This window comes from Brucella thiophenivorans (assembly GCF_002252445.1).
GTDB lineage: Bacteria > Pseudomonadota > Alphaproteobacteria > Rhizobiales > Rhizobiaceae > Brucella > Brucella thiophenivorans.
Genome location: NZ_NNRJ01000012.1, coordinates 55,599 through 110,731, shown reverse-complemented (window position 1 = coordinate 110,731; position 55,133 = coordinate 55,599). Strand labels below are relative to the sequence as shown.

Genomic DNA, 55,133 nt, shown 5'->3' with positions numbered 1-55,133 from the left:
AAACTTTGAACATTAATATACGTCTGTTCAATCGTTCTTTGCAGAGCTGGAATAGTTTCAGTTCGGTGCTTTAGATTTCCCTGAAGTATCGCAGCAAGAACAGGAGAGCCAGATGAAGCAGTCATCCATGAGCAGTTCTTCCCCAGTTCCAGCGGTGCGCATGCCGATGGCAATGCGCAATCTCCCCTCGGCTTCTTCCTCCCCCCAGTCGATGATCCGCAATGCGATGTCAGCGCCCTACCTCGAACGAGACGAAGAACGCGACCTCGCCATCCGCTGGAAGGATCATAAGGATCAGGAGGCACTGCATCGCATTACAGCTTCGCATATGCGGCTGGTGATTTCGATGGCCGGACGTTTTCGCAAGTTCAAGCTTCCTATGAGTGACCTTATCCAGGAAGGCTATGTGGGCCTGCTTGAAGCGGCTGCACGTTTTGATCCTGAACGTGAAGTGCGCTTTTCTACCTATGCGTCGTGGTGGATAAGAGCGTCGATGCAGGATTATATCCTGCGCAACTGGTCGATTGTGCGTGGCGGAACAAGTTCTGCTCAAAAATCACTGTTTTTCAATCTGCGTCGTCTGCGCTCGAAGCTCGCACAGGAAGACGAAACAATGAGCAAGGCGGAAATTTATCGCCAGATTTCCACACAGCTTGGTGTGTCGGCAAGTGATGTAGAGGTTATGGATAGCAGGCTGTCAGGTTCCGATAGTTCGCTTTCTGCCTCTATGAGTAATGATGAATCCGGTACATCGACGCGGATGGATTTTCTTGTTGATGATCATCCGTTGCAGGATGAGGTTGTTGAAGGCACCATTGATACGGAGAGGCGTTCAAGCTGGCTGCGCACTGCCCTTCATGCATTAAATGAGCGGGAACTGCATATCATCCGGGAGCGTAGGCTTGATGATGATGGCGTGACGCTGGAAGCGCTGGGCGAAAAGCTTGGAATTTCGAAAGAGCGCGTCCGGCAAATCGAAAGCCGGGCTATGGAAAAGCTCAAGCTCGCGTTGCTCGATCAGCATGAAATGGCAGCCTATCAGGCTTAAAGTTAGTCCTAGCGCATGTCTCCCAAAAGTGGGAACCGATTTTGGGATAAAGACATGCTTAAAAACAAATGGATAGAGCGAGCGAGGTGGATACGATTAAGCGCCACACGCTCTATTTGCCTTCAAGGCGCGATGACCAGTCTTCGACCTTGCGGTTTTCAAGACGGCGGACGGCATAACGCTTCCAGCCGTCGGCAAGGTGGGGAACCTCGGCCATCAGTGCGAGCTCGTCATAGTTGAGCATATCGACGTATAGCAGATGCCATACTCGGTGCAGGGTCCATTCGGGCGATAAACGTTCGACAAGCTGCATTGTATAGTTGTCGCTGACCACACCCTCTTCCAATACCCGATAATACCAGCCGGTGCGTCCGGTTTTCTGCACACGCATTGCCATATCAGGTATATCGAAGCGTGCATTGAGTTTCCAGCATGGTTGTCTGCCTTGCGACACCTCGACCACCGCTGTGCCCAGGCGAAAGCGATCGCCGATAGCCACATTGTGCTCGGTCAGTCCGGTGGTTGAGATATTTTCACCAAAAGCGCCAGTTGCATCAAGATGGGGATGGTCACCGACATCCTCGCGCCAGAGCGCATAGTGATCATGTGGGTAATGATGAACAGCCTTTTCAGGACCACCATGGACTTTTCTGTCGCCTTGCTCGTCGCATTCAAGACCATCGCGCAAAAGCCGGACAGGGCCGGAAACTGCCTTCTTATCAATGGCACTCGGTGCCTGCCGTGCGCCCAATGGTGCGATCTTTCCGGCCAGCAGTGAATTGATTCGAATGTCCATTTCCAAGCGCTCCCCTTATTCGCTGATCAGCTTGACCCGATCACCAACTGATACGGTTGCGCCCGCAGACATGGCATTAAGCAGGCGGAACAGTTCAAGCTTGCGGGTTGTTCCCTGCATACGCGCCGAAAGGCTCGCCATCGTGTCTCCTGGCTTCACGGTCACCACGCGAATACGCAGAGGCTTGATGGACTGTTGCTCAGTGGGTGAAAGCAGGCGGAAGGATTGCGTTACGCTTTGCGAGGCAGGCATGAGCGCATTGCTGCCCTTGGGTGCTGCTGTGAGGAAGCGATAGACCTTGTTATTGGCACCGATGACCACAATGTCGAATTCCCAACGATCAGCGCTTGCGCGTGCGGTTGCCGCAGGCAGGCCGTTGATCGTGATGGATCGGATCGAGCTTTCATCAAGGCCTGTGACCCAGCCTGATTTGATATAATCGGTAAGGCTGGAACCCGAAGGTAGCGATGCACCATCAAAGCGGATGGCAACCTCGCCCGGTCCGCTGGCCATGACGGCAGTTGCCGAATTGTCAATTGCGAAACCCTCGGGTGCCGTGAAGGTTACGCCAAGCTTGGGATGAAGGAATGTCTGCTCACGCACATAGCCTTCATTGGGTGAGTCGCCATAAAGCAGGCCGTCGATGCCGTTGAGAAAGGAATCACGGTCCATAGTGCCAACGCCCGGCGCGCCGATGCGCCGCGCATGTCCGAGTGCAAGCTGAATACGCTGCGGAGTTGCAGGATGGCTTGCAAGAAAGTCGAGGCTTGCATCGGTTGCGCCAGAGACCGAGCGGAAATCCGAATAGGCTTCCATCGATTGCAGGAAGCGCGCGGAAGCAAACGGATCATAACCCGCTTCACCGATCATCTTGATGCCGATGGCATCAGCTTGCAGTTCCTGATTGCGCGAGAACTGCGCAAGGCGCAGTTTGCCGCGAATCGTGGCTTCACGGCTTGCGTTTTCATTATGCAGCACTTCGGTCGCAACTCGTCCGGCAATGGCCGTTTCGGCTTCCTTTTCTTGACGAAGAATACCGTGATTGGCGACCACATGACCCATTTCGTGGGCGATAACGGCTGCGACTTCCGATGAATCATTGGCGAGCGCCAGAAGACCGCGCGTCACATAGAGAAAGCCGCCGGGCAATGCGAAAGCATTGATATTGGGGCTGTCGAGAATTGTAATACGATAGGTCTGGTCCGGCTTGTCGGAAACAGTCGTCAGGTTGCCAACGATTTTGGCAACCATGCGCTCTAGCTTCTGATCCTTGTATTCGCCGCCATAGGTGGCAAGAATGCGCGGATGCTGCTGTGCACCGATTTGTGCCAGACGATCATTGCGTGTGACGTTTTCGACCGTTACCGGATTAGACGATGGTTGGAGGCCGAGATCCTTGCTCGAATTGATCGACTGGCAGCCGGAAATCAAGGCAACAGCCAGCAAGCCAAGACCAGTGGCTGGTTTCCGCCAATTGCGCTGTGTCCACTTTGACGAGAGGGCTGACAGGGGTGCTGTCAGCAGGACTGGAAGGCACAGGGAGGCCCGAGTACGGGTCTGTTGACGGATCAGTATTTTACCCTCGCAATTATTCGGTATCGATCTTGTGACGTAAATCTAGCTATTCACTTACCTGCCTACAAGAAGCAGCTCAGCGTTCAAAGTGTTCTTCAAGCTGATTACGAACAAAATATGTCCGCCACCGTAACTCTAATTGAGCTTTGGCACCCGTTCACCGATATAGCGCCGCAAAGCTTCCGGTCCAGATGATGACAGCAATTCAAGTGAAGGGCCCTGCGCAGAAATTTGGCCGTTGTCCAAAAACAGCAACAAAGCGTCGAGATAGAGCGCGTCTTCGGGCGTATGCGTGACCATCAGCACGGTCATTTTATTTTCTTCATGCAATGCGCGCACAAGATCGAGCATCTGGTGGCGTAGTGCCGGTCCAAGCGATGCAAAAGCCTCATCGAGCAGTAACACCGGCTGTTCGCGCACCAAAGCGCGTGCGATAGCAACACGCTGGCGCTCACCGCCAGAAAGCGCTTCAGGTTTGCGTTGCTCTTTACCATCAAGCCCCACGCGGGCGAGCGCATTGGCAATGGCTTTGCGGTCTTGTGCATTCAGTTTCAGATTGGGAGAACGGCCAAGTCCGACATTCTGTTCGACGCTGAGATGCGCGAAAAGATTATTCTCCTGAAACACCATCGAAACGGGTCGCGATGCAGGGGGAAAATCGGTGACATCGGTGTTGCCGATTAGAATCTGTCCGGATTGCGGTATTTCAAATCCTGCAACGAGATTCAGAAATGTGGACTTGCCTGAACCGCTGGGGCCGACGATTGCCGCAATCATGCCGCCCGGAACGGTGACGTCGAAATGCATGGTGGTTTCGCCATAGCTGAAACGCACATCGCGAAGCTTGATTTCTGCTGATGCATTCATGAACGCTTGTATTCCTTTCGTTCCGCAGCACGATCTGCAATCATCATCAGGCCAAGACATAAGATTCCGAGGATCAATGCAAGGCCTGCTGCGTCGAATGTGCGATAGCTGCCCATGCGCTGAAACAGCAGATAGGGCAGGGTCAGCAATGCATCGCTGCCAAACAGGGCTATGGTGCCGAGATCACCAAGCGAAAGCGCCATCGCAAAGGCAAAGGCCATTCCGAAAGGCTTTCGGATGGATGGCCAGTCGATCAGTCGCAAACGGTTGAGACCTTTGATGCCAAGCTGGGCGCACAGCCGGTTGTGGCGTGCAGCGGATGTGTCCCAAGCGGGCCGTAACAGGCGTACGGCAAAGGGCATGGCCATAGCCGCATTGACTGTCACCACCATGAAGGGGGCCATCATGAAGGGATCGGTGAAATGGCGCAGCAGGATGAACCATCCCGCACCCAGAACGATGGGCGGCATGACCAGAATGAGGCTTGCGCCCGTGTCAAACAGATTGGCAAGCTGCAGGCTTTTTGTCGCTTCACGTGCGATAACGAGCGAAAGCGAGAGAATGACCGAGAGGAGCGCTGCGGAAAAACCAAGCACTAAGCTAGTGCTGATCGCACGCCACACAATGTGTTCGCTTAACAGACGGATAAGATCGGCAGCAAGGCCTGATATGATGATACCGATGACTGGTAAGGCGACATAGAGAAAGCCAGTTGCAATGGCCGCGATGTTGAAAAGGCGTTCTTTTGCTGAAGGCTTTGCATAGCGTCTCGCGCTACGGGCCAGCGTAAAACCTTCTTCCGAAGGGCGTCCGGTGAGGCGCAGGGCCAGCAAAATGAAAAGCGTCAGTGCAAGCTGGGCAAGCGTAAGAGCGACAGCGCGGGCGGGATCGAAATCGAAATGCAGGCTTTGGTAAATTGCAACTTCCAATGTTGTTGCACGCGGTCCGCCGCCGAGTGTCAGAACCGTGGTGAAACTTGTGACGCAAAGCATGAAGATCAGACCGACCATGCCCGGCAGATTGCGGCGAATGACCGGCCATTCGATAAGCCGAAAGCGCGATCTGTTTCCCATGCCAAGCTGTGCCGAAAGCTTCCAGTAATCGGCTGGAATCGATTCGTAAGCAGCCAGAATAAGCCTTACTGCCAGCGGCATATTGAAGAACACATGCGCAATCAGAATGCCGGTCAGGCCGTAAATATCGGGCGAGACCGGATAGAACGTCGATTGCGAAAGCTGCGCAATAAATCCGTTGCGTCCGTAAATGCTGGTGATGCCAAGCACCGTCACAAGTGCTGGTAGCGCCAGTGGAAGTGCGAAAAGGCGCAGAATAAGTCCGCGACCCGGAAAATTTGATTCTGCATAAAGGGCGCGCGCCACGGGAATGGCGAACAACACCGACAAAAGAGCCGATAGGGCTGCTTGCCAAACCGTGAAACGCGCAACGCGCAGCAGATAGCTGTCGAAATAGACATCCGTATCAAAGCCGCTGGCTTCGAGAGCCAGCGCGAGTAGCGAACCGCCGACCAGAACCGCCAAAAAGGTAAGTGCCAGCACGCCTGCGAGTGATTTCATCGCAGGTTTTTGACGGCTGATGGTCGGCGTTTTTCTCATTTGCTCGAAGCTTCAAGCCATTCGTCGACCCACGATTTGCGGTTTTTCGCAACGTCATCGGCCGGGATCAGCAATGTCTTTTCAGGCTTTGGTAGTTTGTCGAAGGCTGACGCAAGCGGCACGGAAGTCTTGCCTGCCGGGTACATCCAGTTGGTTTCTGGAATTACATCTTGAAAACCGGGGCCGGTCATGAAAGCGAGAAATTTTTGCGCAAGTGGATTTTTGGCACCCGTCGTGGTCTGGGCTGCAAGCTCGATCTGAAGGTAATTGCCTTCAGGAAAGGCCAAAGCCTTATAGCGTTCGGTGTTTTCGGCAATCATGTGATAGGCAGGCGAGGTCGTGTAGGAAAGCACCATCGGCGCTTCACCTTTGGTGAACAAGCCGTAGGCCTCCGACCAGCCGGGCGTGACCGTCAGAATACGCTTTTGCAGCTTCTGCCAGGCTTCGCCTGCGTGATCGCCATAGACCGATTTGATCCAGAGCAGAATACCAAGGCCCGGTGTCGATGTGCGCGGGTCCTGAATGACGATTTTCTGCGATGGATCGCCTTCAACCAGTTCTTTCAGGGATTGCGGCGGATTGGGCAGCTTTTCTGAATCATAAACAATGGCGAAATAGCCGTAGTCATACGGCACGAAAATATCGTCCTTGAAGCCACCCGGCACATTGATATTGGCAAGATCAACATTGCTTGGCGCGAAATAGCCGGTGGCGCGGGCCTCCGTGGTAAGATTTGTATCAAGACCCAGAACGATGTCGGCTTTGGTGTTGCCGCCTTCAAGCTTGAGGCGGTTGAGTAGGGCCACGCCATCAGCCGATGCAACAAATTCCAGCTCGCAATCGCATTCTTTCTCGAAGTTTTCTTTGACCTTCGGCCCCGGACCCCATTCGGAAACGAAACTGTCATAGGTATAAATGGTCAGCTTGTCCTTGGCCTGCGCTGAAAAAGCAAAAGCCGCGGTCAGAGATATTGTAAGCAGAGATAAAAGCCGCATAACGGCATGTCCTTTCTTCATATTGAAAAGGATTGAGCGCCGTTATGGATAAAGGGCAGCATCTAATCCCTCCGCCGGTACAAACCGGATCAGGTTCAGCGGGTTAGCCGGAGTGCGGCCTCTCAGCCATTCAAAGATCGAATGGCACCCCGTTAGAGCAAGATCAACAATAGTGCTTTGCTCGAAGAAGGGCAAGGGAGTGCATCTTCAACAAGCAGGCTTCCGGGAAGGATTCCTGCGTGTTATGAGCGATTTATGAGTACATTTGTCATTCTTCTCGGCGGCGATCTCGTCGTCACCGAACGTTTGAAACGGCAGATATCCGGTGCGCGGGTTCTGGCCGCTGATGGTGGCATTCGCCATGCAATAGCGCTCGGCGTCGAGCCGGAGCTGTGGCTGGGTGATTTTGATTCAACTTCTCAAGACCTGCTGCTGCAATATGCGCACGTTCCGCAGAGGACATTTCCTGCCGCCAAAGATATGACTGATGGAGAGTTGGCGCTCGAGGAAGCTTTTGAGCGCGGCGCTAAGAAGGTCATTTTATGCGGCGCATTTGGTGGTCCGCGCACAGATCATACATTGCTGCATCTTACGATGGCGACAGCTCAGGCCGCACTTGGTCGAGACATTCTGCTTTCGAGTGGTGCCGAGGAGGCCTGGCCCGTGGTTGGGGGAGAATATGTTTATGATTTTCCCGATGGCACGTCATTCAGCATTGTGAATTTTAGCAAAGTTGAAGGACTTTCAATCACAAATGCAGAGTGGCCGTTAGACAACGTGACCCTGCCTTTTGGATCTTCATGGACTGTTTCCAATATTGTGCGTGGAACTCTTTGCGTTTCCGTGCGTTCAGGTCTTGCGATACTTGTAGCCAACTTGAATGAGGGAGTTCTTCTTTAAGAGTGGCTGCTAACCTTATCAACTGAAACTGCTTGACGCTGACGAGCGAAACGTATTGTAAATAGCCTCAGCGGGAATTATCCGCCTTGCGCCGAAATTGGGGACGCAAAGTCGGTGTTGGTGTAACTCTAGTAGGAGATTGTTTCATGAAGTCACGTCTTTCCATGATCGCAATCGTTGGTGCGCTTGCGTTCTCAACAGCAGCATGCACGACGGGTGAACAGCGTACAGCCGGTTACGGCGTTGGCGGCGCAGCACTTGGTGCGCTCGCTGGTGGCGCTATTGGTGGCAGCGGTCGCGGTGCTTTGACCGGCGCTGCAATTGGTGCTGTGGGTGGTACTTTGCTGGGTGCAGCGACAACACGCAACAATGTTCAGTATTGCCGTTACCGTGACAATTACGGTCGCGTTTACGAAGCACCTTGCCAATAACAGGTTGCTACTCTTCAAAAACAGGCCGGGGAAACCCGGCCTGTTTGTTTTTTGACGGTTCCATTTGACAGAACGACTTTTGTCCCCGACAAGCAGGGCGGAATTTTCAACGGCATATTTCAAAGAGAACCATGGCTCCTCCGCTTCTTCGCCTCGACCAGATCAAGCTCACCTTTGGCGGCACACCGCTTCTGGAAGAAGCTGCCCTTTCTGTGAGTGAGGGCGACCGCATTGCGCTGGTCGGCCGCAATGGTTCGGGCAAATCAACATTGCTGAAAATCGCGGCTGCTATGGTCGAACCGACATCGGGCGAAGTGTTCAAGCATCCGGGTGCTACGGTTCGCTATCTGCCGCAGGTGCCGGACCTTGATGGTTTTCCCAATGTACGCGCATATGTCGAAGCCGGGCTTGGACCGGCAGATGATCCGCATCGCGTAACCTATCTTCTTGAGCATCTGGGCCTTACTGGCGAAGAAAAACCCGATCATCTGTCTGGTGGTGAGGCGCGCCGTGCAGCCCTTGCACGCGTGATCGCGCCGCAGCCTGATGTTCTATTGCTTGATGAGCCGACAAACCATCTCGATCTCAATACCATTGAATGGCTGGAAGACGAACTGCGTCAGATCCGTTCGGCCATCGTGCTGATCTCGCATGACCGCCGTTTTCTTGAAAATGTCAGCCGTTCGACTGTCTGGCTTGATCGTGGTATCACGCGCCGCATCGATCAGGGCTTTGGACATTTTGAGGAATGGCGCGATAAAGTTCTCGAAGAAGAAGAGCGTGACCTCCACAAGCTTGGTCGTCAGATTGCGCGTGAAGAACACTGGCTTCGCTATGGCGTAACCGCGCGTCGCAAGCGTAATGTGCGCCGTCTTGGCGAATTGCATTCGATGCGCTCAGAATTTCGCAATCATCGCAAGGCGCAGGGGAATGCTGTACTGGCTGCAAGCGATTCCAAGGAATCGGGCAAGTTGGTCATTGAAGCGAAAAAGCTCAATAAGGCCTATGATGAGCGCGTACTGGTTCGCGATTTTTCGACCCGCGTGCAGCGTGGCGACCGGATCGGTCTTGTTGGTCCCAATGGCGCAGGCAAGACCACGCTTTTATCCATCCTCACCGGAAAACTTGCACCGGATTCTGGAACTCTGCGGCTTGGTGTCAATCTGGAAATGGCTGAGCTTGATCAGAAGCGTGAAAGCCTCAATCTGGACGATACGCTTGCGCATTACCTGACTGACGGACGTGGTGAGAGCCTCATCGTCAATGGGGAACAGCGTCATGTCGTTTCCTATATGAAAGACTTTCTTTTCCAGCCCGAACAGATTCGTACGCCGATCCGCGAGCTTTCGGGTGGTGAAAGAGCGCGCCTCATGCTGGCGCGTGTTCTGGCACGGCCTGCCAATCTGCTGATCCTTGATGAGCCGACCAACGATCTTGATATGGAAACGCTTGATCTCTTGCAGGAACTGGTTGCAGGCTTTCCCGGCACGGTCATTCTTGTCAGCCACGATCGTGATTTTCTTGATCGTACAGTCACTTCGGTAATCGCGCCGGAAAGCGATGGCAACTGGCTCGAATATGCCGGTGGCTATGCGGATATGATGGCGCAGCGCAAAGAGCAGGCGCTCGCGCGCCGTAATGTGAATGCGGCTGCCGCGCGCTCTGGCGAAAAAAGCGAGAATAATGTTCAGCCCAAGCGGGAGGAAAAGCGCAAGCTTTCCTATAAGCAGAAATTTGCTCTCGAATCTCTGCCCGGCAAAATGGAAGCGCTGACAAAAGAAATGAGCGTTCTGGAAGGCAAGCTTGCCGATCCGCAGCTTTATGCCAAAGACCCGACACTCTTTGCCAAGACCGCTGATCTTCTTGAAAAGAAGCGCACAGAGCATTCCACGATGGAAGAAGAATGGCTGGAACTGGAGATGTTGCGGGAAGAAATCGAGGGATAATTTATTATCCCTCGAAAATTCTTAAGCGCTTGCTTTGTCGAGCAAAGCGATAGCTTCGGAATCCAGTTTAATCTGCGCTGCATCAATCAGTTCGTTAAGCTGGGTTAGGCGTGTTGCACTGGCGATGGGTGCGGTGACAGTTGGTTGAGCAATCAGCCAGGCAATTGCGATCTGTGCGGGCGTTGCATCATTTGCGCGCGCCACCTGATCGAGTGCCGCAATGATCCGCGATCCACGATCAGTCAGATATTTTTCAACGCTCTCGCCGCGTGCACTCTGGCCAAGATCATCCTTTGAGCGGTATTTGCCGGTCAGAAAGCCGGATGCCAGCGCGTAATAGTTGATCACCCCTAACTGGTTATCGCGGCAGATAGCCTCCAGCTCGTCCTCAAACCCCGAACGATCATAGAGATTATAGAGCGGTTGCAGCGTTTCATAGCGCGGCAGATCGTGTTTTCTGGATATTTCCAGCGCTTCTGTAAGGCGACCCGGCGTGAGGTTCGATGCGCCGATAGCACGGACTTTGCCCGCCTTAATCAGATCCTGATAGGTGCCTAGCACGTCTTCGAACGGCGTTTCAGGATCATCCCAGTGGGATTGATAAAGATCGATATAGTCGGTTTGCAGCCGTTTGAGGGAGGCATCGACGGCTTTGCGGATATAGGCTGGCGAAAGACCTTTTTCATCTGGCCCCATTTCCGAGCCAACCTTGGTGGCAATGACCACTTTATGGCGCAGGCCGCGGGATTTCAGCCAGTTGCCGATAATCGTTTCGGATTCGCCGCCAATATTGCCCGGCGCCCATGCGGAATAGACATCCGCCGTGTCGATGAAATTAAATCCTGTATCGACAAAACGGTCGAGAAGCGAAAACGATGTTCCCTCATCGACCGTCCATCCAAATACGTTGCCGCCAAAACAAAGCGGCGAAACCTCGAAGTCAGTATGTCCGAGTTTTCTGAACTCCATGGACCCTATCCCCTTCCTGTGCATACAAACCCTCGCAGGCGTGCAGCGTTATGATAACCAGGAAGAGAGACGGGTAGTTAAAGTCAACCCATGCCAAGCGCGTCCATATAAAGCTGGAGCATCGCTTCTTCTTCCTGACGTTCATGGTCTTCTTTTTTACGCAGACGAATAATGGTCCTTACGACCTTGCTGTCAAACCCTGAACCCTTCAATTCCGCGTAAACTTCCTTAATGTCATCGCCAATGGTCTTTTTTTCTTCTTCAAGACGCTCGATGCGCTCGATGAAAGCACGCAACTGGCCAACGGCAATGGTCTGGGCTTCGCTGGTAATATCGTCGCTCACAGGTTTCTCCAATTCAACTTGATTATGAATGAGGGGCAAAGGTCTCTCGTTACAGGAACAAAACACATGCCGAAAGTTGGTCATGGTTTTCCTGTGAGTCGCGGGCAAAATTAAGAGCTAGTTGGCCTAAAAACCCGTGTTTTATTGCGGTCAGGCTGTGGATAACGGGCAAAGCATCAATCAATCGGGCCTGATCGCGAGCCGAAATGCCGAATTTCATGGATTTTAGGCATGTTGTTGACGGTCCTGAGCATTGGTGCGAGCCGCTCGGCCCATTCAATTGCACCAGATTTTTGCGCAATCAAATCCTGCCTGACTTCAATGAGCACATGCGCATAGCCACGGCTTGTTGCATGGCGATACATCGCATCATTTTTCAAAGAGCCATCATATGGCTCATTATCGCCGACGATCAGTCCCGGTTCATCGCGCAGCATGGACAAAAGCGGCGTTACTGCGCGCGGATCGGAATCCCACAAAAGCCCTATATGCCATGGGCGATCCTTGCCGCGCCAGTTGGGCGTGAAAGAATGGATGGCGATGACCAGAGGAGCTTTGCCGTGAGCTGTCGCAACCTGTGTGCTGATTGACGCGACAGCATCATGATAGGGCCGATAGAAATGGTCGAGGCGTTTTTCGCGTTCTTGCGGCGTGAGAGGATAATTGCCGGGAATGACTGCGCCATCCGATAATTGCATGATGAGTGTCGGGTCGTCTTCGCCGCGATTGGGATCTATCAGCAGGCGGGAAAAGCCACCCATGATGGCTGGTGCATTAAGCCTTGCTGCCAGTTGCCGGGTGAGTTCCTCAACACCAATATCATAAGCGATGTGGCGGTCGAACTGGCTTTTTTGCAGCCCCAGATCACCATATTCTTCGGGCAAATCGCGGCGGGCATGGTCGGCTGTCAGAAACAGGCCGAGGCCGAAATTGCCATCGATCTGATGGACTGGAGAAAAGAACGGATCACATGACATGGAAAACGGCTTCTTGGGTAGGATTCTTGTCATAAATAACACGTAGATTTCAGCTCTGTCATGAGAAAGTCTTGATTGCAACGATCATTCCAGGTCGGGCGCTTTGTTGAATCGATATTTAAACAAAATCAAACAATCTAATCGTTTAAATATCGCATTTTTTGGCCTTATGCCTCTATGCACGTTTACTTGAAATGCTGTAACTGGTTCGTTCTCTCCGGGATTGCGTTGACATCAAAGGCGAAACTGCCGAAAAGAGAGCAACCAAAAATAGTCTCCTTCAGTGAGACAAAAGTGATTGCGGGTTGAAGGAGTTCGGCGAATGCGACTTCCACTTTTTTTAGGTATGTTTTCCAGTGTGCTTGTCGGTGCTCTGGGCATGACATCGCTGGAAGCGCGAGCCGATTTTCGAGTCTGTAATTCGACCCAGAACCTGGTTGGGGTCGCCATTGGTTATCGTGCCAAGGCTGGCTGGGTGACAGAGGGCTGGTGGCATATTGACGGCTCGACCTGCAAAACGCTGATCGAGGGGCCGCTAACCTCACGCTATTATTATCTTTATGCCGAAGATTCCCAGAGCGGTGGCCGCTGGGAAGGCAAAGTGAACATGTGTGTGGCTGAAAAGGAATTCCGCATCACAGGTGTTCAGGACTGCTTTGCGCGCGGCTTTCAGCGCAATGGCTTCCAGGAATACGATACCGGGGAACAATCAAGCTGGATGGTACAGCTTACAGACGAAACGCCGTTAGAAAACTCCACAGTTACAGGAACGAATAATCAATGAAGCGCAACCGCAAGGTCAAGATTCTCGCCACACTCGGCCCGGCGTCCGGCGAAGAATCCGTCATCCGTCAGCTTTTTGAAGCCGGAGCAGACGTCTTCCGTATCAATATGAGCCATGCCGATCATGACATGATGCGCACGCTTGTTCAGCGTATTCGCAATGTCGAAAAGGCTGTGGGTCGTCCGATCGGCATTCTTGCCGATCTTCAGGGACCAAAGCTGCGCGTTGGCAAGTTCAAGAATACCAAGGTGACGCTCGCTGCTGGTCAGACTTTCACGCTCGACAACAACCAAGAGCCGGGTGATGAAACACGCGTCTATCTTCCACACCCTGAAATTCTTGAAGCTGTTGAGCCAGGCCACCGTCTTCTCATTGATGATGGCAAGCTGGAACTGATCGCAGAAGCCAGTGATGGCAAGTCGATTCGGTGTACGGTTGTTGCAGGCACCAGCATTTCCGACCGAAAGGGCGTGAGCCTGCCGGATACTACACTCGGCGTCGGCGCACTGACTGAAAAAGACTACAAGGATTTTGATGCGGTTCTCAAGGAAGAAATCGACTGGGTTGCGCTGTCGTTCATTCAGCGCCCGGAAGATCTGATCGAAGCGCGCAAGATTTCAGGCGGCAAGGTCGGCTTGATGTCGAAGATCGAAAAGCCGCAGGCTGTAACGCGTCTTGATGAAATCATCGAACTTTCCGATGCAATCATGGTTGCGCGTGGCGATCTCGGTGTGGAAATGCCGTTGGAAAGTGTTCCAGGCATTCAGAAGCAGATGATCCGCAAGGCTCGTCGCGCTGGTAAGCCGGTTGTGGTTGCAACGCAGATGCTCGAATCGATGATCACAGCACCTGTTCCAACCCGCGCGGAAGTGTCGGACGTTGCAACGGCTGTGTTTGAAGGCGCGGATGCTGTTATGCTTTCGGCTGAATCGGCTTCCGGCCAGTATCCGGTCGAAGCTGTTGCCACCATGAACCGCATTGCCGAAAAAGTTGAACGTGAGCCAACCTATCCTGGCATTCTCGATGCACAGCGCGCAATCCCCGAACCAACCGGCGCCGATGCGATTTCGCTCGCTGCTCGTCAGATTGCGGAAACGCTGAACCTGTCGGCAATTGTTACCTACACCGCCTCCGGCACAACCGGTCTTCGTGCGGCGCGTGAACGTCCCCGTACACCAATCATCGCGCTTTCGCCTGTTGTCGACACAGCGCGCCGCCTTTCGGTTGTGTGGGGTCTGCATTGCGTTGTGACAGAAGACGCGCATGATCTCGAAGACATGGTTGATCACGCCTGTCAGGTTGCGTTCAAGGAAGAGTTTGGCAAAGCTGGTGACCGCTTGATTGTTACCGCAGGTGTGCCGTTTGGGACGCCGGGTGCGACCAACCTTCTGCGTATCGCCTATATTGGCGCCGACGGTCAGTCCACCGACTAAACTGGCGGTATTCGGTTTTTGTTGGCTTGCAAATGGCGTAGTTTTGCGCTTCCGGTGCTCACATATTTTAAAACGCTGATCTGATTTTATCAGATCAGCGTTTTAAACTCTTTTGCTTGAAGCATAATCTTATCGATCCTCGTTTCACTCCGGTCGGATTATGCTCTTAATACGCCACGCGCCGGTTCTCAAACTCCACCATTTTCAGCTTACCATAATCCCGAATCCCATTCAGTTTGGGCAGGCTTCACGGATAAGAAAAAACGCGCTCCTTTCGGGGCGCGTTTTTGTTTGGGGTAGTTAGAGAGAATCAGGTGCGGATGTCGCTGAGTTCGTCTGTGAGATCCAGCAAGCCTTTTTGCGCGTCACGCATCATTGGATTAACGTCAAGAGCCTGTTCGTATGCCTTCAAGGCTTGTTCTTTAAGGCCTCGAGCGCGCAGAATCTCTGCCATTCCGGTGAGCGCTCCATAATGGCGCGGCTCGAGCTCCAGCGTGCGATTGATGTCATACATTGCATGCGCATAATCATTGCTGAGGTAATAAACTGTCGCACGACGGTTCCATGCTTCCGCGTAGTCCGGGTCGATGGCGATGGCTTCATTAAGAAAATCGATTGCTGCCGGGTAGCGCTTTTCGAGCATGGCGCTGCTTGCCCATTGCACTAGAAGATCGACTGTAGCGCTGCCTGACTGTGACCAGATCTGATTGATCTGCACAGTAATGCGACGTGCTTTGGTTTCATCGGAGGTGCGCTTGAGATCGGTGAAAAGCTTTTCGAGGCGCTCTTCTGGCGTTTGTTCAGCAGTCGGAGCAGGCTTTTGCTCGCTGACTGCACCTGCCTGCACGGGCGATAGGGGGGCAGTCAGCGGCGGCTTTGTATCGGCGAGAGCAGGGCTTGATACAAGCAAAGCTGCACTGAAGGCCGATAAAAGCGTGATGTGGTTCAGATGTGCAAAAACGTTCCGCATGCGCATAATGTTTATTATACGCAGCGAAACGTCAAATGCAAAATCAGAAATAAGATTAGCCCTGACGAGCCTTGAAGCGCGGAGCAGTCTTATTGATGATGTAAACGCGGCCCTTACGGCGAACGAGCTGGCAGTCACGATGACGGGCCTTGAGCGCCTTGAGCGAATTCTTGATCTTCATGTCAATCACCGGTCTTGGTTGGCCCATCGACAGGACATGCCGTCGGGCTGCATAAAAACAGGCGCCCAAGGCGCCAATTGGTTACAGGCAGTATTCCTGCCCGAAGGGTTGGCCGAAATACACAATATTTCAGCCAAATGTCAACTGCTGCGCGGCAGATTCACGAGGCCTGCCTCGGAAAAACTTAGGCTGGCGGCCTGTTAGCAGAGGAATCAGGCAGATTCCTCTGCTAACGATCAACTTGCGCGGGGCTTTATGCGGGTCACATGACCCATTTTGCGGCCCGGGCGCGCTTCCTTCTTGCCGTAAAGATGCAGCACGGCATTCGATTCTCTTAGAATCGCCGGAACATCATCAATATCGTCACCTATCAGATTCTCCATCACACAGTCGGAATGCCGCACGGTGTCACCCAGCGGAAGACCGGCTACCGCACGGATATGCTGTTCGAACTGCGAGATCGCGCAGGCGGCTTCCGTCCAGTGGCCGGAATTATGCACGCGCGGGGCAAACTCATTGGCAAGCAGGGTGCCGTCAGCCAGTACGAAGAATTCGAGGCCCAACACGCCGACATAGTCGAGCGCATGGAGAAGCTTCTCTGCGGCTTGATGCGCTGTTTGCGCTGTCTGATCAGAGATTACTGCCGGAACGCTTGAGGTTGCCAGTATGCCGTCCTTGTGAACGTTTTCAGCGATATCGAAGATTGCGACATAACCACTGCTGTCACGCGCTGCAATCACCGAGACTTCACGTTCGAAAGCAACAAAACCTTCGAGAATCGCTGGTGCGTGCTTGATGGCCTCAAGTGCTGAACGGACTTCGTTTTCATCTAGTGAAGTCAGGCGGACCTGGCCCTTGCCGTCATAGCCAAAGCGGCGGGTTTTTAGGATTCCGCGCTGCCCAAGCGCGCCAAGCGCTGCAATGAGTGTTTCTTCATCATCGACCAGACGCCACGGCGCTGTTTCGATGCCGGTTTCATTGAGGAACTGTTTTTCAGTGAAACGGTCCTGCGAGATTTCGAGTGCTGCGGGTGGCGGGAAAACAAGAGCCGATTCTACCAGCTTGTCAGCAGCTGATACAGGTACGTTCTCGAATTCATAGGTAATGACGTCAGAAGCTGCTGCGAGTTCTGCGAGCCCCTTTGGATCATCATAGGCTGCAACGATCTGGCGATTTGCAACCTGAGCCGCCGGGCAATCGGCCTGTGGTTCCAGAATGATCGTTTCATAGCCGAGGCGAGCGGCAGCCATGGCGAGCATGCGGCCAAGCTGGCCTCCGCCGATAATGCCGATAGTCGATCCCGCTTTTAATGCTGAATGTGCCATATCAGACCTCGTCGGATGGGCGTTCTGCAACGCTTTCGGTTTGCGCCGTGCGCCAATCGTCGAGACGGGCAGCGAGTGCATCGTCATAAAGTGCGAGAACGGCTGCTGCGAGAAGTGCTGCATTCACTGCACCGGCACGGCCAATAGCCAAAGTTCCGACCGGAATGCCAGCGGGCATCTGCACGATCGAAAGAAGTGAATCCTGTCCCGAAAGTGCTTTGGATTGCACCGGTACGCCAAAGACCGGAAGAGGGGTCATGGCTGCCGCCATGCCGGGAAGGTGGGCGGCACCGCCTGCGCCAGCAATTACCACCTTAAAGCCTTCGGCCTTCGCTCCTTTGGCAAAAGCAACGAGGCGATCAGGGGTGCGGTGGGCGGAAACGATGCGGGCGTCAAAGGAAATGCCCAGCGTATCCAGTGTTATGGCTGCATGACGCATGGTTTCCCAATCAGATTGGCTTCCCATAATGATGGCAACGTCTGCACTCACGCTCATTGATCCGTCCTGTTTAGCTTTTTTGTTGGTGTGGTAAAAACAAAGCCGGGCGGAACCCGGCTATAAACTCTCTGCTATCGAATACTCAGGCAATGATGTCGGGGATGACCTGATCTTCCAGTTCCTGCAGCTTGTCCTTGATGGACAGTTTTTTCTTTTTCATGCGCTGGATACGCAACTGATCACAGCCGACCTGCATCATGGCATTGATGGCTGCATCGAAATCCGCGTGTTCCTGTTTCAGACGTGCCACGACCAATCTAACTTCGGCCTGTTCCTGATCGGACATGCGGTTTGCCCCGTTTCTGCAAAATAATATGACGGGCGCACCGGAGTGGTGCAGACCCGTTTCTGGCGAAGCCTTTATCACATTTTTCGTGATTGGAAAATGCTACCACGACAAATTCGACTTTAGATCAAACTCATGCCACAGTGTCACGGTTCTGTCATGGACGGCTGCCAGCGGGCTGCGGTTCATGGTGGTCGGGACTGTGTAAATGGCCCGAAAAAACAGGAGTGGTTCGGGTATTTGTGCAGTGTGAACGGATGAAGCTTTGCGGTTGGCAGGTACTTCACGCAACGTTTCGTCCTTTGGGAAATCAATCAAAGGAGAACTGATGATGGCTATTGAGTCCCATCTTGCCACGCTCGAAAAGAAGCACGGCGCTCTGGAGCAGGAAATTTCTGATGCCTTGGCGTCACCGGCAACGGACAATCTTCATGTTGTAAATCTCAAGCGTAAGAAACTCGTGCTCAAAGAGCAGATAGAAAAGCTGAAGACTCAGGTAACCCGCCATTAAGGGTCTAATTGAGAGCAATATCTATCGCAATTGATGAGGATCAATAGGGTTATATTGCTAAAGATGTTGGCGGCTGCGTGTCAGCCGCCGCGCATTGTTTTTTGATAAAAGATCTTTTTGATAAAACAGAATCTTATTTGAAGGCATCGTAAAAAGCAGCGAATTTTCGCTGCTTTTTTGTTGGTTAGAAAATTTTATGTTTTGATTGAACCATAAGAAGCGCTCTCAATATTTGTTTTTGCGAACATCTTATCCCAAAACCGGTTCCCACTTTTGGCAGACATGCGCTAGTTTTCTGTCTCTGCGCGCGGGTCGAGCAGCATCGCTTCCGGTGTGGCGCTTTTTTCGGAAGGCATGCTCTTGAACTGTTCCTTTTCAGCTTTCGGAATGGATGCGCGCTTGCGTGAGCGAAACAGTGCGTGGCCTGTGATCGAAATATGAGCGAGTGCGGTCACCGCGAAGAGCCCGGCAGGCCAGAAAATATCCATTGCTGCCGCTGCTAAAAGAGGGCCTAGCATGGTGCCAAACCCATAAAGCAGCAGCAGTCCGCTTGAGACTTTCACAAAGCTTTCCGAGGTCGCGTGATCGTTGGCGTGGGCTACGGCAACCGGATAAAGCGCATAGGCAAGCGCACCATAACAGCCGGTCATGATGATGATGGTCTTGCCATCAGTTGGACCAATGATGAAGGCCATCAGACCGACCAAAGCTGCAAGCGAGGCTACACCTGCAAGCACATAACGCCGGTCAATGAGATCGGAAATACGTCCGACAGGGATTTGCATCAAGGCACCTGCCGCTATGGTCACGCTGACCATGAATGCGATTTCGGTCGTTGTGATGCCTGATTTTGCACCAAAAACCGCGCCCAGTGTTCCCCATGCGCCATTGGCGATGCCGATCAGAATGCAGCCGACAAAGGCCGCTGGTGAATTGCGATAAAGTGCTTTGAGATCCAGTTTGACTTCAGTCAGAGGTTTAGGACTGACAGCGGTCGACATGGCAGTCGGGATCAGCGCTAGACAGAACAATATGCCGGTGATCATAAAAAGGTGATCAGAACGAATGTCACCGTTTGCCACCATCATCTGGCCGCTCATGGTCGCACCATAATTGACCATCATGTAGAGGCCGAAAATCTTGCCGCGAGATTCATTTGTAGCGCGTTCGTTGAGCCAGCTTTCGATGACCATAAAGGCACCTGCCATGGAAAAGCCGGTAAAGGTGCGCAGGATGATCCACATCATCGCGTCGATATAAATGCCGGATAAAAGCGCGATAATTGCCGCAGAAGCAGCAAAGCAACCGAAGGCCCGAACATGGCCAACACGGCGCACAAGGCGTGGTGCAAACAGACAGCCTGCAACAAAGCCACCAGCCCATGTGGTGCCGAGAAGACCGAGTGAAGTGACGGAAAAGCCTTCAATTCCGCCGCGCAATGGCAGCAGCAGACCGTGAAGACCGGAAGCCATTAAAAGAAAGGCTGTGCCGCACAGCAGCGCCAGAACCTGAATGTAAATTCGCAAGATCACGTTCCCGGTATTTTATGAAGCAGCTCTAAAGCTGCTTTGTTTGGTCGTTAAAGCATTTCCAGCAAAAGTTAGAATCGGCTTTACGTGGGAGAATGCACAAAAAGAGAGATAGAGCGATTCTGACTATTTCAATGAAACCGGAACCGCTCTCGTTCCCGCAGATCAGCGGAAAAGCGCCTCGGCTGCGGCACGGCTGTCTCCCTTTTTGAGCCTTTCGGCTTTCAGGCGTTCGATTTCGGATTGTAGCAAAGCGATGTGCTGGTCGATTTCAATCACCGACAGCAAAGACAGCTCGTCTTCACTTAAAACCACACTGCTGCGTGGTTTTCCTGCATCTTCATCAAGTTCGCTCATGTCCTTCCTCCGGAGTCAATGACGCGTTTATAAAGACAGAAAAGATTTAACACCTTGAATCTTCGCATATATGTTTTCAGAAATCGATGATGAATTATCTCGAATTACGAAGCCCGCTTTCATGTGCGGTATTTCTGCAATGAGACGTTTGAACAGGAGCTTGATCATGATGGACAAATTGCCTTCGCAAATGACAGCAATTGAAATCTCTGCGCCGGGTGAGGCAAATGTCTTGCGCCCTGTGCAACGAGCGTTGCCTGTTCCAAAAACGGGTGAGGTGTTGGTGCGCATACGCGCTGCGGGCGTAAACAGGCCCGATGTGCTGCAACGTCAGGGCAGTTATGCGCCGCCGCACGGTGCATCTGACATTCCGGGGCTGGAAGTTGCAGGGGATATAGTTGGGCTTGGTGACGACGTCGGGCGTTATAAGGTCGGTGATCAGGTGGTGGCGCTGCTGGCAGGCGGCGGCTATGCCGACTATGCCACGGTGCATGAAAGCAATGCGCTGCCTTTGCCATCGGGCTATGGATATAAAGAGGCTGCGGCAATCCCTGAGACCTTTTTTACGGTCTGGCACAACGTGTTTGAGCGTGGCGGATTGAAGGAAGGCGAGACCTTGCTGATCCATGGCGGGTCATCTGGCATTGGCACGACGGCCATTCAGCTTGCAAAAGCTTTTGGTGCAAAGGTTATTGTCACAGCAGGTTCCACTGACAAGTGTGAAGCCTGTGAGAAGCTTGGTGCTGATCGCGCGGTGAATTATCGTGACGAAGATTTTGTTGCTGTGGTCAAAGAGGTGACCGGCGGTAAGGGCGCTGATGTCATTCTCGATATGGTTGGCGGCGATTATGTGGATCGCAACTACAAAGCCGCTGCGGAAGATGGACGCATTGTACAAATCGCTTTTCTGAATGGTGCCAAAGCAACAGCAAATTTCGCACTCGTGATGATGAAGCGCCTGACCCATACAGGCTCGACGTTGCGTGCGCGTTCGGTTGAATTCAAGGCTGGTATTGCGCGTGAACTGGAAGCGAAAGTCTGGCCGTTGCTGATTGAGCGTCGTGTGGCACCCGTCATGGATAAGGTCTTTCCATTGCATGATGCATGGGCCGCACATGAGCGCATGGAAGGTGGTGAGCACATCGGAAAAATCGTGCTTGATGTTGCGTGATTTCAAAACATATGAAGAGAACATGCGATGGAATGGCAGCAGTTTCTTGCTCTGTGCTCAAAAAAAATATATACAGACCGTGATTTCCCGGAATTTGTGGTTTTTCCCACGGCCCGCCCTACCGGAGCGGACGAACAAGAGGATTATATCTAATGGCCACCCAGCTTCTTATGCCGAAGGCAACGGCAGTCTGGCTCGTTGATAATACGGCTTTGTCTTTTGACCAGATCGCAGGCCTCTGCAAGCTGCACCCGCTTGAAGTGAAGGCTATTGCGGACGGTGAGGCCTCGCAGGGTATCAAGGGACTAGACCCGGTCATCACCGGGCAGCTTTCACGCGAAGAAATCGCGAAGGGCGAGAAGGACCCGTATCATCGCCTGAAGCTTTCCGAGCCAAAGGTGCGCGTACCGGAAGCCAAGCGCAAGGGACCACGTTATACCCCGCTTTCCAAGCGTCAGGATCGTCCAAATGCGATTCTGTGGCTGGTTCGCAATCATCCTGAATTGAAGGATGCGCAGGTTTCGCGTCTGGTCGGCACGACCAAGTCGACAATCGAGCAAATTCGCAATCGCAGCCATTGGAATTCGGCTAACTTGACGGCAATGGACCCGGTTACGCTCGGCCTCTGCTCGCAGATCGATCTTGATCTTGAAGTTGATCGCGCAGCGCGCAATCGTCCGGTTCAGGAATCCGACAGCACGCTTCTGCCAGCATCTGCGACCGAAAACTTCGATTATCGTGATGAGCAGCCTGAAGAACAAGAGCTGGATGCGGATAAGGTTTTCGCAAAACTCTCTTCGCTCAAAAGCACAAATACCGACGAAGACGAAGAATAAGCTTTCTTCAATGGAATGTGAAAAAACCCGCCAATCGGCGGGTTTTTGCTCTTTAGAGCGCGCCTCCATCTGATTAAATCAGATCGGCTCTCTAACCATTTGTTTTGCCGTACATCTCGTCCGAAAACCGTTTCACACTTATCGGCGTGCGCTCTAATCTTTAAAAGCATTGTACTCGCTCATCTCCATGAGCCTGTAAAAATCGGCCAGTGTCTTGCCCCGCTCGGAACGAAACGTGCGGCCTGCTTTGTCAGCCGCGATAATGCGATCTGTCCGGAATGTACGGAAAGCATTGCGTAATTCGCACCAGCCAATCACCGTCCAGACTTTTCCCCAGAACCAAAGGCCAAGCGGACGAATATCACGTTCGCTTTCCCGCGCCTCAAGGTCGCGATAGCGGATATTGAGCACGGTGCCTTCGTCAACAGCACGTTCAACGGCATCGATAACCCGGCGCTCATCGACGCTGATTGCAGCTGAAGGTGCATGGATTTGTGTGCTGGTGATACGGGCACGTTCGTCTTTTGGAAGAACCGCTTCGATTTTTACCAGTGCTTCTTCGGCACCACGCGCCATAGAAACGCCGCCCCATGCCCTGATCAGGCGTGCGCCTGCGACAAGGGCAACAATCTCATCACGCGTAAACATCAGCGGCGGCAGTTCAAAACCCTGACGCAGAATATAGCCGACGCCGGCCTCGCCATCGATAGGAACGCCCGTCGATTGCAGATCGGCTATGTCGCGATAGATGGTGCGTTCGGAAACCTCTAGCCGTTCGGCAAGCTGCCGCGCGGTGACAAGCCTGCCACCACGCAGGTGCTGAACAATCTGGAAAAGGCGGTCTGCACGGCGCATTCCAGATTATTCTCCGTTACAATGTTTTGCATCGCGCTGTTCCAGATAGCGATCTGGCCAGCCCATATCCTTGCGCAGATCATCGGGGAGGTGGTCAAGTGCGCGCTGAGTAAAGACAAAACGGCGACGTTTATCCTGCCTGCGCTTATATTCTTTGAGAATTGTGAGCAGTGGTGCGATTGCGAATGCCATAGTTTACCCTCTCTCTATAAGTCCACTATGACACAGTCCTCCTGACAACTCTCTGTCAGGAGTAATCCTGTTTGTGTGCTTTCGCTCAAGGTTTAAAGCGCGGTGCTGCCTTTGAGCTCAGAGGCAAGCGACCGCCATCCGCATAAATGGTTTGTCCGGTCACATAGCTTGAATCGGAGGATGCCAGAAATGAAGCAATAGCAGCAATTTCTGAGGCTTGCCCGATTCGGCCCAAGGGTGTTCGTTCCAAAATCTTTTTGCGGGCATCCGCGTCATTGTTAACGGCTGACAGCATGTCGGTTTCAATGGTGCCGGGTCCTATTGCATTGACGCGGATGCCCCATTTTGCAAGTGCCACTGCCATTGTGCGTGTCAGCTGATTCATGCCGCCCTTGGAGACGGAATAGGCGAGCTGTTCCGGCAGGCCATAAATGGCATTGATCGACGACATATTGATGATTTTGCCAGCATCGCCACCGGCCTCTACGCGTGCGACCATGCGTTTTGCAACAGATTGCCCGCAGAGAAATGCACCTTTAAGATTGACGCGCATGACACGGTCGAAGTCCTCTTCCTTAAGGTCGAGAAAATCGGCTTGATGCACAATACCGGCATTGTTGACGAAAATATCGATCTCGCCAAGATTGGTGGTGGCATAGGTCAGCAGGTTGTGAATATCGAGCTTGTCGCCGACATCGCAGGCGATGGAAAGTACCTTGCCATATTGCTCCAGATCTTTGACGGCTTTGGTGGCAGCTGTTCCGTCAATGTCTGATAAAACAACGCTTGCACCATCCATAAGGAAGCGTTTGGCGATAGCATAACCAATGCCCCGCGCAGCCCCGGTAATGATTGCGACCTTGCCTTCTAATTGCATTCATTAATCTCCGAATTTTGCCGGAGAGTGGACCGGCGACTTTCGCCGGTCAATGCACGAAAAACAAATTAAACGAAAGCCAACCCGATATGGCGTTCGCGAAGAACCGTGCTGATTTCATCAAGAATCGCGGGGTCATCAATGGTGGCTGGCATTTTCCATTCCACACCATCAGCGATTTTTTGGATCGTTGAGCGCAGTATCTTTCCAGAACGGGTTTTTGGCAGACGTTTCACGGTCAGGGCGAGCCGGAAAGCCGCTACCGGTCCGATGGAGTCGCGAATCATGCTTATGCATTCTTTTTCGACGTCGTGCGTGTCGCGGTCGATATTGGATTTCAGTACGAGAAAGCCACAGGGAACCTGACCTTTGACAGAATCGGAAATGCCAAGCACCGCGCATTCCGCAACATCAGGGTGGCTGGAAAGCACTTCCTCCATGGCGCCCGTTGAGAGACGATGTCCTGCGACATTGATGATATCGTCGGTGCGGCTCATGATGTAGAGATAGCCGTCTTCATCCATATAGCCCGCATCGGCAGTCTTATAATAGCCGGGAAACTCGTTGAGATAGGCTTTGCGGAAGCGCTCATCGGCATTCCATAAGGTCGGCAGGCAACCGGGCGGCAATGGCAGTTTGATCAGGATATTGCCGAGTTGTCCGCGTTCGACTTCATGGCCCGCATCATCGAGCACCTGAATATCATAGCCGGGCAGGCAAACCGCGGGCGAGCCATATTTGGTTTCAAGTAAGCCAAGACCAAGCGGATTTGCGACCATCGGCCAGCCGCTTTCTGTTTGCCACCAATGATCAATCACCGGACAGCCAAGCAGGTTTTCCGCCCAGTGGATCGTGTCGGGATCAGCACGCTCGCCGGCTAGATAGAGCGCACGGAATTTGGAAAGATCATAATTGCGCACGAAATTGCCGTCCGCATCGTCTTTCTTGATGGCGCGCAAAGCCGTTGGCGCGGTGAACATGACTTCCACATTGTGTTCAGCGATAATACGCCAGTAAGTGCCTGCGTCGGGCGTGCCAACGGGCTTGCCTTCAAACAGGATACTGGTGGCACCGGCAATGAGTGGCGCGTAGACGATATAGGAATGGCCGACGACCCAGCCGACATCAGACGCTGCCCAAAACACTTGTCCCGGCTCGACACCGAAGACATTTTTCATCGACCACGCAAGCGCAACCATATGCCCGCCATTGTCGCGCACGATACCTTTAGGTTCACCCGTAGTACCCGATGTGTAAAGCACATAAAGCGGATCAGTGGCCGCAACCGGTGTACAGGGAACGTGACGACCACGGGCAGCATCGACGGATGTGCGGTAATCAATGTCGCGGCCTGCAACGGGATTATGTGGATGCTGTTCGCGCTGGAGAATGATGCATTGCTCGACCTTGTGGCGTGCGGTTGCAATCGCCTTGTCGAGCATCGCCTGATAAGGCACGACGCGCGTGGGCTCAATCCCGCATGAACCGGCAATAATCATCATTGGCTTTGCATCATCGATACGGGTTGCAAGCTCGTTTGCGGCAAACCCACCAAAGACAACGGAATGGACCGCGCCAATACGGGCGCTGGCAAGCATCGCGAAGGCTGCTTCAGGCACCATCGGCATATAGATAAGCACGCGGTCACCTTTGTTTACGCCATTGTCGAGCATGACAGCGGCCAGCGCTTCTACCTCTTCGAGCAATTCGCGATAGGTGAACTTTCGCGCTGAATTTGTAACCGGGCTTTCATAAATCAAAGCCACCTGTTCGCCGCGCCCGTTGGCGACATGGCGGTCAAGTGCATTGTAACAGGTGTTGCATTCGGCACCTTTGAACCAGCGTCCATAGACACCTTCATCGGCTGCAAAAACCTGATCCCATGGCTTGAACCAGTCAATAGCCTTGGCGGCATCGGCCCAGAACCTTTCGGAATTGTTTTGCCAGGCGGCATAGGTTTCGGCGTATTTCGATGTCATGCTGTTCCTCCCAGACGCACGCGCTCAGCAGGCACGTGGGCTCACTCAAGCATCGCAATAACTACTGGATGAAAGCGCATGATTTGGCTCGTTGGCCTCGTCTCCTCCATGCACCTTTCATCTCCTCCGATGGCCAGTGTATTCTGCCGATCAACTCCTCGTCCATGAAACTAAAGATGAATAAGTGTATCACAATCTCATCACAGATTGATCAGACTTGCAGGATACGAATCGCTCGTTCACAAGGGAGCATGAGAGGTGCTTTGTGACCAAAATCCTGCCTGTGCTGCTTATAGCCCTCATGGCTTTGCACATCATCAAACCGCTTGGTTTGCCAGGTCTGAAACGGCGCGGCGATTTCTGGAAGATCGCGGCATTTGCAATATTTACTATGGCGCTGGTGGTCGGCTTTCACTTTGCTGAAAGCTAAAATGCTGCTTTAAAACAGCATTTTTATCCATGAGTCCGCCTTTAATCCGTGATTTGCTTTTGACATTGTCTGGGAGAATCCCATCTAAATAGTATGAAAATATAGGAGGAGAGATGCGACGTGCCCTTTTAAGCCTGCCATTCATTCTGGCTGCATCGATGATCGCCGTTCCGATGCAAACCGCATTTGCGGAAAGCATCAATGCAGGAAGCCGGGAAGCGACCAGCGAATTACCCTTTAATGTCGTAGCGGTGGCAGAATTCGACACCCCTTGGGCGATTGCATTTCTTCCGGGCGGCAAATTGATCCTCACCGAGAAGGGCGGGAAGATGTTTGTCGTAACCCAAAAAGGTGAGAAGACCGAAGTAACCGGTGTGCCGGAAGCGCATGCCGGTGGTCAGAACGGTCTTCTGGACGTGGCGCCCGCGCCTGATTTCGCCAAGAGCAAGGCGATTTATTTTACTTATGTTGCACCAGCCAATGGGGGCGGAAGCCTTGTTCTTGATCGCGCCGTGTTAGCGGAGAGCAAAGGCAAAGCGGAACTCAAAGACATTGAGACGATCTGGAAGCAGGCGGCTGTTGCCAAAGGTGGGCAGCCCGGGGGCAAGATCGCATTTGCACCAGATAAAAAGCACCTCTTCCTGTCGGTTGGTGATCGTATGACACCGGCAACGGCTCAGGATGAGAATGCGCCGATGGGCAAGATCCTGCGCATGAACCTTGATGGTTCCGTGCCGAAGGACAATCCCAAAGCGTCAGAAGAAGGTGTGAAGGCGCTGACATGGAGCATGGGGCATCGCAATCCCTATGGGCTTGCTTTCGCGCCCGATGGCAAACTTTGGGAACATGAGATGGGACCGCGCGGTGGCGATGAGTTCAATCTCATCAAGCCGGGTTTGAATTACGGCTGGCCGGTTGTTTCCAATGGCGACAATTACAGCGGAAGGCCTATTCCACGGCACAGCACCCGACCGGAGTTTGAAGCGCCGATGTTGTTCTGGACTCCGGTTATTTCGCCGGGTGGGCTGGCTTTTTACAAGGGTAAGCAATTCTCGGACTGGAACGGTTCTGCGCTGATTGCTGGGCTTTCATCGCAGGCACTGATCCGCGTGACGATCAACAGTGATGGTCAGCCTGATGAAGCTGAACGTTTTGCGATGGAAAACCGTATTCGCGATGTGGCCGTCGGCCCCGATGGCGCAATCTGGCTGATTGAGGATAGCAGTCCGGGTCGTTTGCTGAAACTGACGCCGAAGTCATGAAAAAAGCCCCGGATTTCCGGGGCCTTTCTTTTTACTTCTTCAATACATCAACGCCGGGGAGGGGCTTGCCTTCCATCCATTCAAGGAAAGCGCCGCCAGCGGTCGAGATATAGGTGAAATCATCGGCAACACCTGCATGGTTGAGCGCGGCAACGGTGTCGCCGCCGCCGCCAACTGAAACCAGCTTGCCGGCTTTGGTGCGTTCTGCAACATGCTGAGCGGTCTTCACGGTTGCGGCATCGAAAGGACGCAGTTCAAACGCGCCGAGCGGACCGTTCCAGATCAGCGTTGCGGCATCATCAATTGCCGAAGCAATCAGGTCAGTGGAAAGCGCACCAGCATCAAGAATCATGCCGTCGCTAGGTACGCCATCAACGCCATAGGTCTGGTTTGGTGTGTCGGCAGCAAAATGCCAGCCCACAACTGCATCAACCGGCAGAATGATCGCACATTTGGTTTTCTCAGCCTTGGCCATGATTTCACGCGCGGTATGCGCAAGGTCATGTTCGCAAAGAGATTTGCCAACATCATGGCCTTGGGCTGCGAGGAAAGTATTGGCCATGCCGCCGCCGATGACCAGCGCATCAACCTTTTCAATCAGGTTGGAAAGCAGGTCGAGCTTGGTGGAAACTTTGGCGCCGCCAACAATTGCCACAACCGGACGCGCTGGCTGACCGAGGCCTTTTTCAAGCGCTTCGAGTTCTGCCTGCATACCACGGCCTGCATAGGCCGGTAGCACATGGGCCAGACCTTCGGTCGATGCATGTGCGCGGTGGGCTGCCGAGAAAGCATCGTTGACGAAAATGTCGCCGTTGGCAGCGAGTGCTGCAACAAATTCCGGATCGTTTTTTTCTTCGCCCTTGTGGAAGCGGGTGTTTTCGAGAAGCAGAACATCGCCGTCTTTCAGCGCATCGACTGCCGCCTTCGCCTTGTCACCAATGCTGTCCTCTGCAAAGTGAACACCATGACCGAAAACTTTTGCGAGCGGCTTGACGACATGCTTCAGTGAGTTTTCATCCGATGCCACACCCTTCGGGCGACCGAAATGGGCGAGCAGGATGACCTTCGCACCCTTCTTCGAGAGTTCCGCAATGGTTGGAACAATACGTTCGATACGGGTGAGGTCAGTTACCTCGCCGTTTGCCATTGGCACGTTGAGGTCTACGCGAACCAGAACGCGTTTTGATTTGACGTCGACATCATCAAGGGTGCGGAAAGCCATTTTTCTTCTCTCAGGTTTTTGCTTTGTCGCATTATCCTACGCAAAACCGCTAAGCACTTTTGCTGGAAATGCTTTTTGAAGAGAAAACGCCCCTTCGTGATTGAAGGGGCGTTGTCAGTTATTAGATCAGCTTGCCCATAGCGACGGCGGTGTCGCTCATGCGGCTGGAGAAACCCCATTCATTGTCATACCACGACAGGATACGGACCATCGTGCCGTCCATAACCTTGGTCTGGTCGGTGTGGAAGATCGACGAATGCGGATCGTGGTTGAAGTCGTGCGATACCAGTGGCTCATCGGTGTAACCGAGGATGCCCTTGAGGCGGCCATTGGCGGCTTCGCGGATCGCATTGTTGATTTCTTCAACAGTGGTCGTGCGCTTTGCAATGAAAGTCAGGTCAACAACCGAAACATTCGGGGTTGGAACGCGGATCGCAACGCCGTCGAGCTTGCCCTTGAGTTCTGGCAAAACCAGACCAACAGCCTTTGCAGCTCCCGTAGAAGTCGGGATCATCGAAAGAGCTGCTGCGCGTGCGCGGTAGAGATCCTTATGCATGGTGTCCAGCGTTGGCTGGTCGCCTGTATAAGAATGGATCGTGGTCATGAAGCCCTTTTCGATGCCGATTACATCGTTGAGAACCTGTGCCACTGGCGCAAGGCAGTTGGTGGTGCAAGAAGCATTGGAAATGACCAGGTGGTCTTTCGTCAGCTTGTCGTGGTTGACGCCGTAAACGACAGTCAGGTCGGCGCCATCGGCAGGTGCCGAAACGATAACGCGCTTTGCGCCAGCTTCAAGATGAAGGGCTGCTTTGTCGCGCGATGTGAAAATGCCGGTGCATTCGAGAGCGATATCGACGTTTTCTTCTTTCCATGGCAGTTCAGCCGGGTTGCGAACAGCGTGAACCTTGATCGGGCCATAGCCAACGTCGATGGTGTCACCAACGACTTTTACTTCCTTTGGAAAACGACCATGAACGCTGTCATAGCGCAGCAGATGCGCATTTGTTTCGACCGGACCAAGATCGTTGATTGCAACGACCTGAATGTCGGTGCGGCCCGATTCGACGATAGCGCGAAGGACATTACGGCCGATGCGGCCAAAACCGTTGATTGCGACGCGAACTGTCATTTTCTCTAATTCTCCCGAAAGGGTTCTGCATATGCAGTGACTTGATAAAACAGCTAAGGCCTTAAGCCCTAACTGGAAACTTAAACGCCGGCGTGTTTAGCGCCGGCGTTTGAACATTATGCGGCGTTGAGCTTCTTTTCCGCAGCTTCAGCAGCATGTTCTGCTGTGATGCCGAAGTGCTTGTAGAGATCGTTGATCTCGCCCGAAGCGCCGAAGCCCTTCATGCCGATGAACACGCCGTTTTCGCCGATGAAGCGTTCCCAGCCCATCGAAAGACCAGCTTCGATTGCGACCTTAACGGAAGCATCGCCAAGCGTTGCCTGCTTGTAAGCATCGCTCTGTTCTTCAAACAGCTCGAAGCATGGAACCGAAACAACGCGTGTTGCAATGCCCTTGGCTTCGAGAAGGTCGCGAGCCTTGAGCGCGATTTCAACTTCCGAACCAGTTGCGAAGATCGAAACCTTTGCGTCACCCTTTGCAGCTGCCAGCTCATAGGCACCGAATGCGGAGAGGTTTTCTTCGCGGTGATCGGTACGAACGACAGGCAGGTTCTGACGGGTCAGAGCGAGCGTCGAAGGAGTGCCCTTCGAATGCAGTGCAATCTGCCAGCATTCTGCAACTTCTACAGCGTCTGCCGGACGGAAGACATTGTGATTTGGAATGGCGCGCAAAGCTGCCAGATGCTCAACCGGCTGGTGGGTCGGACCGTCTTCACCAAGACCAATCGAATCATGGGTCATAACGTAAACAACGCGGATGCCCATCAGCGACGACAGACGCATGGCCGGACGGCAATAATCCGAGAAGCACATGAAGGTGCCGGAGTAAGGAATCAGACCGCCATGCAGTGTGATACCGTTCATCGCAGCAGCCATTCCGTGTTCGCGGATACCGTAGTGGATGTAACGACCACCGTAGTTTTCCGGCGTAACAGCCTTGGTCTGGCTGGTCTTGGTGTTGTTGGAACCGGTCAAGTCGGCAGAGCCGCCAAGAGTTTCAGGCACAACGCCGTTGATCACTTCCAGAGCCATTTCGGACGACTTGCGGGTCGCAACCTTTGGCTTTTCAGCGGAAAGCTTCTTCTTGTATTCGTTGATCGCGTCATCGAAGTTTGCAGGCAGGTCGCCACGCATACGACGTTCGAATTCAGCGCGGGTTTCTGCATCGACATTCGCCAGACGCTTCTCCCATTCCAGACGCTTCTTCGCAGCGTTCAGACCAGCAACGCGCCATGCGTCGAGAACTTCAGCAGGAACAACGAAAGGTTCAGCCGACCAGCCAAGTGCCTTGCGTGTTGCAGCGATTTCTTCTGCACCGAGTGGCGAACCGTGAACTTTGTTGGTGCCAGCGCGGTTTGGCGAACCAAAACCGATAGTGGTCTTGCACGCGATGAAGGTTGGCTTTTCCGAAACCTTTGCCAGTTCAATTGCCTTGGCAATGGCGTCCTGATCGTGACCATCAACAGCAATGGTGTTCCAGCCGGAAGCGGCGAAACGTGCAGGCTGATCGGTGTTGTCGGACAGCGAGATCGGGCCGTCGATGGAGATGTTGTTGTCATCCCACAAGACGATAAGCTTGTTTAGCTTCAGGTGACCGGCAAGCGAAAGGGCTTCCTGGCTGATGCCTTCCATGAGGCAGCCGTCGCCAACAACCGCATAGGTGTAGTGGTCAACGAGGCTGTCGCCGAACTGTGCATTCAGAACGCGTTCGGAAAGCGCCATGCCAACGGCATTGGCAATGCCCTGACCGAGTGGGCCTGTTGTGGTTTCGATGCCTGCGGCATGACCATACTCCGGGTGTCCAGCAGTACGTGCGCCGAGCTGACGGAAATTCTTGATTTCCTCAATCGATATGTCTTCGTAGCCCGAAAGGAAGAGCAGCGAATAAAGTAGCATCGAGCCGTGACCTGCGGAGAGCACGAAGCGATCGCGATCTGGCCAATGTGGGTTCTGCGGGTCATGCGACAGGAAACGCGTATAAAGCGCGGTCGCAATATCGGCTGCACCCATCGGGAGTCCGGGATGGCCGGAATTGGCTTTTTCGACCGCATCAATCGAGAGGAAGCGGATTGCGTTGGCCAACTGATTTTGTTTATCGGAATTCGTCATGGTCTCAGCCGTCTTTCCAGAGTGGTTTGAACGGGGTTGCGGCGATGCCTCGGAACTGAAGCACGAGTTTCTTATACTAAACGATTTAATCAATTTAAACCGATTAAATACGTTAGATGCTCGCGCCGCAAAAGGCTTTGGGACACATAGCACCTGCGACTGAGGAGTCAACAAAACGATAGCTTTTCGACAATAAACACTCCGCGATTAAGTGCGAAATGCGGGCAATTGCTGGGGCGGCTAACACTGAAAAGCCTTTTTTGCGCTGATAACGGTGCATGAACGGGGTCAAAGCCCCCTCATTTGTTGCTTATCGGGCTCACGATTATTACAGTCTTTTTAAAGATGCCCGTCCGGCAGGCGCGATTCGAAGGCTGTAATCTGCGTCTGTGATCTGGCATTGGAAAGGATATGGATGGCACCCGATACGACCCTCAGGCAAGTCGTCGAACGGCTGGGCAAGGCAATTAACACGCTTGAACAAGCAGTGGACTTGCGGCTGGACAAGGAAGGCGATTTCGCCGAAGCTGAGGAAGAGGTGCAGCGTATGAACGCTGACCGTAGCCGTCTTGCGCAAGAGCTTGACCAGTCCGAGGCACGCGCAGAGCGGCTTGAAGCCGCGAACCGCGAAGTATCGCGTCGTCTTGTGACAGCTATGGAAACCATCCGCGCCGTTCTGGATCGATAGAGGATACAAGCATGGCGACTGTAACTGTTACCATCGATGGCAAAGCGTATCGCATGGCGTGCGATGAGGGTCAGGAAGAGCATCTCTCCGGTCTGGCTGATCGTTTTGACCAATATGTTACTCATCTCAAGTCATCTTTTGGCGAAATTGGTGATCTGCGCCTGACCGTTATGGCTGGCATTATGGTCATGGATGAGCTGGCAGAAACGCAAAAGCGAATTAAAGTTCTTGAGAACGAGGTCGAAAACCTTCGCCGCTCACATGATGAGGCGCTGACAAGTGCTGATAAAAGCGATGCTGCTATAACCGGAATGCTCTCAGATGTTGCTGCGCGTCTTGAGCAGGTGGCATCGCGCATTGCGCCGCGTCCGGGTTCTGTCTGATTTCAAAAGATTTCTGTATCTGTCTTCGCGCCTCTGGCGCTTGAGCCAGACTAAGCCTATATAGGTTGTCGGCGTACTGCGCTTCCCGACAGGTGTAACAGCATCCCCGGGGCCTTACTGATCTCTAAGGGAGCTGTCCCTGTGAAGGCCCGTGGGCTTTCGCATATGGCACCCACCTACGTTGTAGGTATCCGGGATCAAACACTACCATCGGTTGTCGTGGTCGCCACTTTTCCTTTGTTTTGAAACTTATCCAAACAATCAGCCATGGTTTTCAAGGGCTCCAGCGCGTAGTCTTTTGCATCGAGATGGGTGCACCCATATAAATATGGTGCAGCGTTAATGATCGGGAGGGCGCAGCCATGAATGATGATGGGCAACCGCGAGGCGACGACAAGCAGACATTGAGGCGTGCGGTTCTTTCGCGCCGTGACGCGCTTGACCCACGGTTTCGCTATGAGGCTTCGCTGGCGGCGGCTAAACAAGCAGAAACAAAAATTGTCGCGCTGAAGGGCATGATGATTGCCGGTTATTGGCCAATCCGCTCGGAGATTGATCCGCGTCCGCTGTTGTCTTTCATGCGCGAAAAAGGCGTGCGGCTTTGTCTGCCGGTGGTTCTGGACAAGGAGACCATCGCTTTTCGAGAGTTTCTGCCGGATGCTCAGCTGGTGCAAACGGGCTTTGGCACCATGGGGCCGGATAAAAACGCGCCGTTGGTTGAGCCGGCGATCCTGCTGATGCCACTTGCCGGTTTTGATAAGCGCGGGCACAGGCTTGGCTATGGTGCCGGGCATTATGACCGGGCACTGGCACGGTTCAGAGCGCAGGGATTGGAGCCGCTGCTGGTTGGCATGGCTTTTGATTGCCAGGAAGTGCCATATGTGCCCAATGAGCCGCATGATATTGCTCTTCATCATATACTGACAGAGACCGGCTTGCGTTCCTTCGATCTGGGCTGATAAAGACGAATTTATGAGATTACTTTTTCTTGGTGATATGGTGGGCCGGTCGGGGCGCATGGCAGTCTATGACAAACTGCCGGGGCTGATTTCTGATCTGAAGCTGGATTTCGTGATCGTCAACGGTGAGAACGCCGCTGGCGGCTTCGGTATTACCGAAGACATTTTTCACGATACAATCCGCGCGGGCGCTGATGTGGTGACGACCGGAAATCACGTTTGGGATCAGCGCGAGGCACTTGATTTCTCCAAGCGTGAAGATCGTTTTCTGCGGCCTGCGAATTTTCCGAAAGGAACAGCCGGCAAAGGCGAGGGGCTTTACATCGCCAAGAATGGCGCACGCGTGCTCGTATCCAATATTATGGGCCGTGTGTTTATGCATCCCGACCTTGATGATCCATTTCTGGCAGCTGAAAAAATTCTTGGAGCTTGTCCGCTTGGCGAACAGGCTGATGCCGTCTTCTTCGATTTTCATGCGGAAGCAACCAGCGAAAAGCAGTGTTTTGGCCATTTTGTCGATGGTCGCGCCAGTGCAGTCATCGGCACGCACACGCATGTGCCAACGGCCGACTGCCAGATTTTGCGCAATGGTACTGCCTATATGTCAGATGCAGGCATGTGCGGCGATTATGATTCTTCGCTTGGTATGGAAAAAGAAGAGCCGCTCAATCGCTTTTTATCGAAAGTTCCCAAAGGTCGTTTTGAAGCAGCGAGTGGTCCTGCAACAGTCTGCGGCGTGGGAATCGAGATTTCAGATCGCACAGGGCTTGCCGAAAAAGTGGCGCCTTTGCGCATCGGTGCGCGACTCGAAGAGACCATTCCTGCTTTCTGGAAATAACGCTACATTTTGATATGTTTTACGAAGTTATCGTCAATTGGGCGGCTGATTGCAGTTAGGTGATCATCGCCCGTTGAATGCGTTCATGGAGTTCCTATTTGCCTGCGATAAGCAATTCGTAGGGGACGACACTCAATGGATTTTTTTGCCGAGCATCTGGCCTTTCTTTCAAGTCCGGCGGGATGGGCCGCGCTAATCACGCTGGTGACGATGGAAGTCGTCCTTGGCATTGATAATCTCATTTTCATATCGATTCTCACCAACAAGCTCCCCGCGCACTTGCAATCGAAAGCGCGGCGTATTGGCATTGGTGCTGCGCTTATTCTGCGACTGGGACTGCTGTTCACGATTTCTATCATCGTGCAGCTTAAAGAGCCTGTGTTCTTTGCTTTCGATCATGGCTTCTCATGGCGCGATATTATCCTGATAGCTGGTGGTCTGTTCCTTGTTTGGAAGGCGACCAAGGAAATCCATCACACGGTCGATCCGCATGACGGCAAGGAGAATATCGGCGGCAAAGTGGTTCAGCTTACGATGAGTGCTGCCATTGTGCAGATATTGATCCTCGATCTGGTGTTCTCGGTTGATTCGATCATTACCGCGGTCGGCATGACCGATGAGATCGCAATCATGGTGATTGCAGTTGTTACCGCAGTTGCTGTAATGCTGCTTGCTGCAGACCCGCTGTCGCGGTTCATCGCCAACAACCCGACCATCGTTATGCTGGCGCTTGGCTTCCTGCTGATGATTGGTATGACGCTGATTGCCGATGGTTTCGGCTTCCATGTGCCAAAAGGCTATATTTATGCGGCCATGGGCTTCTCTGCACTGGTCGAGGCGCTCAACATGATGGCGCGGCGCAGGCGTAAACAGTAGAGTTTATAAAGCAATGAAAAGCCGCTCTCTGATGAAGAGGGCGGCTTTTTTTGTTAGAGTATTTCCAGGAAAAATAATTGAAAACAAAAGGATAGAGCGGTTCCCAAGTCTCTGTTTAAACAGGAACCGCTCTAGTGTTTAGCGTGCCGCTTTAAGGATGGCTGCGCCCAGTGCCGACTTGATCAGTGCGCCGATGATGAACGGTGTCACGCCAAAAGCGACGGCCTTCTCGATGCCGATCACGCCTGAAAGCCACACCGCACCCAATGCGAGGCAGATTGCATTGGCAGCTAGGAACGATACGAAAGCCAGTATGATATTTTTGCCGTTCCAGCCGCGTTCAGCCAGATACCCAGTAAGTGCTGCAATGATAGGGAAGGCAGCAAGATAACCTGCTGTTGGACCTGCAAAATGTGCAAAGCCACCAGCGCCACCTGCGAGAACAGGAAGGCCAATCATGGCTTGACCAAGCCATGCAAGAACCGTTGCCATGCCAAGACGCCAGCCATAAAGCGCACCAATCAGCGGCACGATCAATGTCTGCAAGGTGATCGGAACCGGAATCATCGGCACTTCGATCTGCGATGAGACTGCAAGAACCAGAGTGCCGAAAGCCACAGCCGCAATGCGCAGCGCAGGCGAGCGGGATTCAAGGTTAAGCGGGCTGAAGGAAGTGCGGGTTTGGGCGATGCTAGTCATGGCGTCCTCAAATTATAGATAAAATCAAGATTCGATCTATTTAAATTTCAGATAAATGATGCTTTTGGCAAGCAGGAAATTTTTTAAATAGATAAAATGCTGCTTTTCTGCGCTTGGCGACCCCAAGTTTGGTACCAAAGCGTGTCGTGCGAAAAGGCAGAAAATGTAAAAAAGAATGCGGGTGTTCAGCCGACAATCGCAAAGGAATCACGTGTCTTGCCCGAAGCGGTCTTTACAGGGCGGTGACCGATCCACTGAACATGGCGGGCAAGGATGCTTGCAGCTGTGTCGACATCGTTCTTGCGCAGGGCGTCGAGAATAGCCCGGTGATCATGATCTGTGCGGGTTTCCCATTCCGAACGCCATGTGGCGAACAGAAATCGTGCGCTGGCGGCGTGAAGATCATCAATTGCTGCAAGCAAGCGTGGCATGTTGCAGGGTTCGAGAATCAAGCGATGGAAGCGGCGATTGGCAGCTTCCCAGCTTTTCACATCGCGCGACTTGTCACCCTCGACGGTGGCCTGTTCAGCAGCATCCAGCGTGGCGCGTGTGATGTGCGGGGCTGCGTGGTGCAGAGCTAACACTTCAAGCGCTGCACGCATTTCTGCGACTTCGCGGATTTCGCTGATGCTGAAAGAGGCAACGCGCACGCCCCGGCGCGGTTCTGAAACGGCTAAGCCCTGTGCTTCTAGTCGCCTGAAAGCTTCACGCACCGGCACATGGCTTGTGGCAAACTCCTCCGCTATATAGTCCTGACGTAGTTTTACACCCGGCTCGATTTCGCCCGCAATAATACGGTCCGCAAGAATGCGGCTGATACGGCTTGCAATGGTTTCGCTTGAAGTGTCGTTTGTGCGCTGATTCATGGATTTATAGATAATATTGTTTGGTGGCTTGCGTCGACCAATAAGTGTTTTGATGACATAGGAATTCACACTTGGCCGCTTTTACTGGACGAATGGGCCTCAATTCCTTATAACGCGCCCATTCTGCACGGAAAGCACGGTGGCCCAAGCTGTGGCCCGACCCATTCTATGTGACGCTTTCTCCGTGCGCATCATATGAACAGAACAGGGGTGCCATGGCTGGCCATTCACAGTTTAAAAATATCATGCACCGCAAAGGCCGTCAGGATGCCGTGCGGTCGAAAATGTTTTCCAAGCTCGGACGCGAAATAACCGTTGCCGCCAAGCAGGGTCTGCCTGACCCACTGATGAACCCTCGCTTGCGTCTGGCCATCCAGAACGCCAAGGCGCAGTCGATGCCGAAGGATAACATCGAACGTGCCATCAAGAAGGCCGCCGGCAATGACGGCGAAAACTATGATGAAGTGCGTTATGAAGGCCGTGGTCCGGGCGGTGTGATGGTTATCGTTGAAGCGCTGACCGACAACCGCAACCGCACCGCATCTAATGTTCGCGCAGCTTTCACCAAGTCGGGTGGAGCGCTGGGTGAAAGCGGTTCTGCATCCTTCATGTTCGATCGCGTTGGCGAAATCGTTTACAAGCTTGCTGTTGGCGACGCTGACACGCTTATGGAAGCAGCGATTGAAGCTGGTGCCGATGACGTTCAATCGGGCGAAGAAGAGCATGTGATTCTCTGCGCCTTTGAAAGCATTGGCGAAGTGTCGAAGGCTCTTGAAGCCTCGTTGGGTGAGGCTGAATCGATCAAGACGATCTGGAAGCCGCAGACCAACACCGAACTTGACGAGGAAAAGGCGCGCTCCGTGCTGAAGCTTCTCAATGTTCTCGAAGATGATGATGACGTTCAGAACGTCTATTCTAACTTCGAAGTCAGTGATGAAGTGATGGAAAAGCTGAGCGCCTGATTTCGGTTATTTGTTTTTGATTTAAAAACTCCCGGCTTGTCCGGGCGTTTTTTTATAGGGCTTATGCCTGAAATCCGAACAACAAAAAACCTCGCCGGAGCGAGGTTTTTCGGAAGTTCATCAATTTCGGAATTAGATACCGAGATTGCCGAAACGGTTTTTGAACTTGGTAACGCGGCCACCGCGGTCAAGCAGGGTCTGCGAACCACCGGTCCATGCTGGATGCGTGGAAGGATCGATATCGAGATTCATCGTATCGCCTTCTTTGCCCCATGTGGAACGGGTTGAATATTCAGTGCCATCGGTCATCACGACCTTGATGGTGTGGTAGTCGGGATGGATATCAGCTTTCATCTTCTCAATCCTGAAAGTCTGGGAAGAAAAGCCCAGCTCTAGTGTTTAAAACTGCGGCACTTTCGCCCAATGGCAGATATGAAGACCCGTTACTTGCAGGCAACGGCTTCCAAAAGGGTTGGCGAGCCTATACATCAGGCGCACGGCAATAACAAGGGCGCAATCTCAAGAATGGCCAGCAGTGACAGTCAAATTCGCATGAATCCCGATTTAGAGGCAGAAGAAGGGCGTAAACGCCGTTCGCTCAAGCCATTGAAGCGGATGCTACCGTTTCTTTCGCGCTATAAGATTCTGGTGATCGGGGCGCTTTTTTCGCTGGTGCTTGCGGCGGGGACGACGCTCGCGGTTCCTGTCGCTGTGCGCCGTATGATAGATCACGGCTTTACGGGTTCTGATGCGATCTTCGTCAATAACTACTTTGTCATGCTGGTTGCACTTGCGCTCGTTTTGGCTTTGGCGTCCGGTCTTCGTTATTTCTTCGTCATATCACTCGGCGAACGTGTGGTGGCCGATCTGCGCAATGCCGTTTTCGCGCATGTAACAAGCTTGTCGCCGGAATTTTTCGACCGCTCACAATCGGGCGAAATCGTCTCGCGCCTGTCCGTCGATACTACGCAGATCAAGTCGGTCGTTGGGGCTACAGCTTCGGTTGCGCTTCGCAACGTCATTCTTGGTTTTGGCGCCCTCATCATGATGGTGGTCACAAGTCCCAAGCTTTCAATGTTGGTGATCGCGGCCATTCCACTGATCGTTATACCGCTGATCGCCTTTGGTCGCTCAGTGCGGCGGCGCTCACGCTTGACGCAGGATATGCTCGCACATGCCAATGCCTATGCCAGTGAGCAGATTGGTGCCATGCGCACTTTGCAGGCCTTTACCAATGAAAATATGGTGGTGGGGCGTTTTGCGGGTGCCGTTGAAAAAGCCTATCAGGCTGCGCGTTCTTCGATCAAAGCGCGTGCTATTCTCACTGGCTTTGCGATTTTCCTGATTTTTTCCAGTGTTGTCGCGGTGCTGTGGTTTGGTTCGCGCGATGTGCTGTCGGGAACCATGTCCGCTGGTACATTGGGCCAGTTCGTTCTTTACGCGGTATTTGCAGCCAGCGCATTTGGCGCACTTTCGGAAGTAGGTGGCGAGCTTGCGCAGGCCGCGGGTGCCACAGAACGTCTTGCAGAAATTCTGGATGAAAATCCTGGTATTGCTCCTCCGACGAATCCTGTTGCATTGCCTCAACCGCCACGCGGCGAAATCAGCTTTGATGATGTTTATTTCTCGTATCCGACACGCCCGCATGCGCCGTCGCTCAATGGCGTGAGCTTCACTGTAAAGCCCGGTGAGACGGTTGCGATTGTTGGACCATCTGGTGCCGGCAAAAGCACGATCTTCTCGCTGGTGATGCGCTATTACGACCCACAGACGGGTTCTGTGCTGATGGATGGCGTGGCTTTGCCTGATGCAGACCCGGCCCGTGTTCGTGAACGCATTGCTGTGGTTCCGCAGGATGTCGCGATCTTTGCAACCAGCATTCGCGAGAATATCGGTTTTGGTAAGCCGGGGGCGAGCGATGCGGATATCGAGTCTGCAGCAAAAGCTGCTCTCGCGCATGATTTTATTATGGCGCTGGACAAGGGCTATGAAACAGAAGTGGGTGAGCGCGGTGTGACGCTTTCGGGTGGCCAACGGCAGCGCATTGCCATTGCGCGCGCAATTCTACGTGCCGCACCTGTTTTGCTGCTTGATGAAGCCACTTCTGCGCTTGATGCAGAAAGCGAAATGCTGGTGCAGAAGGCGCTTGATAGTCTGATGGATAATCGCACGACGCTTGTCGTGGCGCATCGTCTAGCGACCGTTCTAAAAGCTGACCGCATTCTGGTGCTCGACAAGGGGCGGATTGTCGAAGAGGGCACGCATCAGACACTCGTGGCAAAGGGCGGCATTTATGCTCGCCTTGCCAAACTTCAGTTTGAAGCAGGTGCAGGGGTCTTCGGCAAATAAAATTAGGGGGCGTGAAGCCCCTTTAGTTTTTGCTTTGCGGCATCTTATCCGCAAAGCGCTTTACTCTTTTCGAGATGCGCTCTCTTATCGTTCTGTAAGCTTCAGCTCAATGCGGCGGTTTCTGGCACGTGCATCAGGCGCATCGGAATTATCAAGCGGCTGATATTCGCCAAAACCCGCCGCAACAAGCCGGTTCGCCGGAACACCATTGGAGATCAGATATTTGACCACTGCTGTCGCACGTGCCGATGACAGTTCCCAATTGTCGCGGAAGCGGCCAGTGCCTGCGAGCGGCACATTGTCGGTATGGCCATCCACGCGCAGAACCCAGTTGATGTCATCCGGGATTTCCTGATTGAGCGTGACGACCGCCTCAGCAAGCTTCTTCATCTCATCAAGACCTGCAGGATTGAGGTCGGAAGAGCCGGTCGGGAAAAGCACTTCGGATTGAAACACGAATCGGTCGCCGACAATGCGGATATTTTCCTTGTCGGATAGAATCGCACGAAGACGGCCAAAGAAGTCGGAACGATAGCGGTTAAGTTCTTGAACGCGCTGCGCCAGGGCCACATTCAGACGGCGACCGAGATCGGCAATCTTTGTGTTCGATTCGCGGTCACGCGATTCGGAGGCATTCAACGCATCCTCCAGCGCTCCGATCTGGCGGCGAAGCGCCGAAATCTGCTGGTTGAGCAGTTCCACCTGTGAAAGCGCGCGTGCACTGACCTGCTTTTCGGCTTCCAGACTTTGACCCAATTCGCCTGCGCGTTTTTCAGCGGCAGCACCGGCGCCGCTGCCCTCGTTGAGCAGGGCTTGCAGGCGCGAACGCTCACTTTCAGCACCGGACAGTGAGGCTTGCAGGTTGGCGATCACATCCTGCATATCCAGCGTATTGCTTTTTTCAAGCGACAGAAGCTGCGTGAGTTCCTGTATCTGGCTGTTAAGACGTGCCAGTGCGCTGTCCTTGGTATCGACATCACGACTCAATAGAAACTGTCCCAGTACGAAGACCGTGAGCAGGAACATGATGGCCAGAAGCAGTGTGGTCAGCGCATCGACGAAGCCGGGCCAATAGTCGACATGGCGCTGGGGGCGACGGTTACGGCCAAGAGCCATGTTGCTTACTCCGGCCGTTTGCTGTCAGTGGGACGATCTGGAGCACGCTCGGCAGGGGCTCTGGACGCAATGGCCTCGTTGAGATTGCCAAGCGTCTCGCGAATGGCCTTTTGCTCGTCCGCTTGCTTTTCAACCCAGTCGCGCATCATTTGTTGTTCGCTGCGCATGCTCTTGACCAGCCCTTGAATGCCTTCGGCAAGATTGGCAAGGGCTGCTGATGTGCGCTGGCTGGACGCCTCTCCGCCCTGCAGATTCTGCATACGTTCAGCAATATTGCGAATATCGCCTAAATTCTCGTCGGTGCTGAGATCAGAGCCAAGATCGGTGACGGATGCCAGCCAGTTTTCAAGCTCTGTGTAGAATCGGTTCTGTGCGCGGCCCGATTGAAGATCGAGAAAGCCGAGAATCAGCGAACCGGAAAGACCGAAAAGGGATGACGAGAATGCGGTGCCCATGCCTGATAGTGGTGCCTGCAAGCCGGCTTTGAGCGAATCGAGCACATCCGTGGTGTTGCCCGAACTTGGATCGAGCGACTGGATGGTCTGACCGATGGAGCCAACAGTTTCCAGCAAGCCCCAGAATGTGCCAAGCAGGCCCAGAAATACCAGAAGACCGATCAGATAGCGCGATATATCGCGACTTTCATCCAGCCGTGAGGCAATCGAATCGAGAATGGTGCGCGTGGAAGTGGTCGTCAGCGCCATGGATTGTCTACGACCAATCAAAGCACGCATGGGCGCAAGCAAGACGGGTGGACGCGTGGTGCCGTCGCGTTCGCCATCGCGGAAAGAGTTGACCCAGCGAATTTCCGGTAAAAGCCGAAGAACTTGTCCAAAAGCAAGCAGAATGCCGATGAGCAGTACGCCAAAAATCAGCCCGTTAAGCCCGGGATTGGTGACGAAGAATGTATGGATTTGCCGCATCAGAACGGCGGCAAGGAACGCAACAATGATGAGAAAAATCACCATGGAAAGAATGACGATTCGCGGGCTGCTCAGGCGGTAGGGATCATAGTCCCGTGTATCGTCCAGTCGTTCCCGGGAAAGTCTCAAATCGCTCATGCGTTTCGCTCCATGGATATCCGTAGGGATAATCTTGTGGCCGGGAGCCTACTTCATAATTTGTTGGAGCGGAATCATCTGGCGTGAAAAAATAATGCGCCCCGGTTAGAATACCGAGGCGCATAAAAAATGCATATAACAGATCTGATCAGATTGGCTTCTTGATCGTCTTGAGCAATGCTTTGTGAATGATTTCATTGCCGGCAACGATGGTCTTGGTGTCAAAAATGTCCTGACCGCCGTTTTTATCTGAAATGAAGCCGCCTGCTTCACGGATCATCAGCATTCCTGCGCCAAGATCCCATGGATGCATGCCGTCTTCCCAGAAACCATCGAGACGACCTGCCGCAACATAAGCGAGGTCGAGGGCGACTGCACCCATGCGACGAACGCCGGCTGTTTCAGCCATGACGTTGCGCAGCTCAACGAGATAATGACCGTGCTGACCGCGTCCCAAATGCGGAATGCCAGTGCCGATCACGCAATCAACCAGCTTGGTGCGGGCTGCAACGCGCAGACGACGATCATTGAGGAACACGCCGCCGCCGCGTTCAGCGGTGTAAAGTTCGTCCATGGCCGGGTTATAAATGACGCCAGCAACGATCTGTCCCTGACGCTCAAGAGCGATAGAGACTGCAAAGTAGGGAATACCGTGAAGGAAGTTTGTTGTGCCATCAAGGGGATCGACCAGCCAGCGATGCTGTCCGTCCTTGGATTCAACCTCACCTGACTCTTCCATAAGGAAGCCAAAATCCGGGCGGGCGCGGCTCAGTTCTGTGTAGATGATTTTTTCGGCGCGGCGGTCAGCCTGGCTGACATAATCGCCTGGGCCTTTAAGCGAAACCTGAAGATTCTGCACTTCGCCGAAATCGCGCGCAAGGCTGCGGCCGGCTTTCATGGCAGTCTGAACCATAACATTGAGGAGGGCTGAACGAGCCATCTGATCGTCCTTTTAATACTGATTAGCTGAGAAAGAACTGTCGCGATCACCATGAATGGGAATCGGACTGCGGCGCGAGGAGGGCCAAGCGCCGCTGATTTTGATGAAGAGCTTATGCGCGGCTGATGTAGGTCAGTTCGCTTGTATCAACGATAACGCGTTCACCAGAAGCGATGAATGGTGGAACGAGGATACGGATACCGTTTTCAAGGACAGCTGGCTTGTAGGAAGAAGCTGCAGTCTGGCCTTTGACGACCGGATCAGCTTCAACGATTGCAAGCGTTACCTGTTCTGGAAGACGAATGCCGATTGGCTTTTCTTCATAAAGTTCAACGGTGACCATCATGCCGTCCTGGAGGAACGCTGCGCGGTCGCCAACGAAATCCTTGAGTAGTTCAAGCTGTTCGTAGGATTCGGTATCCATGAAAACCAGCGCTTCGCCCTGTTCGTAAAGGAACGAGAAGTCCTTCTGTTCCAGACGAACGCGCTCAACAGTTTCTGCTGCGCGGAAACGCTCATTGAGCTTGGTGCCGGTGATGAGGTTTTTCAGTTCAACCTGATTGTAAGCGCCGCCCTTGCCTGGCTTGACAGCATTGGTCTTGACCGCAGCCCACAGGCCACCATCATGCTCAATAACATTGCCGGGGCGGATTTCGTTACCATTGATCTTCATGAGCTTAATCCGGGAATAAATGTGAAAACTGTAGCGGCCCGGCGCATCACGACAGAAAGGCAATCTCCCATATCTTTTCGGGGATTGCGTCCGTCTTTAACTCGAACCACGATAATCGGGCTCTCCAAGACCATAAAATGGCGCTTTGTGCAAGTCTGGGCGGTAAATCAGCACGCTCGACAAGCAAAAACTGGCCGAAAAACTATCGCACGCGCAGATTATTTGCAGTCTGAACAGCGACTTTAAGCTGTTCGTCTGCCAGTCCATCCATCATATCATTGAGGTCTGGTGAGCGATAACCGGCACGTTGTGCGATGATGTACCAGGCTGCAGCCTTTTCCAGATCGCCATCTGTACCGATGCCATCGCGATACAGGCGCGCAAGCCAAGCCTGTGCCATGACCATGCCGCGTTGCGCCGCAATCTGCATCCAGCCAAAACCCTGTTCATAATTGCGATCGCCACCACGCCCTTCAATCAGCCAATGGGCCAGATCATATTGTGCTGTGTCATAGCCTTTACGGGCGGCAAGCAGTAGATATTCGCGGGCTTTCTTGTCGTCATGCGTTATTTTGTCAGTTCCATTGGCATAGACCTGACTGATTGCATATTCGGCGTCTGGCAATTTTGCAGCAGCGGCCTTCTCAAACCACGGAAAGGCTTCATCCAGCCCCGCCTGTCCCGGCGTCTTCATCATGACAAGCTGGCCGTAATTAAACTGTGCCATGGCATTGCCGCCTTCAGCGGCTTGTTGCATGAGCTTGGTGGCCTTGGCTGTATCCTTGCGCACATACTGGCCTTGCAAGAGCAGAGCTGCATAACGAAACTGAGCTTCGTTGACACCTTGCTCAGCAGCCTTTGCGTACCAATGCGCAGCTTTCTTCTGATCAGCGGGCACACCAAGACCACGGGCATAGATTTCAGCGACCAGCGTTTGTGATGCGCGATCACCTTTTTCGGCTTGTGGCAGAGCGAGATTAAATGCCGTCAGGTAAAGTCCGCGCTGATAAGCACCAAAGGCTTCATCGGCCGGTTTGTCGCCAAAACGGCTTGGGTCGATATTTGGCAACATATTGGTTGTTGCTGGTTGTGGCAGCATTTTGGGTTTTTCAGCCGGCTTGTCGCCTTTACTGTCGTGATGTTTTTGCACGCCTGTCGGCTCGTTTACTGCCCCAGCAGCCATTGTGGCTGGAGTGGATGCAGCAAAGATCAAAGCCGTGGCGAGAAGAATTCTGCGCTTCATGGGGCGTGCAAACCTTGGGGGTTAATTTTCGAAACGGGGAGCGTGTTCATCAAGAAGTCGGTTGGCTTCCGCAACGGCCTTCGCCGGATCTTCAGCTTCAAAGACCGCCTGTCCAAGTGCTACAAAATCTGCGCCGGTTTTTGAGGCCGCAATAATGCTTTCAATTGTGTTGCCAGCCTGTGCGATGCTTGGAATTTCAACCAAATCTGACCACCATTCAGCCAGAGAAAGATTGCGCGGATGTGCGTCCGGTTTGTTATCTGCGCCGATCTTGCCGAAGAACACATAATCCGGCTGCAACTCGCCAATTTCCATCGCACTGTGACGATCACGCAGATTGCCGGTGCCAACAATGAACTTTGGTGTGTGCTTTTCAATCGCTTCTTCAAGCTCGGCGGCTTTGCCTTCGATATGAATGCCATCGGCCCCAACACGACCTGCAATGCGCGTATCATTTAAAATGATGGCTGCGGCACCTTTTTCCTGAATGACTGCAACAGCTTTCTGAGCGGAGGCCTGAAAAGCGGCCTCATCAAGGTCCGTACCGTCAAGAATCACACTTGCCACGTCGCCACCTGAAAGTGCTGCGGTCAATAGTTTTGCCAGTGCATCCCCATCGGCAATGGGAGGTGCAACCAGCAAAAGGCGGCAGCGTTCATTTTTTTGTTTAGCAGTTGGCGCGTTCATAAACCAAACCTAGCGAAAAATGTTGATGGAATTCGGGCATAAAGTAAGAGGAGTGCGTTGAACAGCCCTCTTTATATTCGCTCAGCTTTGTTGGGGGCGTGGAAGCCGGCTGTTGGCATTATGTTATCCACTGGAACGAAAGTTGATTGGAACCAACCGGGTTCTGACCGAATTACCCGTTATATAAGGCGGCAATGAGTGCTGCACTATCGCAGATGGAAAAACAAACAGCAGGCAGGCGAAATGACGAATGAAACGGCGAAAATAGTGCCAAAGGTTCGCGACACACGCATCGACGTGTTTCGCGCTTTGGCTCTGCTTACGATTTTCATCAATCATGTGCCCGGAACAATCTTCGAGCATTTCACCCATAAAAACCTTGGCTTTTCTGATTCTGCAGAAGCGTTTGTGTTGATTTCAGGTATGGCGGTTGCATTGGCCTATGGTTCCAAGTTCGCGCCCGGCAATCAGCTTGTGCTGACGCTGAAAATGTGGCGTCGCGCCTGTGTGCTTTATACAGCGCACATTATGACGACGCTTGCGACGATTGGTATTTTTGCCGCTGCCGCCGTTTTCCTTAAACATCGCGAATTGCTCACCCAGATCAATATCGGACCACTGATCAAGCAGCCAGTCGAGGCGCTGCTTGGTCTGGTCACGCTCGGTCATCAGCTTGGCTATAATAACATTCTGTCAATGTACGCAGTCGTGCTTCTTCTCACGCCGCTGATGCTGTTGCTTGCTCGTATCAGCTTGTCGCTTATGCTTGGTGTTTCGGGCATGGTTTGGTTGTTGTCGGGGCTTTATCATGTGGCACCAATCAACTATCCGACTGAAGGCGTGTGGTTCCTTAACCCGCTGTCGTGGCAGTTCCTGTTTGCCATTGGTATTGCTGGTACGATCCATGTGCGCCGTGGCGGTAAGCTTACAACGCATCCTGCACTGATTGCAGCAGCTGTTGGTTATTTGGTTCTGTCGCTCGCTTGGGTTCGTCTGCCACTTTGGGGTATTGATGCCTCGATGGGTATGCCTGCGGTTCTGACTGGGTTCGACAAAACATTCCTGTCGGCTCCCCGTCTTCTGCATATATTGGCAATTGCCTATCTGATTGCCGTGGTGCCGACCTTAAACAGCATTGCGCGTACTTCGGCGGATAATCCACTGGCGATTCTCGGTAAGCATTCACTGCCTGTTTTCATTGCGGGTACACTTCTGGCGATGGTCGCTCAGGTTATGAAACTGGTTAATCCGGGTGGCCTGCCATACGATACGCTGCTGATTGCGACGGGCGTGGTCATGCAGTTCGCACTTGCGTATTATCTGGAATGGCTGCCAACCATTGGTTGGGGCAAGAAGCCAGCCGCAAAGCCGGTTGCAGCCGAAGGCTCCAAGGCTCTGGTCGTTTCAACCGCCAAGCCTGCATTGCAGCAGGCCTGATAAAACTGATTTCAAAAGCCGCCTTCGGGCGGCTTTTTTGTTTGAATATGCACTCGGATTGCGGAAATTAACCCTTCATTAATCTTAATAACGTTAAATGGTTTATATCCAGTTCGGCTGGATTCTTACCGAGTGGTTTTAGCCACTCTGTTTGACGCCTCCCTGTTAAACTCCTGAGAGCCGCCTTTGCGGCTCTTTTTTTTATGCGTTTTTCAGCAATCGGCGCTCTGGCCTTATCTGCTCTTCACGCTTTGTTTAAAAATATCTTGAAAAATTAACCGAACGTTAAACATAAACTTGCGCGACGGTGCATGAAGGTGCACTTTATCGTGGACTTGTCTGATGTGGCTGTTTCGTCCCGTTCCTCCCTATGATCGAACAGCGTTCAATGATTTTATTCGTATCCATTTGACGAGGATGCGAACAACAAAATGACCGCCCTTTGTGTGGTCATGTAAGGTGGCAGCAGTGATTAGCGAACAGGGACAAATGCCGGGTAACATGATCAGCTTGGCTGAACGCATGGTGTTCTCGGATTCCTTCAAGCCGATTTACAGTGAAGGCATGGATATGGTCGAGGAAGCGGCGAGTTATCTCGACGGTGAAGGCCGTGAAGAAGCGCGCAATCTCTCGCGTGTTGCTGCAACCCTTTATGCGGCCGAATCAATGCGCCTGACCACGCGCCTCATGCAGGTGGCGTCGTGGCTGTTGTTGCAGCGTGCAGCGCGCAATGGCGAAATGTCCCGCAAGCAGGTTGAAGCCGAAAAGGCAAAGGTGCGTCTTGATACGCCGTCCGCCGGTGATGTGGCGACAGGCTGGAACGAATTACCGTTTGCCTTCATTGAACTGATCGAACGTTCGATCCGCCTTCAGGCCCGCGTACGTCGCATGGATCGCAATGTTTATGGCGAAGTGGTTTCGCTTCAGAGTGTACCACGCGGCAACCCGGTTTCCGATCAGATTGTGCTGTTGAAGACCGCCTTTGGCGCTTCTTAAGATTTTGCCTTTGATGGCGTGCAAACGGCGCTCTTTGCGGTTGCCTAGGTTCCCGTACCCTTAAGTGCACTGCGCTGCGGTTCCCAAAGACCACGATTTGCCACTCATCAAAGCCAAATTTTGCGCAGGCTTCCCGTATCACCCGGCACATATGTTTCTCTTTTGTTCACTTTTGTGCTGTCATGTGAACCTGTCTGAGGATAGGATTCACATATGAAAGAAACGATTCGCATCATTGGTATTGATCCGGGACTCCGCCGTACCGGCTGGGGCGTGGTCGAATCGCTTGGCAACTCCCTGCATTTTATAGGCTCTGGAACGGTGACCTCGAACGCCGAGTTAGATCTGGCTTCCAGGCTTTGTCAGCTCCATGAAGGGCTTTCGAAGGTGCTGCATGAGTTCATACCTCATGAAGCGGCGGTCGAGCATACTTTCGTCAATAAGGATGCGACAGCAACGCTGAAACTTGGTCAGGCACGTGGCATCGCACTTCTGGCCCCTGCACAGGCGGGGCTTCCGGTTGCTGAATATGCGCCCAATGCCGTTAAGAAGGCAGTGATCGGCGTCGGTCATGGTGAAAAGCAACAAATTCATATGATGGTGAAGGTTTTGATGCCGCGCGCAACGTTCGATACGAGCGATGCTGCCGATGCGCTCGCCATTGCCATTTGCCATGCGCATCATCGACAGAGCATTGTGAGTGCACGCAGAATGCAGGCGCTTTTGAGTTAACGCGCATCTTATTCCGAAAACCGCAATACACTCTTCGGGATGCGCTTTTAGCGGGGTAGAACCAGAATGATCGGCAAGCTTAAGGGCGTGATCGATGAAATAGCTGAGGATCATGCCGTCATCGATGTGCATGGCGTGGGCTATGTTGCTTTTTGTTCCGCCCGTACGCTTGGCAATCTGGGTGGAGTGGGCGAGGCGGCAACCTTGCTTATTGAGACTTACGTGCGTGAGGACATGATCCGCCTTTATGGTTTCGGGTCACAGCTTGAGCGCGAGTGGTTTCGCCTGTTGCAAAATGTGCAGGGCGTGGGTGCCAAGGTGGCACTTGCAGTGCTCGGTACGCTATCGGTGCCTGAACTCGCCAATGCTATTGCGTTGCGTGATATAAATATGGTGTCGCGCGCGCCAGGTGTTGGCAAGAAGGTTGCCGAGCGTATTGTCACCGAGTTGAAAAACAAGGCTCCGGCTTTTGCCGGTGATGCGAGCGGAACAATCGGTCTCAAGCAGGATCTTGGTGCAGGGGTTGCTTCCGCTCCGGTCAGTGATGCTGTTTCTGCTCTTTCCAATCTTGGTTATTCGCGTGATCAGGCCGCCAATGCTGTGGCGGCTGCCCTTCGTGAAGCGGGTGAGGACGCCGATTCTGCCAAGCTTATTCGGCTTGGTCTTAAGGAGTTGTCGCGGTGAGATACTTGTCTCAACTTAGCGTTCATGCGAGAGGATTGGCATGAGCGACCGCAACCCTCTTATAGACGCTGATATACGCGTCGAAGATGCCGATACGACCCTGCGCCCGCAAACGCTCAATGATTTTGTGGGGCAGGCACAAGCGCGCGCCAATCTCAAAGTTTTTATTGAGGCTGCAAAAGTGCGGGGCGAAGCGCTTGATCATGTGTTGTTCGTTGGGCCTCCGGGACTGGGCAAAACCACCCTTGCACAGATCATGGCCAAGGAACTCGGCGTCAATTTCCGTTCGACCTCTGGTCCGGTAATCGCTAAGGCCGGTGATCTCGCAGCCCTTCTGACCAATCTTGAAGATCGCGATGTGCTGTTTATCGACGAAATTCATCGTTTAAGTCCAGCGGTTGAGGAAATTCTCTATCCCGCAATGGAAGATTTTCAGCTTGATCTGATCATTGGTGAGGGGCCTGCGGCACGTTCCGTGAAGATTGATCTTGCCAAATTTACGCTTGTTGCGGCGACCACGCGTCTGGGGCTTTTGACCACGCCGCTGCGGGATCGTTTCGGCATTCCGGTACGTCTCAATTTTTATACGGTCGAAGAACTCGAATATATTGTGCGGCGCGGTGCGCGCATCATGCAGATGGGTATTTCACCGGATGGTGCACTGGAAGTTGCACGTCGTTCACGCGGGACACCGCGTATTGCGGGGCGCTTGTTGCGGCGCGTGCGCGATTTTGCGCTGGTTGCAGGTGTCGATGTCATTGATCGCAAGATTGCTGATGAGGCTCTGTCGCGACTTGAAGTCGATAATCGTGGGTTTGATCAGCTGGACCGTCGTTATTTGGATATGATTGCCCGTAATTTCGGTGGGGGTCCTGTTGGGATTGAAACTATTGCAGCCGGTTTGTCAGAACCGCGTGATGCGATTGAAGACATTATCGAGCCCTATATGATCCAGCAGGGCTTCTTGCAGCGCACACCTCGCGGGCGCGTTTTGACTAATCTTGCCTGGCAACATCTGGGGCTTGCTGCGCCTTCTGAAGTCGCGCAGCAGTCGCAGTTTGGCCTTTTTACGGAAGACGAATAGTTATGGATCATGCGCAGGTTGCGGGCGAACTGAAAGATGGAACGCATCATCTTTACGCCCGTATCTATTATGCCGATACGGATTTCTCGGGGTTTGTTTATCACGGTCGCTATCTCGAATTTTACGAGCGTGGTCGCACCGATTTTCTACGCTTGCAGGACGTGCATCACATTGAGCTGGCCGAAGGCGCTCTGGGCGAAGAAATGGTCTGGGTCGCTCGCCGCATGGAGATCGATTATAAATCGCCTGCGAAAATGGATGACCTCATTCTGATTGAAACCCGTGTCAGCGAAATACGTGGTGCTCGTGTTATCATGGCGCAGAAGATTACCTGTGGCGAGCGGGTGCTTTCGGAAGCGAAAGTTGAAGCGGTGATGATTACCAAGCAGGGGCATCCGCGTCGTATTCCGGACGAATGGCGCGAAGCTTTCACGAAGGCAGGCAATGACTGATCGGTTCCACTCGTTTGAGGAGCTTTGCGAGGTCTACAGCGAAGGGACAGATTTTGCGGTCATGACCCGCTTCGTTCCGGGTGCGGAAGTGGTCATCCTCGCCCCGCATGGCGGCGCAATCGAATATTTGACGACCGAACTTGCAGATGAAATTGCTGAAGCGCAATATAGTTTTTATTCGTTCATTGGCCTCATTGATCGTAACAAGGCGAGAGACCTTCACATCACATCTCATCGCTTTCTTGAAGTGAGAATGGATAATCTCCTCTCCCATACCAAATATGCCCTTGCCATTCATGGCCGAAGAGACTTGCAGAAATTGCCGGTTCTTGGCGATGTGGATGATAAAGACGCAATTTATCTTGGCGGACTGGATGCTAAGTTTATAGAGCTTCTTGACGAGGAGTTGAGAAGTTCCGGGTTTGCCACACGCCTATCGGGGCATGCATTCCTTGCTGCCAATCCAGTGAATCTGTGCAACCGCTGTCATTCGGGCCGGGGCGCGCAGATGGAACTGCCTCTGTCACTGCGCCATGCGTTGGCAAATTCCGGGGCACTGAAGGCGCAATTTACTGCCGCCACGCAGAGAGCTACTGCCCGTCGCATTAGCAGCTAGATGGAATTCTTTGTGCCGATCGATTATTCGCACATTAAGAGTAACTTATCTTTAACCATAATATCCGATTAATCATGCTGACGGAATCGGTTGAGGGGCTGGCAGGTGGACAACGCCTTCCTTTCACCAAAATTAACCATGACAAGCGCTATGCGGATTTAAAGTTGAAATCCGATTATGGCGGTTGGGGCGTTCGGAAGCGGACGTTTTTCGAATAATTTGCGATGCCGCCCGGTCGAACGCCGGGCGTTTGGATTCGAGGACGGTAGATCGATGGAAAATATTGCGCTTGCGGCTCCGGCCGCCGATATTACCCTCTGGGGCTTGTTCATGCATGCCGGCTGGGTGGTTAAGCTGGTTATGCTTGGCCTGATAGTCGCCTCGGTCTGGACCTGGGCTATCATCGTGGACAAGATCGTGTCCTATGGCCGCGCACGTCGTGCCATTGATCGCTTTGAACAGGCTTTCTGGTCCGGTCAGTCGCTCGAAGAACTCTACCGTACTTTAAATGAGCGCCGCACCACCGGCATGGCTGCAATTTTTATTGCCGCTATGCGCGAATGGAAAAAGTCGTTCGAGAAGGGCGCTCGCTCGCCGATTGCACTTCAGATGCGTATCGATAAGGCGATGGATGTGGCGCTGGCGCGTGAGGGTGAAAAGCTTGAATCGCGTCTGGGCTTTCTCGCAACCACAGGTTCAGCAGCACCATTTGTCGGTTTGTTCGGTACCGTCGTTGGTATTATGACTTCGTTTCAGGCGATCGCAGCTTCGAAGAACACCAGCCTCGCGGTTGTGGCTCCCGGTATCGCCGAAGCGCTGCTTGCAACAGCAATTGGTCTGCTCGCAGCTATCCCTGCCGTTATCGCCTACAACAAGCTGTCAAGCGATTCCGGCAAGATCAGCGGACGCCTTGAAGGCTTTGCCGATGAGTTCTCCGCCATACTGTCGCGCCAAATTGATGAGAAGCTGACGCCGCGTAGTTAATGCGCTCCAGCAATAATCGTTGAAATCAAGCCTTCAGGAATATTGAAATGGGCATGTCAGTTGGAAATCAGGGAATGCAGTCGGGTGGTCGCCGCAGGCGTGGCCGCAAGAAGGCATTGATGAGCGAAATCAACGTTACGCCATTTGTGGACGTGATGCTGGTTCTGTTGATCATCTTCATGGTTTCCGCACCGCTTCTGACCGTTGGCGTGCCGATTGATCTGCCGGATACGCAGGCGAAAGCCATGAATGCCGACACGCAACCGATCACTGTATCGGTGAGCAATGAAGGCAAGATTTTCCTTCAGGAAACTGAAATTCCAATCGATGAAGTTGTTGCAAAGCTTCAGGCGATTGCCAAGACGGGTTATGAAGAGCGTATTTTCGTGCGCGGTGACAAGGCTGCCGATTACGGCACTGTCATGAAAGTTATGGCTCGTATTTCCGCCGCCGGTTTCAAGAATATCGGCCTTGTGACACTCCAGGAGCAGGATAGCTGACGCCATCATGAAGGCTGGCCTTACATCTTCTATTGTGTTCCATACCGTTGTTATTGGATTGGGGCTCTTCTCCTTTACCGCGCCGAAGGCATTCGACGTGCAGGATTCAGAGTCGTTTCCAGTCGACATCGTGCCGATTGAATCGATTACCCAAATCCAGCAGGGTGATAAAAAAGCGCCGATGAAGGAAAAGTCGGCACCTGTTCCGACAACTAGGCCGCAGACAGTTGCTGATGCGCAAGAGTTCGGCGATCAGGAGGTGGATAGCCAGACGCCGCCTACGCCGGACACCAAGGCCAAGCCAGTTGAAGCAGCCCAAGAACCAAAGGCACAGCCCGAGCCGGTAAAAAAGCCGGAGCCGAAGCCCGATCCAAAGCCTGAACCGACTCCGCAAGAAAAGCCAACGCCGGTGCCTGCGACGGAAGTGCAGACCAAGCCTGAAGAAAAGCAGGAAGTGAAGCCAGATCCAGTGGCGGAAGCCATTGAAAAACAGGCGGAAGCGCCTGATCAGACCGCGCCGAAACTGCCCGATAATGTGCCCGCACCACAGGCAAAGCCTAAACCACCACAGGCGCAGACCGCAAAGACGCCGGATCGCAAGCCTGTGGAAGAAAAGAAGCCTACGCAGTCTGCTTCGCAGACATCGCAGCCAAAAAACGATGCCATTGCTGATGAAGTGGCAGCGCTTCTTAACAAGCAGAAGGCATCGGGCGGCGGTGCAAAGCGTTCGACCGATCAGGCCTCACTTGGAGGCAAGAAGAATACGGGTGGCTCAAAACTGAGCCAGAATGAAATGGACGCGCTTCGCGGTGCAATTTCCAAGTGCTGGAATGTGCCTGCCGGTGTTGCAGATGCGCCGGGACTGGTTGTTACGGTGAAGATGCATCTTAATCAGGATGGCTCCATTCAGG

General features: G+C 53.1%; 59 protein-coding genes, 1 other RNA gene and 1 riboswitch (1 of these 61 only partly in view). Of the genes, 29 read left to right on the top strand and 31 right to left on the bottom strand.

The window, feature by feature from the left end:
• The first annotated feature begins 112 nt into the window (after positions 1 to 112).
• Positions 113 to 1,048: an RNA polymerase factor sigma-32 gene (locus CEV31_RS03580; protein WP_094505514.1), complete on the top strand. Its 936-nt coding sequence runs from the start codon at positions 113 to 115 to the stop codon at positions 1,046 to 1,048.
• A 112-nt stretch (positions 1,049 to 1,160) separates the two neighbouring features.
• Here the strand turns inward: CEV31_RS03580 and CEV31_RS03575 are convergent, their stop codons facing one another.
• From CEV31_RS03575 to thiB, 5 genes are all read right to left on the bottom strand, one after another.
• Positions 1,161 to 1,844 (bottom strand): MOSC domain-containing protein, encoded by a 684-nt coding sequence (locus tag CEV31_RS03575; protein ID WP_094505513.1) that lies wholly within the window; start codon positions 1,842 to 1,844, stop codon positions 1,161 to 1,163.
• A gap of 15 nt (positions 1,845 to 1,859) precedes the next feature.
• A complete protein-coding gene (gene cdlP / locus CEV31_RS03570; RefSeq protein ID WP_210190878.1) occupies positions 1,860 to 3,287 on the bottom strand; it encodes a cell division protease CdlP in 1,428 nt (475 codons plus the stop codon).
• A 267-nt stretch (positions 3,288 to 3,554) separates the two neighbouring features.
• Positions 3,555 to 4,286 carry a thiamine ABC transporter ATP-binding protein gene (thiQ, locus tag CEV31_RS03565; protein ID WP_094505511.1) on the bottom strand — a complete coding sequence of 244 codons (732 nt, stop codon included), beginning with the start codon at positions 4,284 to 4,286 and terminating at the stop codon, positions 3,555 to 3,557.
• Positions 4,283 to 5,899: a thiamine/thiamine pyrophosphate ABC transporter permease ThiP gene (gene thiP, locus CEV31_RS03560; RefSeq protein WP_094505510.1), complete on the bottom strand. Its 1,617-nt coding sequence runs from the start codon at positions 5,897 to 5,899 to the stop codon at positions 4,283 to 4,285. The genes thiQ and thiP overlap by 4 nt, the downstream gene beginning before the upstream one ends.
• Positions 5,896 to 6,894, bottom strand: a complete 999-nt coding sequence (gene thiB, locus CEV31_RS03555) for a thiamine ABC transporter substrate binding subunit (protein ID WP_094505613.1) — start codon at positions 6,892 to 6,894, stop codon at positions 5,896 to 5,898. The genes thiP and thiB overlap by 4 nt, the downstream gene beginning before the upstream one ends.
• Positions 6,895 to 6,943: 49 nt before the next feature.
• Positions 6,944 to 7,056, bottom strand: a riboswitch (TPP riboswitch).
• A 93-nt stretch (positions 7,057 to 7,149) separates the two neighbouring features.
• Between thiB and CEV31_RS03550 the strand changes: the two genes are divergently transcribed.
• From CEV31_RS03550 to CEV31_RS03540, 3 genes are all read left to right on the top strand, one after another.
• Positions 7,150 to 7,794, top strand: coding sequence for a thiamine diphosphokinase (locus CEV31_RS03550; RefSeq protein ID WP_094505509.1), 645 nt, complete (start codon positions 7,150 to 7,152; stop codon positions 7,792 to 7,794).
• A 146-nt stretch (positions 7,795 to 7,940) separates the two neighbouring features.
• Positions 7,941 to 8,225 carry a glycine zipper domain-containing protein gene (locus CEV31_RS03545; RefSeq protein WP_094505508.1) on the top strand — a complete coding sequence of 95 codons (285 nt, stop codon included), beginning with the start codon at positions 7,941 to 7,943 and terminating at the stop codon, positions 8,223 to 8,225.
• A gap of 131 nt (positions 8,226 to 8,356) precedes the next feature.
• The gene (locus CEV31_RS03540) at positions 8,357 to 10,171 is read left to right on the top strand and encodes an ABC-F family ATP-binding cassette domain-containing protein (RefSeq protein WP_094505507.1); all 1,815 of its coding nucleotides are present in this window, start codon (positions 8,357 to 8,359) and stop codon (positions 10,169 to 10,171) included.
• 21 nt (positions 10,172 to 10,192) lie between these two features.
• Here CEV31_RS03540 and CEV31_RS03535 read toward each other — a convergent pair whose 3' ends face one another.
• The 3 genes from CEV31_RS03535 to CEV31_RS03525 all read right to left on the bottom strand — a co-directional run bounded on the left by CEV31_RS03535 (position 10,193) and on the right by CEV31_RS03525 (position 12,461).
• Positions 10,193 to 11,140 (bottom strand): aldo/keto reductase, encoded by a 948-nt coding sequence (locus tag CEV31_RS03535; protein WP_094505506.1) that lies wholly within the window; start codon positions 11,138 to 11,140, stop codon positions 10,193 to 10,195.
• Between the two features lie 83 nt (positions 11,141 to 11,223).
• Positions 11,224 to 11,484, bottom strand: a complete 261-nt coding sequence (locus CEV31_RS03530) for a DUF2312 domain-containing protein (protein ID WP_007876730.1) — start codon at positions 11,482 to 11,484, stop codon at positions 11,224 to 11,226.
• A gap of 176 nt (positions 11,485 to 11,660) precedes the next feature.
• Positions 11,661 to 12,461: an N-formylglutamate amidohydrolase gene (locus tag CEV31_RS03525; protein ID WP_094505505.1), complete on the bottom strand. Its 801-nt coding sequence runs from the start codon at positions 12,459 to 12,461 to the stop codon at positions 11,661 to 11,663.
• 322 nt (positions 12,462 to 12,783) lie between these two features.
• On the opposite strand from CEV31_RS03525, the gene CEV31_RS03520 reads away from it, so the two are divergent.
• Positions 12,784 to 13,245, top strand: coding sequence for a DUF1036 domain-containing protein (locus tag CEV31_RS03520; RefSeq protein ID WP_094505504.1), 462 nt, complete (start codon positions 12,784 to 12,786; stop codon positions 13,243 to 13,245).
• Positions 13,242 to 14,678, top strand: coding sequence for a pyruvate kinase (gene pyk, locus CEV31_RS03515; protein ID WP_094505503.1), 1,437 nt, complete (start codon positions 13,242 to 13,244; stop codon positions 14,676 to 14,678). The genes CEV31_RS03520 and pyk overlap by 4 nt, the downstream gene beginning before the upstream one ends.
• 310 nt (positions 14,679 to 14,988) lie before the next feature.
• Here the strand turns inward: pyk and CEV31_RS03510 are convergent, their stop codons facing one another.
• From CEV31_RS03510 to CEV31_RS03485, 5 genes are all read right to left on the bottom strand, one after another.
• Positions 14,989 to 15,654, bottom strand: coding sequence for a tetratricopeptide repeat protein (locus CEV31_RS03510; protein ID WP_374847055.1), 666 nt, complete (start codon positions 15,652 to 15,654; stop codon positions 14,989 to 14,991).
• 49 nt (positions 15,655 to 15,703) lie between these two features.
• Complete coding sequence (gene ykgO, locus CEV31_RS03505) at positions 15,704 to 15,829, bottom strand: type B 50S ribosomal protein L36 (protein ID WP_002967908.1); 126 nt, start codon at positions 15,827 to 15,829, stop codon at positions 15,704 to 15,706.
• 236 nt (positions 15,830 to 16,065) lie between these two features.
• Positions 16,066 to 17,154, bottom strand: a complete 1,089-nt coding sequence (locus tag CEV31_RS03495) for a 5-(carboxyamino)imidazole ribonucleotide synthase (protein ID WP_094505501.1) — start codon at positions 17,152 to 17,154, stop codon at positions 16,066 to 16,068.
• Between the two features lies 1 nt (position 17,155).
• Positions 17,156 to 17,644 (bottom strand): 5-(carboxyamino)imidazole ribonucleotide mutase, encoded by a 489-nt coding sequence (gene purE, locus CEV31_RS03490; protein ID WP_210190877.1) that lies wholly within the window; start codon positions 17,642 to 17,644, stop codon positions 17,156 to 17,158.
• A 91-nt stretch (positions 17,645 to 17,735) separates the two neighbouring features.
• Entirely contained in the window at positions 17,736 to 17,939 is a 204-nt protein-coding gene (locus CEV31_RS03485) for a YdcH family protein (protein WP_094505499.1), read from the bottom strand.
• 328 nt (positions 17,940 to 18,267) lie between these two features.
• On the opposite strand from CEV31_RS03485, the gene CEV31_RS03480 reads away from it, so the two are divergent.
• Positions 18,268 to 18,450: a YdcH family protein gene (locus CEV31_RS03480; RefSeq protein WP_210190874.1), complete on the top strand. Its 183-nt coding sequence runs from the start codon at positions 18,268 to 18,270 to the stop codon at positions 18,448 to 18,450.
• 287 nt (positions 18,451 to 18,737) lie between these two features.
• On the opposite strand, the gene CEV31_RS03475 is transcribed toward CEV31_RS03480, so the two are convergent.
• Positions 18,738 to 19,976 (bottom strand): MFS transporter, encoded by a 1,239-nt coding sequence (locus tag CEV31_RS03475; protein ID WP_094505610.1) that lies wholly within the window; start codon positions 19,974 to 19,976, stop codon positions 18,738 to 18,740.
• A gap of 168 nt (positions 19,977 to 20,144) precedes the next feature.
• Positions 20,145 to 20,336 (bottom strand): DUF1192 domain-containing protein, encoded by a 192-nt coding sequence (locus CEV31_RS03470; RefSeq protein WP_094505498.1) that lies wholly within the window; start codon positions 20,334 to 20,336, stop codon positions 20,145 to 20,147.
• Positions 20,337 to 20,502: 166 nt separating this feature from the next.
• On the opposite strand from CEV31_RS03470, the gene CEV31_RS03465 reads away from it, so the two are divergent.
• Positions 20,503 to 21,507 carry an NAD(P)H-quinone oxidoreductase gene (locus CEV31_RS03465; protein ID WP_094505497.1) on the top strand — a complete coding sequence of 335 codons (1,005 nt, stop codon included), beginning with the start codon at positions 20,503 to 20,505 and terminating at the stop codon, positions 21,505 to 21,507.
• 152 nt (positions 21,508 to 21,659) lie between these two features.
• Positions 21,660 to 22,343 (top strand): DUF1013 domain-containing protein, encoded by a 684-nt coding sequence (locus tag CEV31_RS03460; RefSeq protein ID WP_094505496.1) that lies wholly within the window; start codon positions 21,660 to 21,662, stop codon positions 22,341 to 22,343.
• Between the two features lie 153 nt (positions 22,344 to 22,496).
• Here CEV31_RS03460 and CEV31_RS03455 read toward each other — a convergent pair whose 3' ends face one another.
• From CEV31_RS03455 to CEV31_RS03440, 4 genes are all read right to left on the bottom strand, one after another.
• Positions 22,497 to 23,198, bottom strand: coding sequence for a helix-turn-helix transcriptional regulator (locus CEV31_RS03455; protein ID WP_094505495.1), 702 nt, complete (start codon positions 23,196 to 23,198; stop codon positions 22,497 to 22,499).
• Positions 23,199 to 23,204: 6 nt separating this feature from the next.
• The gene (locus CEV31_RS03450; RefSeq protein ID WP_094505494.1) at positions 23,205 to 23,390 is read right to left on the bottom strand and encodes a hypothetical protein; all 186 of its coding nucleotides are present in this window, start codon (positions 23,388 to 23,390) and stop codon (positions 23,205 to 23,207) included.
• 85 nt (positions 23,391 to 23,475) lie between these two features.
• On the bottom strand, positions 23,476 to 24,267 hold the full coding sequence (locus CEV31_RS03445) for an SDR family NAD(P)-dependent oxidoreductase (protein ID WP_094505493.1): 792 nt from the start codon (positions 24,265 to 24,267) through the stop codon (positions 23,476 to 23,478).
• A gap of 68 nt (positions 24,268 to 24,335) precedes the next feature.
• The gene (locus tag CEV31_RS03440; RefSeq protein ID WP_094505492.1) at positions 24,336 to 26,246 is read right to left on the bottom strand and encodes a propionyl-CoA synthetase; all 1,911 of its coding nucleotides are present in this window, start codon (positions 26,244 to 26,246) and stop codon (positions 24,336 to 24,338) included.
• A gap of 265 nt (positions 26,247 to 26,511) precedes the next feature.
• Between CEV31_RS03440 and CEV31_RS21035 the strand changes: the two genes are divergently transcribed.
• Positions 26,512 to 26,676 carry a hypothetical protein gene (locus CEV31_RS21035; RefSeq protein ID WP_169717305.1) on the top strand — a complete coding sequence of 55 codons (165 nt, stop codon included), beginning with the start codon at positions 26,512 to 26,514 and terminating at the stop codon, positions 26,674 to 26,676.
• 113 nt (positions 26,677 to 26,789) lie between these two features.
• Positions 26,790 to 27,938 (top strand): PQQ-dependent sugar dehydrogenase, encoded by a 1,149-nt coding sequence (locus CEV31_RS03435; protein WP_094505491.1) that lies wholly within the window; start codon positions 26,790 to 26,792, stop codon positions 27,936 to 27,938.
• A gap of 31 nt (positions 27,939 to 27,969) precedes the next feature.
• Here the strand turns inward: CEV31_RS03435 and CEV31_RS03430 are convergent, their stop codons facing one another.
• From CEV31_RS03430 to tkt, 3 genes are all read right to left on the bottom strand, one after another.
• On the bottom strand, positions 27,970 to 29,160 hold the full coding sequence (locus CEV31_RS03430; protein ID WP_094505490.1) for a phosphoglycerate kinase: 1,191 nt from the start codon (positions 29,158 to 29,160) through the stop codon (positions 27,970 to 27,972).
• A 121-nt stretch (positions 29,161 to 29,281) separates the two neighbouring features.
• On the bottom strand, positions 29,282 to 30,289 hold the full coding sequence (gene gap / locus CEV31_RS03425) for a type I glyceraldehyde-3-phosphate dehydrogenase (RefSeq protein WP_094505489.1): 1,008 nt from the start codon (positions 30,287 to 30,289) through the stop codon (positions 29,282 to 29,284).
• Between the two features lie 116 nt (positions 30,290 to 30,405).
• A complete protein-coding gene (tkt, locus tag CEV31_RS03420; protein WP_094505488.1) occupies positions 30,406 to 32,397 on the bottom strand; it encodes a transketolase in 1,992 nt (663 codons plus the stop codon).
• 415 nt (positions 32,398 to 32,812) lie between these two features.
• Between tkt and CEV31_RS03415 the strand changes: the two genes are divergently transcribed.
• The 6 genes from CEV31_RS03415 to CEV31_RS03390 all read left to right on the top strand — a co-directional run bounded on the left by CEV31_RS03415 (position 32,813) and on the right by CEV31_RS03390 (position 36,141).
• Entirely contained in the window at positions 32,813 to 33,085 is a 273-nt protein-coding gene (locus CEV31_RS03415) for a DUF4164 domain-containing protein (RefSeq protein WP_094505487.1), read from the top strand.
• 11 nt (positions 33,086 to 33,096) lie between these two features.
• Positions 33,097 to 33,468: a cell division protein ZapA gene (locus tag CEV31_RS03410; RefSeq protein WP_094505486.1), complete on the top strand. Its 372-nt coding sequence runs from the start codon at positions 33,097 to 33,099 to the stop codon at positions 33,466 to 33,468.
• Between the two features lie 70 nt (positions 33,469 to 33,538).
• Positions 33,539 to 33,697, top strand: a non-coding RNA gene (gene ssrS / locus CEV31_RS03405) — 6S RNA.
• Between the two features lie 133 nt (positions 33,698 to 33,830).
• Positions 33,831 to 34,427, top strand: coding sequence for a 5-formyltetrahydrofolate cyclo-ligase (locus tag CEV31_RS03400; RefSeq protein ID WP_094505485.1), 597 nt, complete (start codon positions 33,831 to 33,833; stop codon positions 34,425 to 34,427).
• A 13-nt stretch (positions 34,428 to 34,440) separates the two neighbouring features.
• Positions 34,441 to 35,265, top strand: coding sequence for a TIGR00282 family metallophosphoesterase (locus CEV31_RS03395; protein WP_094505484.1), 825 nt, complete (start codon positions 34,441 to 34,443; stop codon positions 35,263 to 35,265).
• A gap of 135 nt (positions 35,266 to 35,400) precedes the next feature.
• Positions 35,401 to 36,141 (top strand): TerC family protein, encoded by a 741-nt coding sequence (locus tag CEV31_RS03390; RefSeq protein ID WP_094505483.1) that lies wholly within the window; start codon positions 35,401 to 35,403, stop codon positions 36,139 to 36,141.
• A gap of 138 nt (positions 36,142 to 36,279) precedes the next feature.
• Here the strand turns inward: CEV31_RS03390 and CEV31_RS03385 are convergent, their stop codons facing one another.
• Together CEV31_RS03385 and CEV31_RS03380 are read right to left on the bottom strand one after the other, a co-directional pair.
• A complete protein-coding gene (locus CEV31_RS03385; protein ID WP_094505482.1) occupies positions 36,280 to 36,840 on the bottom strand; it encodes a biotin transporter BioY in 561 nt (186 codons plus the stop codon).
• A 185-nt stretch (positions 36,841 to 37,025) separates the two neighbouring features.
• The gene (locus tag CEV31_RS03380) at positions 37,026 to 37,706 is read right to left on the bottom strand and encodes a GntR family transcriptional regulator (protein ID WP_094505609.1); all 681 of its coding nucleotides are present in this window, start codon (positions 37,704 to 37,706) and stop codon (positions 37,026 to 37,028) included.
• 215 nt (positions 37,707 to 37,921) lie between these two features.
• On the opposite strand from CEV31_RS03380, the gene CEV31_RS03375 reads away from it, so the two are divergent.
• Positions 37,922 to 38,668 (top strand): YebC/PmpR family DNA-binding transcriptional regulator, encoded by a 747-nt coding sequence (locus tag CEV31_RS03375; RefSeq protein ID WP_094505481.1) that lies wholly within the window; start codon positions 37,922 to 37,924, stop codon positions 38,666 to 38,668.
• 132 nt (positions 38,669 to 38,800) lie between these two features.
• On the opposite strand, the gene rpmE is transcribed toward CEV31_RS03375, so the two are convergent.
• Positions 38,801 to 39,022 (bottom strand): 50S ribosomal protein L31, encoded by a 222-nt coding sequence (rpmE, locus tag CEV31_RS03370; protein ID WP_094505480.1) that lies wholly within the window; start codon positions 39,020 to 39,022, stop codon positions 38,801 to 38,803.
• Positions 39,023 to 39,091: 69 nt separating this feature from the next.
• Here rpmE and CEV31_RS03365 point away from each other — a divergent pair, with 69 nt between their 5' ends.
• Entirely contained in the window at positions 39,092 to 41,017 is a 1,926-nt protein-coding gene (locus CEV31_RS03365; protein ID WP_094505479.1) for an ABC transporter transmembrane domain-containing protein, read from the top strand.
• Between the two features lie 84 nt (positions 41,018 to 41,101).
• Here the strand turns inward: CEV31_RS03365 and CEV31_RS03360 are convergent, their stop codons facing one another.
• The 6 genes from CEV31_RS03360 to CEV31_RS03335 form a co-directional block, all read right to left on the bottom strand.
• A complete protein-coding gene (locus CEV31_RS03360; protein WP_094505478.1) occupies positions 41,102 to 42,133 on the bottom strand; it encodes a peptidoglycan -binding protein in 1,032 nt (343 codons plus the stop codon).
• A gap of 5 nt (positions 42,134 to 42,138) precedes the next feature.
• Entirely contained in the window at positions 42,139 to 43,194 is a 1,056-nt protein-coding gene (locus CEV31_RS03355) for a MotA/TolQ/ExbB proton channel family protein (RefSeq protein ID WP_094505477.1), read from the bottom strand.
• A 148-nt stretch (positions 43,195 to 43,342) separates the two neighbouring features.
• Complete coding sequence (locus CEV31_RS03350; protein ID WP_094505476.1) at positions 43,343 to 44,134, bottom strand: inositol monophosphatase family protein; 792 nt, start codon at positions 44,132 to 44,134, stop codon at positions 43,343 to 43,345.
• Positions 44,135 to 44,246: 112 nt separating this feature from the next.
• On the bottom strand, positions 44,247 to 44,807 hold the full coding sequence (efp, locus tag CEV31_RS03345) for an elongation factor P (RefSeq protein ID WP_094505475.1): 561 nt from the start codon (positions 44,805 to 44,807) through the stop codon (positions 44,247 to 44,249).
• 202 nt (positions 44,808 to 45,009) lie between these two features.
• Positions 45,010 to 46,050 (bottom strand): tetratricopeptide repeat protein, encoded by a 1,041-nt coding sequence (locus CEV31_RS03340; RefSeq protein ID WP_094505474.1) that lies wholly within the window; start codon positions 46,048 to 46,050, stop codon positions 45,010 to 45,012.
• Positions 46,051 to 46,071: 21 nt separating this feature from the next.
• Positions 46,072 to 46,737, bottom strand: a complete 666-nt coding sequence (locus CEV31_RS03335) for a thiamine phosphate synthase (protein ID WP_094505473.1) — start codon at positions 46,735 to 46,737, stop codon at positions 46,072 to 46,074.
• 243 nt (positions 46,738 to 46,980) lie between these two features.
• Between CEV31_RS03335 and CEV31_RS03330 the strand changes: the two genes are divergently transcribed.
• The 10 genes from CEV31_RS03330 to CEV31_RS03285 form a co-directional block, all read left to right on the top strand.
• Positions 46,981 to 48,174 (top strand): OpgC family protein, encoded by a 1,194-nt coding sequence (locus tag CEV31_RS03330; protein ID WP_094505608.1) that lies wholly within the window; start codon positions 46,981 to 46,983, stop codon positions 48,172 to 48,174.
• A gap of 489 nt (positions 48,175 to 48,663) precedes the next feature.
• Positions 48,664 to 49,170, top strand: a complete 507-nt coding sequence (gene rcdA, locus CEV31_RS03325) for a protease adaptor protein RcdA (protein ID WP_094505607.1) — start codon at positions 48,664 to 48,666, stop codon at positions 49,168 to 49,170.
• A 213-nt stretch (positions 49,171 to 49,383) separates the two neighbouring features.
• Positions 49,384 to 49,902, top strand: a complete 519-nt coding sequence (gene ruvC, locus CEV31_RS03320) for a crossover junction endodeoxyribonuclease RuvC (RefSeq protein ID WP_094505472.1) — start codon at positions 49,384 to 49,386, stop codon at positions 49,900 to 49,902.
• Between the two features lie 66 nt (positions 49,903 to 49,968).
• Positions 49,969 to 50,586 carry a Holliday junction branch migration protein RuvA gene (gene ruvA / locus CEV31_RS03315; protein ID WP_094505471.1) on the top strand — a complete coding sequence of 206 codons (618 nt, stop codon included), beginning with the start codon at positions 49,969 to 49,971 and terminating at the stop codon, positions 50,584 to 50,586.
• A 40-nt stretch (positions 50,587 to 50,626) separates the two neighbouring features.
• Positions 50,627 to 51,670, top strand: a complete 1,044-nt coding sequence (gene ruvB / locus CEV31_RS03310; RefSeq protein ID WP_094505470.1) for a Holliday junction branch migration DNA helicase RuvB — start codon at positions 50,627 to 50,629, stop codon at positions 51,668 to 51,670.
• Positions 51,671 to 51,672: 2 nt separating this feature from the next.
• Positions 51,673 to 52,122, top strand: coding sequence for a YbgC/FadM family acyl-CoA thioesterase (locus CEV31_RS03305; protein WP_094505469.1), 450 nt, complete (start codon positions 51,673 to 51,675; stop codon positions 52,120 to 52,122).
• Complete coding sequence (locus CEV31_RS03300) at positions 52,115 to 52,738, top strand: poly-gamma-glutamate hydrolase family protein (RefSeq protein WP_094505468.1); 624 nt, start codon at positions 52,115 to 52,117, stop codon at positions 52,736 to 52,738. Before CEV31_RS03305 ends, CEV31_RS03300 begins: the two co-directional genes overlap by 8 nt.
• A 273-nt stretch (positions 52,739 to 53,011) precedes the next feature.
• Positions 53,012 to 53,722 (top strand): protein TolQ, encoded by a 711-nt coding sequence (tolQ, locus tag CEV31_RS03295; protein ID WP_094505467.1) that lies wholly within the window; start codon positions 53,012 to 53,014, stop codon positions 53,720 to 53,722.
• 47 nt (positions 53,723 to 53,769) lie between these two features.
• Positions 53,770 to 54,222, top strand: coding sequence for a protein TolR (tolR, locus tag CEV31_RS03290; RefSeq protein WP_094505466.1), 453 nt, complete (start codon positions 53,770 to 53,772; stop codon positions 54,220 to 54,222).
• 7 nt (positions 54,223 to 54,229) lie between these two features.
• Positions 54,230 to 55,133, top strand: the 5' portion of a protein-coding gene (locus CEV31_RS03285; RefSeq protein WP_094505465.1) for a hypothetical protein. The gene runs 167 nt beyond the window's last position; 904 of the gene's 1,071 nt are visible here — the first part of the coding sequence; it begins with the start codon at positions 54,230 to 54,232; its stop codon lies off the right edge, out of view.

Coding starts and splice junctions, on each gene's coding strand:
- CEV31_RS03580 (WP_094505514.1), top strand. CDS start 113: ATGAAGCAGTCATCCATGAGCAGTTCTTCCCCAGTTCCAGCGGTGCGC.
- CEV31_RS03575 (WP_094505513.1), bottom strand. CDS start 1,844: ATGGACATTCGAATCAATTCACTGCTGGCCGGAAAGATCGCACCATTG.
- thiQ (WP_094505511.1), bottom strand. CDS start 4,286: ATGAATGCATCAGCAGAAATCAAGCTTCGCGATGTGCGTTTCAGCTAT.
- thiP (WP_094505510.1), bottom strand. CDS start 5,899: ATGAGAAAAACGCCGACCATCAGCCGTCAAAAACCTGCGATGAAATCA.
- thiB (WP_094505613.1), bottom strand. CDS start 6,894: ATGCGGCTTTTATCTCTGCTTACAATATCTCTGACCGCGGCTTTTGCT.
- CEV31_RS03550 (WP_094505509.1), top strand. CDS start 7,150: ATGAGTACATTTGTCATTCTTCTCGGCGGCGATCTCGTCGTCACCGAA.
- CEV31_RS03545 (WP_094505508.1), top strand. CDS start 7,941: ATGAAGTCACGTCTTTCCATGATCGCAATCGTTGGTGCGCTTGCGTTC.
- CEV31_RS03540 (WP_094505507.1), top strand. CDS start 8,357: ATGGCTCCTCCGCTTCTTCGCCTCGACCAGATCAAGCTCACCTTTGGC.
- CEV31_RS03535 (WP_094505506.1), bottom strand. CDS start 11,140: ATGGAGTTCAGAAAACTCGGACATACTGACTTCGAGGTTTCGCCGCTT.
- CEV31_RS03525 (WP_094505505.1), bottom strand. CDS start 12,461: ATGTCATGTGATCCGTTCTTTTCTCCAGTCCATCAGATCGATGGCAAT.
- CEV31_RS03520 (WP_094505504.1), top strand. CDS start 12,784: ATGCGACTTCCACTTTTTTTAGGTATGTTTTCCAGTGTGCTTGTCGGT.
- pyk (WP_094505503.1), top strand. CDS start 13,242: ATGAAGCGCAACCGCAAGGTCAAGATTCTCGCCACACTCGGCCCGGCG.
- CEV31_RS03510 (WP_374847055.1), bottom strand. CDS start 15,654: ATGCGCATGCGGAACGTTTTTGCACATCTGAACCACATCACGCTTTTA.
- ykgO (WP_002967908.1), bottom strand. CDS start 15,829: ATGAAGATCAAGAATTCGCTCAAGGCGCTCAAGGCCCGTCATCGTGAC.
- CEV31_RS03495 (WP_094505501.1), bottom strand. CDS start 17,154: ATGGCACATTCAGCATTAAAAGCGGGATCGACTATCGGCATTATCGGC.
- CEV31_RS03485 (WP_094505499.1), bottom strand. CDS start 17,939: ATGTCCGATCAGGAACAGGCCGAAGTTAGATTGGTCGTGGCACGTCTG.
- CEV31_RS03480 (WP_210190874.1), top strand. CDS start 18,268: ATGATGGCTATTGAGTCCCATCTTGCCACGCTCGAAAAGAAGCACGGC.
- CEV31_RS03470 (WP_094505498.1), bottom strand. CDS start 20,336: ATGAGCGAACTTGATGAAGATGCAGGAAAACCACGCAGCAGTGTGGTT.
- CEV31_RS03465 (WP_094505497.1), top strand. CDS start 20,503: ATGATGGACAAATTGCCTTCGCAAATGACAGCAATTGAAATCTCTGCG.
- CEV31_RS03460 (WP_094505496.1), top strand. CDS start 21,660: ATGGCCACCCAGCTTCTTATGCCGAAGGCAACGGCAGTCTGGCTCGTT.
- CEV31_RS03455 (WP_094505495.1), bottom strand. CDS start 23,198: ATGCGCCGTGCAGACCGCCTTTTCCAGATTGTTCAGCACCTGCGTGGT.
- CEV31_RS03450 (WP_094505494.1), bottom strand. CDS start 23,390: ATGGCATTCGCAATCGCACCACTGCTCACAATTCTCAAAGAATATAAG.
- CEV31_RS03445 (WP_094505493.1), bottom strand. CDS start 24,267: ATGCAATTAGAAGGCAAGGTCGCAATCATTACCGGGGCTGCGCGGGGC.
- CEV31_RS03440 (WP_094505492.1), bottom strand. CDS start 26,246: ATGACATCGAAATACGCCGAAACCTATGCCGCCTGGCAAAACAATTCC.
- CEV31_RS03435 (WP_094505491.1), top strand. CDS start 26,790: ATGCGACGTGCCCTTTTAAGCCTGCCATTCATTCTGGCTGCATCGATG.
- CEV31_RS03430 (WP_094505490.1), bottom strand. CDS start 29,160: ATGGCTTTCCGCACCCTTGATGATGTCGACGTCAAATCAAAACGCGTT.
- gap (WP_094505489.1), bottom strand. CDS start 30,289: ATGACAGTTCGCGTCGCAATCAACGGTTTTGGCCGCATCGGCCGTAAT.
- tkt (WP_094505488.1), bottom strand. CDS start 32,397: ATGACGAATTCCGATAAACAAAATCAGTTGGCCAACGCAATCCGCTTC.
- CEV31_RS03415 (WP_094505487.1), top strand. CDS start 32,813: ATGGCACCCGATACGACCCTCAGGCAAGTCGTCGAACGGCTGGGCAAG.
- CEV31_RS03410 (WP_094505486.1), top strand. CDS start 33,097: ATGGCGACTGTAACTGTTACCATCGATGGCAAAGCGTATCGCATGGCG.
- CEV31_RS03400 (WP_094505485.1), top strand. CDS start 33,831: ATGAATGATGATGGGCAACCGCGAGGCGACGACAAGCAGACATTGAGG.
- CEV31_RS03395 (WP_094505484.1), top strand. CDS start 34,441: ATGAGATTACTTTTTCTTGGTGATATGGTGGGCCGGTCGGGGCGCATG.
- CEV31_RS03390 (WP_094505483.1), top strand. CDS start 35,401: ATGGATTTTTTTGCCGAGCATCTGGCCTTTCTTTCAAGTCCGGCGGGA.
- CEV31_RS03385 (WP_094505482.1), bottom strand. CDS start 36,840: ATGACTAGCATCGCCCAAACCCGCACTTCCTTCAGCCCGCTTAACCTT.
- CEV31_RS03380 (WP_094505609.1), bottom strand. CDS start 37,706: ATGAATCAGCGCACAAACGACACTTCAAGCGAAACCATTGCAAGCCGT.
- CEV31_RS03375 (WP_094505481.1), top strand. CDS start 37,922: ATGGCTGGCCATTCACAGTTTAAAAATATCATGCACCGCAAAGGCCGT.
- rpmE (WP_094505480.1), bottom strand. CDS start 39,022: ATGAAAGCTGATATCCATCCCGACTACCACACCATCAAGGTCGTGATG.
- CEV31_RS03365 (WP_094505479.1), top strand. CDS start 39,092: ATGGCAGATATGAAGACCCGTTACTTGCAGGCAACGGCTTCCAAAAGG.
- CEV31_RS03360 (WP_094505478.1), bottom strand. CDS start 42,133: ATGGCTCTTGGCCGTAACCGTCGCCCCCAGCGCCATGTCGACTATTGG.
- CEV31_RS03355 (WP_094505477.1), bottom strand. CDS start 43,194: ATGAGCGATTTGAGACTTTCCCGGGAACGACTGGACGATACACGGGAC.
- CEV31_RS03350 (WP_094505476.1), bottom strand. CDS start 44,134: ATGGCTCGTTCAGCCCTCCTCAATGTTATGGTTCAGACTGCCATGAAA.
- efp (WP_094505475.1), bottom strand. CDS start 44,807: ATGAAGATCAATGGTAACGAAATCCGCCCCGGCAATGTTATTGAGCAT.
- CEV31_RS03340 (WP_094505474.1), bottom strand. CDS start 46,050: ATGAAGCGCAGAATTCTTCTCGCCACGGCTTTGATCTTTGCTGCATCC.
- CEV31_RS03335 (WP_094505473.1), bottom strand. CDS start 46,737: ATGAACGCGCCAACTGCTAAACAAAAAAATGAACGCTGCCGCCTTTTG.
- CEV31_RS03330 (WP_094505608.1), top strand. CDS start 46,981: ATGACGAATGAAACGGCGAAAATAGTGCCAAAGGTTCGCGACACACGC.
- rcdA (WP_094505607.1), top strand. CDS start 48,664: ATGCCGGGTAACATGATCAGCTTGGCTGAACGCATGGTGTTCTCGGAT.
- ruvC (WP_094505472.1), top strand. CDS start 49,384: ATGAAAGAAACGATTCGCATCATTGGTATTGATCCGGGACTCCGCCGT.
- ruvA (WP_094505471.1), top strand. CDS start 49,969: ATGATCGGCAAGCTTAAGGGCGTGATCGATGAAATAGCTGAGGATCAT.
- ruvB (WP_094505470.1), top strand. CDS start 50,627: ATGAGCGACCGCAACCCTCTTATAGACGCTGATATACGCGTCGAAGAT.
- CEV31_RS03305 (WP_094505469.1), top strand. CDS start 51,673: ATGGATCATGCGCAGGTTGCGGGCGAACTGAAAGATGGAACGCATCAT.
- CEV31_RS03300 (WP_094505468.1), top strand. CDS start 52,115: ATGACTGATCGGTTCCACTCGTTTGAGGAGCTTTGCGAGGTCTACAGC.
- tolQ (WP_094505467.1), top strand. CDS start 53,012: ATGGAAAATATTGCGCTTGCGGCTCCGGCCGCCGATATTACCCTCTGG.
- tolR (WP_094505466.1), top strand. CDS start 53,770: ATGGGCATGTCAGTTGGAAATCAGGGAATGCAGTCGGGTGGTCGCCGC.